51 protein-coding genes and 1 riboswitch (1 of these 52 cut by a window edge) are annotated in these 56,513 nt (G+C 72.6%); of the genes, 16 read left to right on the forward strand and 35 right to left on the reverse strand.

Going from position 1 to position 56,513, the window contains the following annotated elements:
* Positions 1 to 210 precede the first annotated feature (210 nt).
* The 4 genes from ACLQ29_RS25040 to pdhA all read right to left on the reverse strand — a co-directional run bounded on the left by ACLQ29_RS25040 (position 211) and on the right by pdhA (position 5,704).
* Complete coding sequence (locus ACLQ29_RS25040) at positions 211 to 1,890, reverse strand: right-handed parallel beta-helix repeat-containing protein (protein WP_425774016.1); 1,680 nt, start codon at positions 1,888 to 1,890, stop codon at positions 211 to 213.
* Positions 1,891 to 2,076: 186 nt separating this feature from the next.
* Entirely contained in the window at positions 2,077 to 3,552 is a 1,476-nt protein-coding gene (locus tag ACLQ29_RS25045; RefSeq protein ID WP_425774017.1) for a dihydrolipoamide acetyltransferase family protein, read from the reverse strand.
* On the reverse strand, positions 3,537 to 4,541 hold the full coding sequence (locus ACLQ29_RS25050; protein WP_393371752.1) for an alpha-ketoacid dehydrogenase subunit beta: 1,005 nt from the start codon (positions 4,539 to 4,541) through the stop codon (positions 3,537 to 3,539). The genes ACLQ29_RS25045 and ACLQ29_RS25050 overlap by 16 nt, the downstream gene beginning before the upstream one ends.
* Positions 4,538 to 5,704, reverse strand: coding sequence for a pyruvate dehydrogenase (acetyl-transferring) E1 component subunit alpha (gene pdhA / locus ACLQ29_RS25055; protein WP_425773910.1), 1,167 nt, complete (start codon positions 5,702 to 5,704; stop codon positions 4,538 to 4,540). Before pdhA ends, ACLQ29_RS25050 begins: the two co-directional genes overlap by 4 nt.
* Positions 5,705 to 5,843: 139 nt before the next feature.
* On the opposite strand from pdhA, the gene ACLQ29_RS25060 reads away from it, so the two are divergent.
* Together ACLQ29_RS25060 and ACLQ29_RS25065 are read left to right on the forward strand one after the other, a co-directional pair.
* Positions 5,844 to 6,317, forward strand: a complete 474-nt coding sequence (locus tag ACLQ29_RS25060) for an Lrp/AsnC family transcriptional regulator (protein WP_393371754.1) — start codon at positions 5,844 to 5,846, stop codon at positions 6,315 to 6,317.
* A gap of 73 nt (positions 6,318 to 6,390) precedes the next feature.
* A complete protein-coding gene (locus ACLQ29_RS25065) occupies positions 6,391 to 8,559 on the forward strand; it encodes an acyltransferase family protein (protein ID WP_425773911.1) in 2,169 nt (722 codons plus the stop codon).
* A 21-nt stretch (positions 8,560 to 8,580) separates the two neighbouring features.
* Here ACLQ29_RS25065 and ACLQ29_RS25070 read toward each other — a convergent pair whose 3' ends face one another.
* The 4 genes from ACLQ29_RS25070 to ACLQ29_RS25085 all read right to left on the reverse strand — a co-directional run bounded on the left by ACLQ29_RS25070 (position 8,581) and on the right by ACLQ29_RS25085 (position 12,852).
* Positions 8,581 to 9,552, reverse strand: coding sequence for a DNA polymerase domain-containing protein (locus ACLQ29_RS25070; RefSeq protein WP_425773912.1), 972 nt, complete (start codon positions 9,550 to 9,552; stop codon positions 8,581 to 8,583).
* Between the two features lie 85 nt (positions 9,553 to 9,637).
* Positions 9,638 to 10,942 (reverse strand): acyltransferase family protein, encoded by a 1,305-nt coding sequence (locus ACLQ29_RS25075; RefSeq protein WP_425773913.1) that lies wholly within the window; start codon positions 10,940 to 10,942, stop codon positions 9,638 to 9,640.
* A gap of 21 nt (positions 10,943 to 10,963) precedes the next feature.
* Entirely contained in the window at positions 10,964 to 11,938 is a 975-nt protein-coding gene (locus ACLQ29_RS25080) for an NAD-dependent epimerase/dehydratase family protein (protein ID WP_425773914.1), read from the reverse strand.
* A 23-nt stretch (positions 11,939 to 11,961) separates the two neighbouring features.
* Complete coding sequence (locus ACLQ29_RS25085; RefSeq protein ID WP_425773915.1) at positions 11,962 to 12,852, reverse strand: glycosyltransferase family 2 protein; 891 nt, start codon at positions 12,850 to 12,852, stop codon at positions 11,962 to 11,964.
* A gap of 195 nt (positions 12,853 to 13,047) precedes the next feature.
* Between ACLQ29_RS25085 and ACLQ29_RS25090 the strand changes: the two genes are divergently transcribed.
* From ACLQ29_RS25090 to ACLQ29_RS25105, 4 genes are all read left to right on the forward strand, one after another.
* Positions 13,048 to 14,610, forward strand: coding sequence for a glycosyltransferase family 39 protein (locus tag ACLQ29_RS25090; protein ID WP_425773916.1), 1,563 nt, complete (start codon positions 13,048 to 13,050; stop codon positions 14,608 to 14,610).
* A 43-nt stretch (positions 14,611 to 14,653) separates the two neighbouring features.
* Complete coding sequence (locus ACLQ29_RS25095) at positions 14,654 to 15,385, forward strand: histidine phosphatase family protein (protein ID WP_425773917.1); 732 nt, start codon at positions 14,654 to 14,656, stop codon at positions 15,383 to 15,385.
* Entirely contained in the window at positions 15,369 to 16,238 is an 870-nt protein-coding gene (locus tag ACLQ29_RS25100) for an NAD(P)H-hydrate dehydratase (RefSeq protein ID WP_425773918.1), read from the forward strand. The genes ACLQ29_RS25095 and ACLQ29_RS25100 overlap by 17 nt, the downstream gene beginning before the upstream one ends.
* A gap of 74 nt (positions 16,239 to 16,312) precedes the next feature.
* Positions 16,313 to 16,402: riboswitch (ZMP/ZTP riboswitch) on the forward strand.
* Positions 16,403 to 16,421: 19 nt separating this feature from the next.
* Complete coding sequence (locus tag ACLQ29_RS25105; protein WP_425773919.1) at positions 16,422 to 17,858, forward strand: glycine hydroxymethyltransferase; 1,437 nt, start codon at positions 16,422 to 16,424, stop codon at positions 17,856 to 17,858.
* A gap of 106 nt (positions 17,859 to 17,964) precedes the next feature.
* Here the strand turns inward: ACLQ29_RS25105 and ACLQ29_RS25110 are convergent, their stop codons facing one another.
* The 3 genes from ACLQ29_RS25110 to ACLQ29_RS25120 form a co-directional block, all read right to left on the reverse strand.
* Positions 17,965 to 18,225, reverse strand: coding sequence for a hypothetical protein (locus tag ACLQ29_RS25110; RefSeq protein ID WP_393370713.1), 261 nt, complete (start codon positions 18,223 to 18,225; stop codon positions 17,965 to 17,967).
* 161 nt (positions 18,226 to 18,386) lie between these two features.
* Positions 18,387 to 19,529, reverse strand: coding sequence for a helix-turn-helix domain-containing protein (locus ACLQ29_RS25115; protein ID WP_425773920.1), 1,143 nt, complete (start codon positions 19,527 to 19,529; stop codon positions 18,387 to 18,389).
* The gene (locus ACLQ29_RS25120; RefSeq protein WP_425773921.1) at positions 19,526 to 19,672 is read right to left on the reverse strand and encodes a hypothetical protein; all 147 of its coding nucleotides are present in this window, start codon (positions 19,670 to 19,672) and stop codon (positions 19,526 to 19,528) included. The genes ACLQ29_RS25115 and ACLQ29_RS25120 overlap by 4 nt, the downstream gene beginning before the upstream one ends.
* 195 nt (positions 19,673 to 19,867) lie before the next feature.
* On the opposite strand from ACLQ29_RS25120, the gene ACLQ29_RS25125 reads away from it, so the two are divergent.
* Positions 19,868 to 21,235, forward strand: coding sequence for a hypothetical protein (locus tag ACLQ29_RS25125; RefSeq protein WP_425773922.1), 1,368 nt, complete (start codon positions 19,868 to 19,870; stop codon positions 21,233 to 21,235).
* Positions 21,236 to 22,026: 791 nt separating this feature from the next.
* Here ACLQ29_RS25125 and ACLQ29_RS25130 read toward each other — a convergent pair.
* Genes ACLQ29_RS25130 through ACLQ29_RS25170 form a run of 9 tightly spaced genes read right to left on the reverse strand, consistent with a single transcriptional unit; the run spans position 22,027 to position 30,044 of the window.
* Positions 22,027 to 22,344 carry an antibiotic biosynthesis monooxygenase family protein gene (locus ACLQ29_RS25130; RefSeq protein ID WP_393370719.1) on the reverse strand — a complete coding sequence of 106 codons (318 nt, stop codon included), beginning with the start codon at positions 22,342 to 22,344 and terminating at the stop codon, positions 22,027 to 22,029.
* Positions 22,341 to 23,591 (reverse strand): beta-ketoacyl synthase N-terminal-like domain-containing protein, encoded by a 1,251-nt coding sequence (locus ACLQ29_RS25135; protein ID WP_425774018.1) that lies wholly within the window; start codon positions 23,589 to 23,591, stop codon positions 22,341 to 22,343. The genes ACLQ29_RS25130 and ACLQ29_RS25135 overlap by 4 nt, the downstream gene beginning before the upstream one ends.
* A gap of 23 nt (positions 23,592 to 23,614) precedes the next feature.
* Positions 23,615 to 24,889: a beta-ketoacyl-[acyl-carrier-protein] synthase family protein gene (locus ACLQ29_RS25140; RefSeq protein WP_425773923.1), complete on the reverse strand. Its 1,275-nt coding sequence runs from the start codon at positions 24,887 to 24,889 to the stop codon at positions 23,615 to 23,617.
* Positions 24,886 to 25,290, reverse strand: coding sequence for a cupin domain-containing protein (locus tag ACLQ29_RS25145; protein ID WP_393370725.1), 405 nt, complete (start codon positions 25,288 to 25,290; stop codon positions 24,886 to 24,888). Before ACLQ29_RS25145 ends, ACLQ29_RS25140 begins: the two co-directional genes overlap by 4 nt.
* Positions 25,283 to 26,020: an SRPBCC family protein gene (locus tag ACLQ29_RS25150; RefSeq protein ID WP_425773924.1), complete on the reverse strand. Its 738-nt coding sequence runs from the start codon at positions 26,018 to 26,020 to the stop codon at positions 25,283 to 25,285. The genes ACLQ29_RS25145 and ACLQ29_RS25150 overlap by 8 nt, the downstream gene beginning before the upstream one ends.
* The gene (locus tag ACLQ29_RS25155; RefSeq protein WP_425773925.1) at positions 26,017 to 27,459 is read right to left on the reverse strand and encodes an acetyl-CoA carboxylase biotin carboxylase subunit; all 1,443 of its coding nucleotides are present in this window, start codon (positions 27,457 to 27,459) and stop codon (positions 26,017 to 26,019) included. Before ACLQ29_RS25155 ends, ACLQ29_RS25150 begins: the two co-directional genes overlap by 4 nt.
* Positions 27,460 to 27,478: 19 nt before the next feature.
* Positions 27,479 to 27,997: an acetyl-CoA carboxylase biotin carboxyl carrier protein gene (accB, locus tag ACLQ29_RS25160; RefSeq protein ID WP_425773926.1), complete on the reverse strand. Its 519-nt coding sequence runs from the start codon at positions 27,995 to 27,997 to the stop codon at positions 27,479 to 27,481.
* Entirely contained in the window at positions 27,994 to 29,709 is a 1,716-nt protein-coding gene (locus ACLQ29_RS25165; protein WP_425773927.1) for an acetyl-CoA carboxylase carboxyltransferase subunit alpha, read from the reverse strand. The genes accB and ACLQ29_RS25165 overlap by 4 nt, the downstream gene beginning before the upstream one ends.
* The gene (locus ACLQ29_RS25170) at positions 29,706 to 30,044 is read right to left on the reverse strand and encodes a TcmI family type II polyketide cyclase (RefSeq protein WP_425773928.1); all 339 of its coding nucleotides are present in this window, start codon (positions 30,042 to 30,044) and stop codon (positions 29,706 to 29,708) included. The genes ACLQ29_RS25165 and ACLQ29_RS25170 overlap by 4 nt, the downstream gene beginning before the upstream one ends.
* Positions 30,045 to 30,486: 442 nt before the next feature.
* Between ACLQ29_RS25170 and ACLQ29_RS25175 the strand changes: the two genes are divergently transcribed.
* The 5 genes from ACLQ29_RS25175 to ACLQ29_RS25195 all read left to right on the forward strand — a co-directional run bounded on the left by ACLQ29_RS25175 (position 30,487) and on the right by ACLQ29_RS25195 (position 35,979).
* Positions 30,487 to 31,284 carry an AfsR/SARP family transcriptional regulator gene (locus tag ACLQ29_RS25175; protein ID WP_425773929.1) on the forward strand — a complete coding sequence of 266 codons (798 nt, stop codon included), beginning with the start codon at positions 30,487 to 30,489 and terminating at the stop codon, positions 31,282 to 31,284.
* A 91-nt stretch (positions 31,285 to 31,375) separates the two neighbouring features.
* A complete protein-coding gene (locus ACLQ29_RS25180; RefSeq protein WP_425773930.1) occupies positions 31,376 to 31,753 on the forward strand; it encodes a TcmI family type II polyketide cyclase in 378 nt (125 codons plus the stop codon).
* Between the two features lies 1 nt (position 31,754).
* Entirely contained in the window at positions 31,755 to 33,104 is a 1,350-nt protein-coding gene (locus tag ACLQ29_RS25185) for an FAD-dependent oxidoreductase (RefSeq protein ID WP_425773931.1), read from the forward strand.
* A gap of 327 nt (positions 33,105 to 33,431) precedes the next feature.
* On the forward strand, positions 33,432 to 34,487 hold the full coding sequence (locus ACLQ29_RS25190) for a helix-hairpin-helix domain-containing protein (protein ID WP_425773932.1): 1,056 nt from the start codon (positions 33,432 to 33,434) through the stop codon (positions 34,485 to 34,487).
* Between the two features lie 334 nt (positions 34,488 to 34,821).
* Positions 34,822 to 35,979 carry a low temperature requirement protein A gene (locus ACLQ29_RS25195; RefSeq protein WP_425773933.1) on the forward strand — a complete coding sequence of 386 codons (1,158 nt, stop codon included), beginning with the start codon at positions 34,822 to 34,824 and terminating at the stop codon, positions 35,977 to 35,979.
* A gap of 18 nt (positions 35,980 to 35,997) precedes the next feature.
* On the opposite strand, the gene ACLQ29_RS25200 is transcribed toward ACLQ29_RS25195, so the two are convergent.
* Together ACLQ29_RS25200 and ACLQ29_RS25205 are read right to left on the reverse strand one after the other, a co-directional pair.
* On the reverse strand, positions 35,998 to 36,747 hold the full coding sequence (locus ACLQ29_RS25200; RefSeq protein WP_425773934.1) for a maleate cis-trans isomerase family protein: 750 nt from the start codon (positions 36,745 to 36,747) through the stop codon (positions 35,998 to 36,000).
* A complete protein-coding gene (locus tag ACLQ29_RS25205; protein WP_425773935.1) occupies positions 36,744 to 37,571 on the reverse strand; it encodes a hypothetical protein in 828 nt (275 codons plus the stop codon). Before ACLQ29_RS25205 ends, ACLQ29_RS25200 begins: the two co-directional genes overlap by 4 nt.
* Before the next feature lie 252 nt (positions 37,572 to 37,823).
* On the opposite strand from ACLQ29_RS25205, the gene ACLQ29_RS25210 reads away from it, so the two are divergent.
* A complete protein-coding gene (locus ACLQ29_RS25210) occupies positions 37,824 to 38,030 on the forward strand; it encodes a hypothetical protein (protein WP_306271566.1) in 207 nt (68 codons plus the stop codon).
* A gap of 84 nt (positions 38,031 to 38,114) precedes the next feature.
* Here the strand turns inward: ACLQ29_RS25210 and ACLQ29_RS25215 are convergent, their stop codons facing one another.
* Positions 38,115 to 38,456 carry a winged helix-turn-helix transcriptional regulator gene (locus ACLQ29_RS25215; RefSeq protein WP_393370756.1) on the reverse strand — a complete coding sequence of 114 codons (342 nt, stop codon included), beginning with the start codon at positions 38,454 to 38,456 and terminating at the stop codon, positions 38,115 to 38,117.
* Positions 38,457 to 38,552: 96 nt separating this feature from the next.
* Between ACLQ29_RS25215 and ACLQ29_RS25220 the strand changes: the two genes are divergently transcribed.
* A complete protein-coding gene (locus ACLQ29_RS25220) occupies positions 38,553 to 39,455 on the forward strand; it encodes an NAD(P)-dependent oxidoreductase (RefSeq protein WP_425773936.1) in 903 nt (300 codons plus the stop codon).
* 91 nt (positions 39,456 to 39,546) lie between these two features.
* Entirely contained in the window at positions 39,547 to 40,506 is a 960-nt protein-coding gene (locus tag ACLQ29_RS25225; protein WP_425773937.1) for a TIGR03557 family F420-dependent LLM class oxidoreductase, read from the forward strand.
* Between the two features lie 126 nt (positions 40,507 to 40,632).
* On the opposite strand, the gene ACLQ29_RS25230 is transcribed toward ACLQ29_RS25225, so the two are convergent.
* From ACLQ29_RS25230 to ACLQ29_RS25250, 5 genes are all read right to left on the reverse strand, one after another.
* On the reverse strand, positions 40,633 to 42,150 hold the full coding sequence (locus ACLQ29_RS25230; protein WP_425773938.1) for a hypothetical protein: 1,518 nt from the start codon (positions 42,148 to 42,150) through the stop codon (positions 40,633 to 40,635).
* A gap of 174 nt (positions 42,151 to 42,324) precedes the next feature.
* On the reverse strand, positions 42,325 to 44,421 hold the full coding sequence (locus tag ACLQ29_RS25235; RefSeq protein ID WP_425773939.1) for an amino acid transporter: 2,097 nt from the start codon (positions 44,419 to 44,421) through the stop codon (positions 42,325 to 42,327).
* 87 nt (positions 44,422 to 44,508) lie between these two features.
* Complete coding sequence (locus tag ACLQ29_RS25240) at positions 44,509 to 44,910, reverse strand: PH domain-containing protein (RefSeq protein ID WP_425773940.1); 402 nt, start codon at positions 44,908 to 44,910, stop codon at positions 44,509 to 44,511.
* 379 nt (positions 44,911 to 45,289) lie between these two features.
* Positions 45,290 to 46,060, reverse strand: coding sequence for a DUF5995 family protein (locus ACLQ29_RS25245; protein WP_393370772.1), 771 nt, complete (start codon positions 46,058 to 46,060; stop codon positions 45,290 to 45,292).
* A gap of 135 nt (positions 46,061 to 46,195) precedes the next feature.
* Positions 46,196 to 49,093: a helix-turn-helix transcriptional regulator gene (locus ACLQ29_RS25250; protein WP_425773941.1), complete on the reverse strand. Its 2,898-nt coding sequence runs from the start codon at positions 49,091 to 49,093 to the stop codon at positions 46,196 to 46,198.
* 193 nt (positions 49,094 to 49,286) lie between these two features.
* On the opposite strand from ACLQ29_RS25250, the gene ACLQ29_RS25255 reads away from it, so the two are divergent.
* The gene (locus tag ACLQ29_RS25255; protein ID WP_425773942.1) at positions 49,287 to 51,560 is read left to right on the forward strand and encodes an AAA family ATPase; all 2,274 of its coding nucleotides are present in this window, start codon (positions 49,287 to 49,289) and stop codon (positions 51,558 to 51,560) included.
* 74 nt (positions 51,561 to 51,634) lie between these two features.
* Here the strand turns inward: ACLQ29_RS25255 and ACLQ29_RS25260 are convergent, their stop codons facing one another.
* The 7 genes from ACLQ29_RS25260 to ACLQ29_RS25290 all read right to left on the reverse strand — a co-directional run.
* Positions 51,635 to 52,207: a YciI family protein gene (locus ACLQ29_RS25260; protein ID WP_425773943.1), complete on the reverse strand. Its 573-nt coding sequence runs from the start codon at positions 52,205 to 52,207 to the stop codon at positions 51,635 to 51,637.
* 57 nt (positions 52,208 to 52,264) lie between these two features.
* Positions 52,265 to 53,098 carry a class I SAM-dependent methyltransferase gene (locus ACLQ29_RS25265; RefSeq protein WP_425773944.1) on the reverse strand — a complete coding sequence of 278 codons (834 nt, stop codon included), beginning with the start codon at positions 53,096 to 53,098 and terminating at the stop codon, positions 52,265 to 52,267.
* Between the two features lie 178 nt (positions 53,099 to 53,276).
* Positions 53,277 to 53,843 carry a dienelactone hydrolase family protein gene (locus tag ACLQ29_RS25270; RefSeq protein ID WP_425773945.1) on the reverse strand — a complete coding sequence of 189 codons (567 nt, stop codon included), beginning with the start codon at positions 53,841 to 53,843 and terminating at the stop codon, positions 53,277 to 53,279.
* A 55-nt stretch (positions 53,844 to 53,898) separates the two neighbouring features.
* On the reverse strand, positions 53,899 to 54,072 hold the full coding sequence (locus tag ACLQ29_RS25275; RefSeq protein ID WP_425773946.1) for a hypothetical protein: 174 nt from the start codon (positions 54,070 to 54,072) through the stop codon (positions 53,899 to 53,901).
* A complete protein-coding gene (locus ACLQ29_RS25280) occupies positions 54,012 to 54,746 on the reverse strand; it encodes a hypothetical protein (protein WP_425773947.1) in 735 nt (244 codons plus the stop codon). Before ACLQ29_RS25280 ends, ACLQ29_RS25275 begins: the two co-directional genes overlap by 61 nt.
* Positions 54,747 to 54,821: 75 nt before the next feature.
* Positions 54,822 to 56,129 (reverse strand): phenylacetate--CoA ligase PaaK, encoded by a 1,308-nt coding sequence (gene paaK / locus ACLQ29_RS25285; protein ID WP_425773948.1) that lies wholly within the window; start codon positions 56,127 to 56,129, stop codon positions 54,822 to 54,824.
* Positions 56,130 to 56,212: 83 nt separating this feature from the next.
* Positions 56,213 to 56,513: the 3' portion of a MarR family winged helix-turn-helix transcriptional regulator gene (locus ACLQ29_RS25290; protein WP_425773949.1), read on the reverse strand. 149 nt of this gene lie beyond the right edge of the window; only the last 301 of its 450 coding nucleotides appear in the window; its start codon lies beyond the right edge, outside the window; the stop codon is at positions 56,213 to 56,215.

Here is a 56,513-nt window from a genome sequence, read left to right on the forward strand (position 1 = left end):
CGGTTGGTGTGGCCCCCCCCCCGGGGGCCGGGCCGGCCCTGCTCCCCCCCCCCCATCCACCGGGGCGCCCCCGGCAACCCCCGGCCCCCCGCCGCTCGTCGTCTCCGCTCCGGCCGGCGCGGAGGCGCACACCACGCACACCACGCACACCACGCACGGCGCGGGCGGCGCGCTCAGCGCGCACGGCTCGGGCAGCCCTCGGGCCGTCGCTCAGGTCCAGTCGTTCTCCACGTGGTTGTCCCGCCAGCGTCCGCCCACCGGCGGGGTCTCCAGCAGCATTCCGTCGACGGCGTTGCCAGCCAGGTCGTTGTCCTCGACCCGGCAGCCCACGCAACTGCCGCGCTCGGTGATCCACAGCCCGTGTGTCTGGGTCTGGACGTCGTGGTTGTCCCAGATCCGGTTACCGCGAACGGTGGCCGAGTCGAACGGCGCGTCGATCGTGATCCCGGCACGCCGCTGCGGCGCGGGAGGCAGTTCGTATCCGCAGCCGGGCGGCGGCACGTCCCCGCTCCACGCGGTGAACCCGTCGGGGCGTACCGGGGCGAGGGTGAGTTCGTCACCGGTGTTGGAGGCCACCATGGCGACGGCCTTCCCGACCCGCAGGACCTTGCCCCGGTGCCCGTCGTGCGGCCAGTTGGCCGACCGGTCCACCAGGCACCGCTCGCTGTAGCGGACCCCGTCGCCCGCGCCGCCGGTGCCCTCACCGCACTGCCGTCCGTTGTTGCGGATCCGGTTGTTCAGCAGCACCGCGTCGGTCATCTGGTGGTCGATCCGGATCGCGTCCAGGCCGTTGCCCCAGAACTCGTTGCTCTCGATGACCACGTCTCGGACCGAGCCCCGGTAGCCGCGTCCGAGGTCGTGGGCGTGGTACCCGTGCCGGCCGTTGCCGCTGATCCGGTTGCCCCGCACGGTGTACGGGCCGGGGCTGTTGCCGAGGCTGACCCCGTCGCACATGTTGCCGTCGATGACGCAGTCGGTGAGCAGCCCACCCCGGCCGGCCACGGACGAGGTGCCCTGCGCCGACACGTCGAAGCCGGTCTCCAGGTTGCCGGTCATGGTGCAGGCGGAGACGATCAGACCGTCGGCCCCCCAGTCGGAGATACCGAAGCGGTTGCCCTGGCTGTGACAGCCGATGATGCGGTAGCCGCGCGGTGGTGCCCAGTAGTCCTTCTGCAACTCCAGGAAGATGCCGTTGGTGCCGTTGGCAAGCGTGGTGCAGTTGGCGATTGTCAGCCGCTCCACCGCGCCCCAACCACCGACGCCGACGCCGATGCCGGCGCCGCCCATCTGCTCGCCGTTGTCGAGTCGGCCGCAGCCGACCACCACCACGCCGTCGATCAGGGAGTCCTGGAGGAAGTCGCAGCCCAGCCCGGTGGCCGCGGTGTGGTGGATGTAGAGGTTGCGGAACACGCCGCGCACGACGTACTGCAGGCCGAGGCCCTTGGCCAGGTAGTTGTACTCGGCCATGGCCACGCCGGAGCCGTCGATCTGGAAGTCGGAGAAGGTGCAGTCGGCGATGTGCCGGTCCCGGTCGGCGCCGTGCTGCACGGTGGTCCAGAAGGCCAACGGGGTCGGGTCGGCCCGGTTGCCCTCGTTGCTGAGCATGAACCGGGTCGCCGCCGGGCCGGCCCCGATCAGCGACACGCCGCTGCGCCACACCGTGCCCGCGTCCCGGATCGAGTAGATGCCCGGTGGGCAGTAGATGACCCGGGCCCGTCCGTCCGACGCGTATCCGGCGCCCAGGCGGTCCACGAGGGCGGCCAGCGCCGGCTGGTCGTTCGTCGCGCCGTCGCCGGTGAGGCCGTACTCCAGCGCGTCGCAGTAGAGCGGCGCGCCGGCCGAGGCGGGTCGTCGTACCCGGACCGAGTTCAGTAGCAACTCGTTCGCCACGGCCACAGGCCGGCTCCCTTCGACGTGTTCGGTGCGCTCCGGCGGGGCCGACTTCCCGGTGACGCCGCCGGGAAACCCCGGCCCACTGACGCCGCCGGGAAACCCGGCCCGAGAACGCCGCCGGGAAACCCGGACGTGCGCCGGCCCCGGCGCCGCACGGGCAGCGCCGGGGCCGGGGTACGCGTCTCAGACGGCGGCGATCAGCAGCGCCGGGCGCTCCACGCAGTCGGCGACGTGCCGGAGGAACCCGCCGGCCACGCCACCGTCACAGACCCGGTGGTCGAAGGTGAGGCTGAGCTGGGTCACCTTGCGGACGGCGAGTTGCCCGTCGACCACCCACGGCTTGTCCACGATCCGCCCGATGCCGAGCAGCGCCGCCTCCGGGTGGTTGATGATCGGCGTGGAGCCGTCGACGCCGAACACCCCGTAGTTGTTGAGCGTGAACGTGCCGCCGGTCAGCCGGGCCGGTGGCAGGCTGCCCGCCCGCGCGGCGGCGGTGGTCGCCGCCAGTTCGGCGGCCAGCTCGGCGGTGGTGAGGCGCTGGGCGTCGCGCAGCACCGGCACCAGCAGACCCCTGTCGGTCTGCGCGGCGATGCCGAGGTGCACCCCTGCGGACTGCACGATCCGCTGCGCCTCGGTGTCGACGCGGGAGTTGAGCTGCGGGAACCGGCGCAGCCCGCTGAGGCAGATCCGGGCCAACAGGGCCAGGATGCTCACCGGCGCGTCGGGAGTCGCCGCGTTGATCGCGGCCCGGGTCTCCAGCAGCCCGGTGGCGTCCACGTCGACCCAGATCGTCACCTCCGGGATCTCCCGTCGGCTGCGGGAGAGCTTGTCGGCGATGACCTTCCGGACGCCGGTGAGCGGGACGATCACGTCGCCGTCGGAGGACGGCACCGGCGCGACGGGGGCGTCCGGAACGGCGGCGAGCCGGGCGGCGGGTACGGTCAGCGCCGCCTCCACGTCGGCACGGCGGATCACGCCGCCGGGCCCGGTGCCCCGCACCGCGTTCAGGTCGACGCCACGCTCCCGGGCCAGCCGCCGCACGATCGGCGAGATGACCAGGGCAGTCGCCCGCCCCGGGTGGCCGGGCGCGTCGCCCGCGGCACCGCCGCCAGCCGGGCGGGCCCCACCGGTCGGGGCAACACCACCGGTCGGGGCAACACCACCGGTCGGGGCAACACCGCCCGTCGCGGCAGCACCCGTCGCGGCAGCACCATCGGTCCGCGCGGTGTCGGCCGGGTCGGTGTCGGCCGGCTCGGGGGCGAGCGTCAGCCGAGACCGGCGCCGACGGCGGGTGGCGCCGCCGTGGCCGGTGCCGTACCCGATCAGCACGTTGCCGGAGCCGGCCCGCTCCTCCTCGCGGTAGGTGGCGTGCCCGGCGGGCTCCTCGCCGCCGTCCAGCGGCGCGATGGTGATCAACGGCTGGCCGACCGGACGTACCTCGCCGGCCGCGCCGTGCAGGGTGACGACCCGGCCGGCGTACGGGCAGGGCACGTCGACGACCGCCTTGGCGGTCTCCACCTCGACCACGCTCTGGTCGACGGTGACCACGTCGCCCACGGCGACCCGCCACTCGACGATCTCGGCCTCGCTCAGCCCCTCGCCCAGGTCGGGCAGGAGGAAGACCTGCGTCCGTTCGACTGTGGTCATGCCGCCGCCCAACGCGCGTCCGGCTGGTCGTCCCACTGAAGGCGGGCCACCGCGTCGAGCACCCGGTCCACACCGGGCAGGTGGGTGTGCTCCAGCATCGGCGCCGGGTACGGGATGTCCAGCCCGGCGACCCGCAGCACCGGGGCGTGCAGCGCGTGGAAGCAGCGCTCCTGCACCCGAGCGGCGATCTCCGCGCCGACCCCCGCGAAGCCCTGCGCCTCCTGGATCACCACGCACCGGCCGGTGCGGCGGACCGAGGCGGCGATGGTGTCGTCGTCGAACGGGACGATGGTGCGCACGTCCACCACCTCCAGGTCCCAGCCCTCCTCGCGGGCGGCCTCGGCGGCCTCCAGCGCGACCGGCACCGCCGGCCCGTACGCCACAAGCGTGGCGTCGCGGCCGGGCCGGCGCACGACGGCCCGCCCGAACGGCTCGGCACGGGTCGGCAGGATCGCGTCGGCGCTGGCGAAGTAGAGCTTCTTGGGCTCCATGAAGACCACCGGGTCGGGGTCGTCGATCGCCTCGCGCAGCAGCGAGTACGCGTCCTCGACGGTCGCCGGGGTGACCACCTTCAGGCCGGGGGTGTGCGCGTAGTACGCCTCGGACGAGTCGCAGTGGTGCTCGACCCCGCCGATCCCACCGGCGTACGGCACGCGGATCACGATGGGCACGCTGAGCTTGCCCCGGGTCCGGTTGCGCAGCTTCGCCACGTGCGAGGCGATCTGCTCGAACGCGGGGTACGCGAACGCGTCGAACTGCATCTCGACCACCGGCCGCAGGCCGGACATGGCCAGGCCGACGGCGAAGCCGACGATGCCGGCCTCGGCGAGCGGGGTGTCGAAGCAGCGGTCCTCACCGAAGCGGGCCTGGAGGCCGTCGGTGATCCGGAAGACGCCGCCGAGCGCGCCGACGTCCTCACCGAAGACGACGACCCGGTCGTCGGCGGCGAGGGCGTCGGCGAGCGCGGTGTTGAGCGCCTTCGCCATGGTGGTGGCCATCAGGCGTCACCCTCTTCGTCGCGGGCGGCGGCCAACTCGGCGCGGACCATCTCGCGCTGCTCGATGAGCTGCGGGGTGGGCTGGGCGTAGACGTGGTCGAACAGGCTCAGCGGGTCCACCGTGGGCTGCTCGTTCATCCGGGTGCGCAGGTCCGCCGCGTACGCCTCGGCCTGCTCGGCGACCTCGGCGACCGCCGCGTCGTCGAGCACCCCGCGGGCCCGCAGGTAGGTCTCCAGCCGGGCGATCGGGTCGCGGTCGCGCCAGGCGTCGACCTCGGCGCCGTCGCGGTAGCGGCTGGCGTCGTCCGCGTTCGTGTGCGGCTCCATCCGGTAGGTGTGCGCCTCGACGAGGAACGGCCCGTTACCGGCGCGGGCGTGGGCGACCGCGCGGGTGAGCACGGCGAGCACGGCCACCGGGTCGTTGCCGTCGACCTGCTCGCTGGGCACGCCGTAGCCGACGCCCTTGTAGGCGAGCGACGGCGCGGCGGTCTGCCGGGACAGCGGGACGCTGATGGCGTAGCGGTTGTTCTGCACGAAGAAGACCACCGGCGCCTTGAACACGGCGGCGAAGTTGATCCCCTCGTGGAAGTCGCCCTCGCTTGTGGCGCCGTCGCCGATGAAGGCCAGCGCCACGGTGTCGCGACCCTGGTACGCCTCGCCGTACGCCAGCCCGGCGGCGTGCACGCACTGGGTGGCGAGCGGGGTGCACTGCGGCGCGGTGTGCACCTCGGTCGGGTCGTAGCCGCAGTGCCAGTCGCCACGCAGCAGGGTGAGCACCTCGACCGGGTCGATGCCCCGGGCAACAAGCGCCATCGACTCACGGTAGGTGGGGAAGACCCAGTCGCTGTCGCGGACCGCGAGCGTCGCGGCGACCTGGCACGCCTCCTGCCCCCGGGAGGACGGGTAGACGGCCAGCCGGCCCTGCTTGGTCAGGGCGGTGGCCTGGGTGTCGAAGCGGCGGCCGAGCACCATCCGGCGGTACAGCTCGCGCAGCGCCTCGACGGATGGCTCCGGGTAGTGGGGGCGGGCGGGCAACTGTGTGCCGTTCGGGTCGAGCAGGCGAACCGGCTCGGCGTCCGGCAGTAGCGGGCGCGCCGGGTCGGGCGGGGTGGCCGCTCGACGCGTACGCGGGGATGCCCTGCGGACCGCCTGGGGAGTGGTCGTCACGGCGGAACCTCCTGGGACGTGTGGTGAGCCTATGCTGTCGCGTGTCGGATGATTGACTCAAGATCCACGCAGAAGGCGGGACGGTTGGCATGCGGAAGAGGTATCGGTGAGCCAAGAAACCGGCGACGCGGCAGACCGGATGGTGGGATCGGGACGATCGGTTCGAGCCCTGGACGAGGTGGACCGGCGGATCCTCGACGAGTTGGTCCGGGACGGGCGTACGTCGGTCCGCACCCTGGCCGAACGGATCCACATCTCCCGCACGAACGCGTACGCGCGGGTGGAGCGGTTGGTGCGCGACGGGGTGATCACCGGGTTCCGCGCCCAGGTGGCGCCCGAGGCCGCCGGGCTGGGCACCTCGGCGTACATGGCGCTGACGATCGAGCAGAACACCTGGCGGGAGGTGTCGGCCGAGCTGGCCCAGGTCCGCTATGTCGAGCACGTCGCGTTGCTCAGCGGCGAGCACGACGTGCTGGCTCTGGTCCGGGCTCCGGACAACGCCGCCCTGCGGGATGTGGTGTTGGACCGGGTGCAGCGCATCGCCGGGGTGTTGTCGACGCGGTCCTGGCTCGTCTTCGAGGAGTTCGGCGGGACGCAGAGTCCCTGGCAGTAGGGCCATAACACGAATTCTTTGACAGAGTGGTGAGATAGGCGATTTACCGGAGAACGCCGCTACTATCCGCGACGTGGCTATATCGAACGAGTTGTGGGAGCAGGCCCGGATCGCCGCACCGGCGCCGACCAAACCGACGTCGACCAGGCCGATGTCGACAGCTCCGCGGCCCTTCCGCGGGGACATCGAAGGCCTGCGCGCGGTAGCCGTGCTGCTGGTGCTCCTCGGTCACGCCGGAGTGCCGTACCTGCCCGGCGGTTTCGTCGGTGTCGACGTGTTCTTCGTGATCTCCGGCTTCCTCATCACCGGCCTGCTGCTGGAGGAACTCGACAAACGTGGGCGGCTCTCGCTCACCGACTTCTACGCCCGACGCGCGAAGCGTCTGCTGCCGGCCGCCGCGACAGTCCTGCTCGCGACCCTGGTGCTCACCTACTTCCTCCTGCCTCGTGGCCGCTGGTCGGCCACCGCCTGGGACGTCATCGCCAGCGCCTGCTACGCCATGAACTGGCGGCTGGCCGGGCAGTCCGCCGACTACGTGGCCGCCAACGACGCCGCGAGCATCGCCCAGCACTTCTGGTCCCTCGCCGTCGAGGAGCAGTTCTACCTGGTGTGGCCGCTGCTGCTGATCGTCCTCGGGTGGTTCGCCCGCCGCCACGGACGGGCGAGCCGTGGCCTCTACCTGGTGGGGTTGGCGCTGATCGCGGTCCCCTCGTTCGCCTGGGCGCTGTACGTCTCACCGACCGACCCTTCGGCGTACTACGTGACCACCACCCGGATGTGGGAGTTGGCCCTCGGCGGCGCCGTCGCCGTCACGGCGATCTGGTGGGGCCGGTCACCGCGCCTGGTGGCCGTCCCGCTGGCCTGGGCCGGGCTGATCGCCGTCGGTGCCTCGGCCGCGCTGATCACCACAGAGGCCGGTTTCCCCGGCTACGCCGCGCTCGGCCCCACCCTCGGCACCGCCACGGTGATCGCGTTCGGGCCGGCCGCCGGCCGTGCCGGGCCCGCCCTCCTGCTGGGCCGGCAGCCGCTGCGCTACGTCGGCGGGATCTCCTACTCGCTGTACCTGTGGCACTGGCCGGTGCTCGTCGCCGCGCAGGCGCACTTCGGTGACCTCGGCGTCGGCCCCGCGCTCGCCGTCGTGGCCGCCTCGGCGATCCCCGCCGCGCTCACGTACCACTTCATCGAGAACCCGGTCCGCCGGTCACCGACCCTCGCCGACCGGCCAGCCTCAGCCCTGCGCATCGGCGCGATCTGCACCGGCGCGGCCGCGCTGGCCGGCCTGACCTTCCAACTGGCCATCCCGACGACGACGGGCACGACGTCCCCGTCGTCGGCCATCATGGGCCAGGTGCCCGGAGGGTCCCCGCAGGCGACGCCACCGGCCGCGCCGGGCGCCGCGGCGCTCGGCAAGTCCCCCCGCACCAGCCGGGCCGGGGTGCCCGTCGACAAGGTCGCCTCGATCACGCCCGAGCCGGCTCGGGCGGCCCGGGACGCGCCGCTGTTGCAGGCGACGAAGAGCTGCCACGTGTCGCTGGAGTCCTCGACGCCGGAGGTCTGCGTCTACGGAAAGATGAACTCGGCGACCACCATCGCGCTTGTCGGCGACTCCCACGCCGACCACTGGGTCCCGGCCATGCGGCTGGCGGCGGAGACGAACGGCTGGCGCCTCGCCACCTACACCAAGAGCGGTTGCCCGTTCCTGACGGCGGAGATCTCCCTGGACAAGAGGCCCTACTCGGCCTGCACGGAATGGAACAAGAAGGTACGCGAGACCCTGCTCGGTGCGGGACGCCCCGACCTGCTGATCGTCACTCACTCCGAGTACCCGGTCTCGGGCGCGCCGCCGAACTGGCGGTCCGCGATGGTCCGCGAGTTGCGCAACACCTGGAACAGCATGACCGCCGAGAAGCTTCCGGTCCTGGTGCTGCGGGACACGCCGCTGCATCTGTTCGACGTCGCCGAGTGCGTGTCCAAGAACCCGAAACGCCTGACCAAGTGCACCACGCCCCGGGACGAGGCCCTCGGCCGCGGGGGCGGTCCCGCTCAGGAAGAGGCGGCCGAGGGGCTGAGCGGCGTCCACCTGATCGACCTGAACGACTGGATCTGTCCCGCGGACCGGTGCGCGCCCGTCATCGGCGGCGTGCTCGTCTGGCGCGACGCGCACCACCTGACCGCCACGTACTCGACGACCCTCGCACCCCAGGTCGGCGCCGCGCTCAAGCCCGTGCTCGCCGAGCTGTGACCCGCCGGGCCGGCCCGGACCTCACCGAACGGGCGGGGCCTCCAGCCCGTCCCGGTCGGCCAGCTCCAACAGCGACTCCAACGAGTGCCGGTCGCCGTCCAGACCGGCGTGCGGGTCGCCGCGCTCGGCGAAGCGGGCCGGGACCGACAGCACGTCGAAGTCCTCCGGGCGGGCGTCGTCCAGCTCCGCCCAGGTCAGCGGCGCCGACACCAGGGCCTGGGGCGTCGGTCGGATCGAGTACGCCGAGGCCATCGTGTGGTCCCGCGACATCTGGTTGTAGTCGACGAAGACCGGCCGGTCCCGCTGGTCCCGCCACCAGGTGGTGGTGACCAGCTCCGGGAGCCGGCGTTGCATCTCCCGGCCCAGCGCGAGCACCGCCCGACGGCAGTCGCCGAAGCTCCACCGCGGCTCGATCGACAGGTAGATGTGCAGGCCCCGTCCGCCGGTGGTCTTCGGGTAGCCGGTCATCCCCAGCTCGGCGAGGAACGCGTTGACCTCGCGGGCCACCGGCACCACCTGGTCGAACCCGACGCCGGGCAGCGGGTCGAGGTCGATGCGCAGCTGGTCGGGTCGTTCCACGTCGGCGGCGGTGACCGGCCAGGGGTGAAACCGCAGGGTGCCGAGGTTGGCCGCCCAGATCACCACCGCCAACTCGCTCGGCGCGACCTCGTCGGCGGTCCGGCCACTGGGGAAGGTGATGTGCGCGGTGCGCACCCACTCGGGAGCGCCCGCCGGCAGCCGCTTCTGGTAGAACGCGTCGCCCCGGTTGGTCTGCCGGGTGGCGATCGTCGCGCCCTCGAAGACGCCGCGCGGCCAGCGTTCCAGCATGGTGGGCCGGTCCCGCAGGGCGCGCAGGATGCCGTCACCCACCGCCAGGAAGTAACGGACCACGTCCAGCTTGGTCAGCCCACGTTCCGGGAAGTACGGCTTGTCGGGGCTGGAGACGCGGACCAGCCGCTCCCCCACCTGAATCTCCTCCGCCACCGTGGCCACGCCCCCGAGCGTACGGCTCGGGGGCGGGCCGGCGGGGTAGGCATGTGCCAAAGTCCTCGGTCGAGCCAGGGGCTTTGAAGAGGCCCTAGCGGCCGGGAACCAGCGTGGCGGGTTGCTGCGGCAACTCCTGGGTCGGGCCGCCGACCTGCACCGGCGGCGTCGCGGGCGGCTCCTCGGCCACCGCGGTCTGCTGCTCGACCGGCACCGCCGGGGGTGACCGGCGGGCCACGAAGCCCGGCGTCCAGTCCTTCAACCGCAGCGCCGGCCGCTCGACCAACTTCCAGGACAGGAACGCGGCGGCGAAGGCGACCGCGACCGACATCGCAGCGAACGGCACGTAACCCCAGCGGCTCCAGCCGAGGCTCGCCATCACCTGCTGGAAGACGAACCCGTAGATGTAGATGCCGTACGAGTAGTCGTTCTTGCGGCCCACCCAGTGCAACTGCCGGGGCATCCGCACCGACAACCAGACCAGCAGGTACGCGAACGCGGGCAGCCCGATGACGAAGAAGCCGCCGAAGAGCAGGGACAACCCGAGCGCCACCGCCGAGCCGATGCCCAGCGCGTCGTTGATCGGCACCCGCTCCCGGTAGAGGTCCAGGGTCGCGCCGGCGGCGAAGAGGAAGCCCAGGTAGACGATGTAGTGGAAGGTCATCGTGCCGACCAGCGGCGACACGAAGGTCCAGCTCGCCGTCGGCGCCGGGCCGCTGATCCGTCCGGAGCTGATCCAGTCCTGCAGGATGCTCAGGTAGAGCGCGACGGTCAGGAACAGCACGAACCGGCGGGCGTTGCGCAGCACGGCGGTCACCGCCAGCACGCCCACCACGACGTAGCAGAACATCTCGTACTTGAGCGACCACAGGGCGCCGTTGAAGACGCTGTAGTTGACCTTGTCACTCCACGGGGTGGTCTCCGTGAACAGGTCGCGGATGCCGTACTGGCGGACACCGGTCCACCAGTTGGCCTGCAGGTAGGCCAACGGGCCGCCGCGGTCCCAGGCGTTGTCGAAGAAGCCGGCGGTGCTGCCGTGCTCGCGCAACGTGACGAGCGGGGCGATCACCAGCGCACTGACCAGCAGGCAGACCCAGAGACCGGGGAAGATCCGCAGGGCCCGGTGCCAGGCGTAGCGGATGATGCCGGTACGGCGGGCGCTGCGGGTGATCAGCAGGCCGGACAGCACGAAGAAGCCGTACACGGCCATGGTGCCGACGTTCGTCTGCCGACCGGTCAGGTGGTAGCCCAGGTCGTTGGCGCCGAAGCCGAGCGGCTTGGAGTGCGAGAGCACGACGCCGACGGCGAGGCAGAGCCGGATCAGCCCGATGCCGTTGCTCCGGCCGGAGAGCAGGTCGGCCAACGTGCCCCGGGACCGGATGAGAGCGGGGGTAGTCATGCGGTCAGGCACCTCTCGGCATCAGGCGGGCACCTCGGCGCCGGCGTGCTCCCACAACTGCTTCATCTCGGTGTGCAGGTCGTCGCTCGGTGACCAGCCGAGCACCTCGGCGGCCAACCCGACGTCCAGCCGCTGCCAATTCGTCTCGGCGGGACCGGTCTGCTCGGCCTCGATCAGGTCGGTCGGCACCTCACTGACCTCGATGAGGAGCCGGACCATATCACGCGCGCTGGCCCCCACTCCCCGACCGATGTTGATCACCTGACCGGCCGCCTCGGGACGGGTCGCGGCCAGTTGCACGGCGGCGACCACGTCGCCGAGACCGATGAAGTCACGCCGGGAGCCGAGCGGAGCCAGCTCCAGTCGGGCCCGCTCACCGGCCCGCTCAGCGTCGCGCAGCCGGGCCGCGACCACCCCGAGCAGGCTGTGGCCGGGCTGGCCGGCGCCGATGACGTTGCCCACCCGCAGCGTGACACCCTCGACCAGGCCCTGCCGGTCCGCGGCGGTGATCGCCTCGGTGCAGCGCAGCTTGAACTCGCCGTACGGCATCACCGGCGCGGGGGTCAACCGCTCGGGCATCGACGTGTCCACCGGGACCAGCCCGTACTCGTGCACGCTGCCCATCTGGAGCACCCGGACCCGCCGCGGCAGTCGGCCCGCGGCCGCCAGGAGCCGCTCGACAAGCGTCACGTTTACCGCGAGCATCTGCGCCTCGGTGAGGCCCCACATCCCGCCCGCCGCGTTGATCACGACGTCCGGGTCGAGGTCACGCAGCACCGCGGTGATCTCGTCGACGTCGGCGGCGGCCAGGTCCAGCGCACGGAACTCGACACCCGGGCCGATCGTCTTCGGGGTACGCGCCACGGCGACCACCGGGTGACCCTGGTCGGCAAGCGCGCGGCAGATCGGGCGGCCGAGGAAGCCGGTGCCGCCGAGCACCACCATCCGGACGGGCCGTGCGGTGTCCTCCGCCGGACGTCGTGGTCTGACGGTCATGGCGTCTCCCTGGCTGGTGTCGGTCATCGGCCCGGCCCGAACGCGTGCCGGGACAGGCTGCGTACGCCGGACATCCTGCCCGTGAGGATCGCCGTCGGCAGCAGGGTGATGGCGTGCAGGCGGGACGAGGTGTAGGTGCGGGCCGCCCGGGCCGCCCGAGGCCAGCCCTGCTCGTCCATCCGCCGGGCGACGTCGAGGAAGAACGCCCGCGCCTCGGTGAACCGGGAGCCGTTGGCCGCGTCGGCGGCGGACTTGCTGACCGCGTGCCGCCGGTACTGGAAGCAGAGGGTGTTGTCGACGGCCATCTGCTCACCGCGCTGGATCAGGTCGATCACCAGGGCCAGGTCCTGGATGACCTGGAACTCCTCGCGGAAGTCGACGGCCTTGAGCGCGTCCGTCCGCCAGCAGATCGACGGGAAGTAGAACCAGCAGCCCCGCAGCAGGCTGGCTGCCAGGTCCTCGCCTCCCATCAGCTCGCGGGAGCGAATCCGGGGGGCGTAGATCCGCCGCTTCGCCTCGTCCACCATCGTGATGACCACTTTGCCGTGGGCGTCGATGGTCTCGACCCCCGGCTGGACCATGCCGACGCCCGGGTACTGCTCGATCACCGATCGCACCGTCGCGACGTAGTTGGGGTGCATGATGTCGTCCGTGCCCATCATCACCAGGTACTCGTGCTCGGCGAGACCGACGCACTTGCGGTAGTTGGCGGTGATCCCGAGATTGCGCTCGTTGCGCTGGTAGCGGACCCGCTCGTCGTCGATGCCCGCGAACCACTCGGGCACGCCCGGCTCGGTGCCGTCGTCCACCACGGTGAGGCGCCAACCGGGGTCACTCTGCGCCATCACGCTGCGCACCGCCGCCTGCATGAGGGGCACGCTTCCGTAGTACGGCAGCATAATGTCGACAATCATTGGGTGGGTAGGCCTAACTGTGCGTGGTGAAAATGCGCGGCGGGCGCGGCCACATTATCAGGCTCGCCCCCGCGATCGGCCAGCGCCGAACCGGGCGGCGCGCCCACCCCGACCGCACCGATCACCGTCCGGCGCCAGCCCTCGCGGGCGCTATCATCGTCGCGCCCCGTAACCCCGCCCCCCGATCGGACGCCGATGTCAAACCGCGCCGTCGCCGCCACGGACGCGCAGCCCGCGCCTGCCGACGGGGGAAATCCGCCCCTGCCCGCCGGGCCGGACCGCCCGCCGGTCTCCCTCGCCCGCCGGCTGGTGTGCAGCGTCTGGCTCTGGCCGACGGCATTCGCCGCGCTCGCCGTGGGGTGGCGGATCGGCAGCCCGGAGATGTGGCACGACGAGTTGGTCACCATCGACGTCGCGACGCGCTCCACCGGACAGATCCGGGCCATGCTGGCGAACGTCGACGCCGTGCACGGGGCCTACTACCTGTTCATGCACGCCTGGACGACGCTGTTCGGCACCAGCCCCGTCGCGGTACGTCTGCCGTCGGCGCTGGCCATGACCCTGGCCACCGCCTGCGTGGCGCTGGCCGGGCGGCGGCTGTTCGACCACCCGACGGGTGTCGCCGCCGGCTTCGTCTTCGCCCTGGTGCCCACGGTCACCCGGTTCGGGCAGGAGACCCGTTCGTACGCCTTCGTCGTCCTCGCCGCGGCGGCGGCCACCCTGTTCCTGCTCCGCGCGCTGGAGCGGCCCGGGTGGCTGCGCTGGGTGGCGTACGCGCTCGCGGTGGGCGGCATCGGCCTGGTCAACGTGGTGGCGCTGACCCTCCTGGTCGGCCACGGCACAGTCGTTCTGATCCACTGCTGGCGGCAGCGCCGCTGGTGGTCGCTGGCCTGGTTCCCGCTCGGCGCCCTCGGTGGGGTGGCGATCGCCGCGCCGGTGATCCTGCGGGGCATGAAACAGGCGGGCCGGCAGATCAGCTGGATCCCGGACAGCTCGCCCTGGACGGTCTGGGAGCAGGCGTACGGCTCGACGCTGCTCGCCGTCGCGGTGACCGCGCTGGCCACCGTGGGCCTGCTGACCCACCTGCGCCGCGACGCCGTGGACCGGACGGTGGGCGCCACGCTCGTCGCCGTGCTGCCGGTGCCGGTGATCCTGCTGGCCTCGGCCGGCGAGATCAACTACTTCTTCGCCAAGTACCTGCTGTTCCTGCTGCCGGCCTGGGCGGTGCTGGCCGGCGCCGGGATCGCCGCGCTGCGCCGGACCCCGCTGATGGCGGCGGGGCTCGTGGTCGTCGCCGCGTTGTCCGTGCCCGGTCAGCTCACGCTGCGCGCGGAGTACTCGCACGGCTGGTACACCTATCCGCAGGCACGCGCCTTCGCGCCCCTGTCCTACTCCCAGGCGGCCCGGGTCATCGAGACCGGCTACCAGCCCGGCGACGGCCTCGTGGTGGGCGGCGTCTGGTGGTGGATGACCGAGCCGGGAGTGCGGTACTACCTCCCGGCGGACATCTCCCCGCGCAACGTGTTCCAGAAGCGGACGGCAGCCCAGCGCAACGAGCTGTTCGGCGCGGACTGCGGCGACCCGGCGAGCTGTCTGCGCGACGAGCCGCGGCTCTGGTTGGTGTTGCCGACCGTCACCGACGCACCGCTGACCGGGCTGCCGAAGCAGCGGGCCGCCCTGCTCGACGAGCGTTACCAGGTGGCCCGGCTGACCCACGTGACCGGGCTGACCGTCGCCCTGCTGCAACGGCGCGGCTGACCCGCTGCGATTACCGCCGCCGGCACCCGGGTAGGGGGTCGGCATGGCGGAACTGTCGACGCTTTGGATCATCCGGCACGGGGAGAGCACCGCGAACGTGGCGGCGACGCGGGCCGAGGCGTCCGGTGAGGAGCTGATCGGGCTCGGTCACCGCGACGCCGACGTGCCGCTGTCCCCCACCGGCGAGGACCAGGCCCGGGCCACCGGCCGCTGGCTGACCGGGCTGCCGCCGGAGCACCGGCCGGACGTGGCGGTGGTCTCGCCGTACCTGCGGGCGGTCTGCACCGCCGAGTTGGCGCTGCACGGCACCGGGGTGCCGATGAGCCGCGACGAGCGGCTGCGCGACCGGGAGCTGGGCATCCTCGACGGCCTGACCGGGCACGGCGTACGCCGGCGATATCCGGACGAGGCCGAGCGGCGGGCCCGGCTCGGCAAGTTCTACTACCGTCCGCCCGGCGGGGAGTCCTGGACCGACGTGGCGCTGCGGCTGCGGACGCTCCTCGGCGACCTGCGCCGGGACCACGAGGGCCAGCGGGTGCTGCTGTTCGGCCACGACGCGCTCGTCTTCCTGCTGCGCTATCTGGTGGAGGGGCTGACCGAGCCGGACCTGATGGCGCTGACCCGCGAGCACGTGATCGCCAACTGCTCGATCACCGACTGGTCCGCCGACGCGCGGGGCCGTCTGACACTTGGTGGATTCAACGAGGTCGGCCACCTGCGGCGCCAGGGCGCCCAGCCGACCAGGGAGGACGAGATCCATGCCGAACCGGTCTGAGGTGCAGGTGATCACACCGGGGTTGCTGCGGGACTGGGCGCTACCGGTGCCGGCCGGCGGCAAGGAGAGCCGGGGCACCGTGCTGATCGTCGGCGGTTCCCGCTTCACCCCCGGTGCGGTGCTGCTCGCCGGGGTGGCCGCGCTGCGCGCCGGCGCCGGGGTGCTCCAGCTCGCCGTCGCCGAGTCCGCCGCCGCCACACTGAGCATCCAGGTGCCCGAGGCGCTCGTGGTCGGGCTGCCGGAGACCTCCGACGGCGCGGTGGCCGCCGACCGGGACGGGCAGCTCGGCGAGCTGGTCGCCCAGGCCGACGTGGTGACCGTCGGGCCGGGACTGAGGGCGATCGACGAGACCAGGCGGTTGCTGGGTCTGGTCCTGGAGGCGGCCCCGCCGCGGACGTCGCTGGTGCTCGACGCGTACGCCCTCGGCGCGCTCAGTCACACACCGGACCTGCTCGCCGGTTCGGGCCGGCCCGTGGTGCTCACCCCGAACGTCACCGAGGCCGGGCACCTGCTCGGCCGGGAACCGGGCGACGACCTGGACGCCGAGGCGGCCGAGCTGGCCGACAGGTACGAGGCGGTCGTCTCGCTCTACGGGCACGTGGCCGCGCCGGACGGCCGGAGGTGGCGGGAGGAGAGCGGCGACGCCGGGCTGGGCACCTCCGGCAGTGGGGACGTGCTCGCCGGGCTGCTGGCGGGGCTGCTGTCCCGGGGCGCCGACCCGGCGCAGGCCGCCTGCTGGGGTTCGTTCGCGCACGCGGTGAGCGGCCAGCGACTGATCCCCCGCTACGGCCGGATCGGTTTCCTCGCCCGGGAGCTGCTCGACGAGATCCCCGGGACGCTGTCGATGGTCTGACCACCGCCGCTACCGACACCCGCGGGAGCGCAACGGAGGTCGCCCGGGACGTCCCCGGCCGGCCCGGTACGATCAGCGCGGGCCGTTACTGGCGCGTGGGGATGGACAACCATCGGGGAGCGGCCCCGTCACGAGGACGTTTGCCGAGCGCCTGGGCCTTCCCGCACGTCTGTTGGAGGTCGCATGTCGCGCAACGCCGAGTCCACCGCATTCCGTAGTGCCCTCGAGGTGATCCGGGCTGTCGAGCCGCGGGTGGCCGACGCCATCGGCGCCGAGCTGACCGACCAACGGGAGTCGCTCAAGCTGATCGCCAGCGAGAACTACGCCTCCCCGGCGACCCTGCTGGCCATGGGCAACTGGTTCAGCGACAAGTACGCCGAGGGCACCGTCGGCCGCCGCTTCTACGCCGGCTGCCAGAACGTGGACACCGTCGAGGCGCTCGCCGCCGAGCACGCCCGGGAGCTGTTCGGCGCGGCGCACGCGTACGTGCAGCCGCACTCGGGCATCGACGCCAACCTGGTCGCGTTCTGGGCGGTGCTGGCCGACCGGGTGGAGTCCCCCGCGCTGAAGAAGGCGCAGGTCCGCCAGGTCAACGACCTCACCGAGGCCGACTGGTTCGCGCTGCGCCGCGAGCTGGGCAACCAGCGGATGCTCGGCATGTCGCTGGACGCCGGCGGCCACCTCACCCACGGCTTCCGGCCGAACATCTCCGGCAAGATGTTCGACCAGCGCAGCTACGGCACCGACCCGACGACCGGCCTGATCGACTACGACCGGGTGGCCGAGGCGGCCCGCGAGTTCAAGCCGCTGATCCTGGTCGGTGGCTACTCGGCGTACCCCCGGAAGGTGAACTTCCGGATCCTGCGGGAGATCGCCGACTCGGTGGGCGCGACCTTCATGGTCGACATGGCGCACTTCGCCGGCCTGGTGGCCGGCAAGGTGTTCACCGGCGACTTCGACCCGGTGCCGCACGCGCACATCGTCACCACCACCACCCACAAGTCGCTGCGCGGCCCGCGCGGCGGCATGGTGCTCTGCCAGCCGGAGTTGGCCGACCAGGTGGACCGGGGCTGCCCGATGGTGCTCGGTGGTCCGCTGCCGCACGTGATGGCCGCCAAGGCCGTCGCGCTCGCGGAGGCCCGCCGCCCCGACTTCGCCGACTACGCCCAGCGGATCGTGGACAACGCGCAGGCGCTCGCCGAGGGGCTGCTGCGCCGGGGCGCGAAGCTGGTGACCGGTGGCACCGACAACCACCTGGTGCTCATCGACGTGTCCGGCTACGGGCTCACCGGCCGGCAGGCCGAGCAGGCGCTGCTCGACTCGGGCATCGTCACCAACCGCAACTCGGTCCCGCAGGACCCGAACGGGGCCTGGTACACGTCCGGCATCCGGATCGGCACCCCGGCGCTGACCACCCGAGGGCTGGGCACCGCCGAGATGGACCAGACCGCGGACCTGATCCACACCGTGCTGACCCAGACCACGGCCGGCGCCAACGCCGACGGCACCCCGTCCAAGGCGAAGTACGTCCTCGACGCCGACCTGGCCAACAAGATCGCCACCCAGGCGACCGACCTGCTGGCCCCGCACCCCCTCTACCCGGGCATCAACCTGGCCTGACGGCACCGGCCGCGACGGGTGCACGTGGCACCTGTCCAGATTGAGCGACATGCCTCTGGGTCACAGTCATGACTCGGAGGCATGTCGCTCACCGGGGTGGCCGACATCAGTCCAGGGGGCGCTTCAGGTGGTAGCGGTGGACTTCGGTGCTGCCCTGAACGTTGTTCACGTCCTCGGCCGCGGAGACCAGCTCCCACCCCTCCCGACCCGCGCGGTTGAGGTGCGCGATGGCGGTGTCACCGAAGGCGGTGATGTCCTTGCGGGACCCGTCCGGGGCGTACCAGACGAACGAGACATGGAAATTGCGGCCCTGTCCCTGATAGCGGCGGACGAGCAGGGCGTACTCCCAGGCAACCATGCGGCCCATTATGACCGTCCACCCAGGACGACGGCACGTCGGCCGTCGCGCATTGCCATCCGATGAACGCGGTGTGTCAGCCCGCGAGTGGGTCACCCCGCGCTCGCCCGGTCCGGCGGTCACCTCCGACGACCGCCGCGACAGCGGTCGGAGGAGCGAAGGCGTTATGGTCACCGGGTGACCCCGATGAGGGTGGCGAGTCGGGCCACGCTGGCGGCCGCGGGTCCGCTGTGGGCGATCTCGGCGATGAGGGTACGAGCGGCAGGCCGGTAGCGAACCTCGGCGGGTGCGGTGGTGTCGGCGTCGGCCAGGGCGCGCCCGGCAGCGGTGAGGTCGCCAGCCTGGAGGTAGGCGCGTGCGGCGTCGACGAGGTGGGCGGCGCGATGCTCGGCGGGTAGCAGTGGCCAGTCGTCGCGGCGGATGGCCTGCTCGTGGCGATACACGGCTTCGCCCGCGTCGCCGAGGTTCAACGCGATGAGAAAGCGGGCCAGCAGCACGCCGACTGGGCCGAACGCGGTGTGGTGGGCGTCCTCGGTGCCCGTACGCCGTCCGGCCAGTGCGGCGGCGTGGTCGATCAGGTCGTCGGCGCGGTGACCGTCGCCGCAACCGGCAGCGGCCAGCGCGGCCTGGAGGACCAGCGTCCCGTGTACCCCATCGTCGGCGGCCGTGCCCACGGCGGCGACGGCCGCGGTAAGGGCGAGTCGGTCGCGGCCCAGAGCGCGCAACGCCTGCGCGACGGCGATCGTGGCGGCACCGGTGCGGACGGGGTCGCCGGTGCCGGCGGTGACGGCCCGGTCGGCGGCGAGCCAGGCAAGGTCGGCCTCGCCGAGCTTGACGAGCACCGAGGCGGTGATCCGGTACGCGGGCACCAGCAGGCCGGGTGTGGCGTGGGCGGCATCGAGCAGAGCGGGCAGCGCCCGGAGGAGTTGTGCGTAGTGGGCGTGCTCGTAGGCGAGCCAGGCGTGCTCGACGTTCCTCTCCACCTCGTCGACGGGCACCGTGCGGGTGGGTCGTTGGTGATAGCGAGCCAGGGTCGCGCGAACCGCGTCGATGCCGTCCAGGCCGGTCGCCAGCAGCGGTGGCGGCTTGCGGGGGTCGAGCAGGACTGCCGGGTCCACGCGTAGCACCCGGGCGATCTCCTGGACGACGGAGTAACGGTCCAGGCTGCGCACGCCGCGTTCGACCTTGTCGACCCAGCTCTTCGACTTGCCGAGCCGGTCGGCGAGCATCTGCTGGGTCATCCGGCGGCGCAAACGCCAACGAGCCACCCGCCGCCCCACCGGCTCGTCGCGTTCCAGCACCGGCCGGGTCACCGGTCCCGCTCCTGCGACAGCGCCTGGGTGGGCTGACCACAGTGGGGACACCACCTCGACTTCACCCGGAACGCCAGCAACCCGAGCAGGAACCCCGGCACCAGCCCACCGAACACCATCGCCACCACCACTTCGGAAGCCATGTGCATTTCACCTTCCCTGCTCGCCGCCGTGATTCGGTCCGCTCGTCATGACGTGTCCAGTGGACGCCCTGCATCGAGCCACGAAGGCAGGTGCGTTCGGTGCCGATCGGTGCGCAGGAGTGCCGCGGCCACCCGATGTCCGACCGAATCGCTACTCTTCGTGCAGCGGTCGCTACAGGCGAGGAGGCTGGAGGGGTGGCACTCAGCGGAGAGGCGTTAACGCGGTTGTTGGCCGAGGCAGGCTGGCAGCCGGAGCAGTTCGCCCGACGTCTCAACGAGTGCGCCGAGCGACACGGACGGGCAGAACGGCTGCACCTCAAGACGCCGTACAAGTGGAAGAAGGGCGATGTTCCCCGCACACCCTGGCCGTCGTTGACCTCGGCGTTGCTGTCCGAGCAGTTACAACGGGCAGTTGATCTCGACGAGTTGGGTTGGCCGAGCGATGGGTTCGAGGCCGTTCCCGCCTCGGCCGGTCTCGATCTGCCCTGGTCCTCCGGCGGGGCCTTGCGGGCAGGCGAGGTGGTGAACGAACCTGAGGGGATGATGCACCGACGGATGTTCCTCACTCTGCTCGGTTCCGCACTTACGTCCCCAGCGCACGAGTGGATGATCGCCCAACCACCGCAGGACATCGCATCGACCTCCGGCCGGCCCGTTTCCGGCGACGTCGTGGATCATCTGGACGCGGTGACCGCCAGCCTGCGGCGAATGGATGATCACCTCGGCAGCGGTCAGACTCTGGGCCTGGTCCGCCAACACCTGAGCACGGTGGTGGGGGTGCTGCGCGAACGCAGCTACACCGACACGGTCGGCCGACGCCTGCACGGCACCGCCGGTGAGTTGTTGCGCCTCGCCGGCTGGCTCTCCTTCGACGACGGTCACCACACCCAGGCGCAGCGGTTCTGGATTGCCGGCCTCTACCAGGCCAACGCCGCCGGTGATCGCGGGCTCGGCGCGAACATCCTCGGCTTCATGTCCTGCCAAGCCAAGGATCTCGGGCAGCTCCGCCAGGCCGTGACCCTCGCGGAGACCGCGCGGGCCAGCTACCCGGCTACGAGCCCCAAGGTGGGGACGATCCTCGACCTGCGGGCCGCCGAGGCGTATGCCAACAACCGATCGGTGAACGACACCCGCCGTGCGCTCGACACCGCGTTCGACAGGTTCGCCGACGGCCCGCCGGAGCAGGGCGACCCCGACTGGTCCTACTGGATCAATGAGGCGCAGGCTCACGCCCAGGCCGGCTACTGCTTCGTCAAGCTCGAAGACTGGCCGCGCGCTCGCGACCACCTGCGGGCAGCACTGCGGTTACAGAGCAACGAGTACACCCGCGAGGGCGCACTGCGCAACGCGTTGCTCGCGACCACCTACGTCCAACAGGAACACCCCGAGTTGGATAAGGCGCTCGCACTCGGCGACCAGGCCGTGCAGACCCTGACCGGGCAGGTCACCTCCACCAGGTGCATCAAGCACGTCCGCAACCTGGTCGGCGCGCTGACCCCGTACCGACGCACCCCTACCGTCCGCCGATTCTGTCAGGACGCCAGGGACCTCATCACCTGCTGAGGGCGGCTCGATGCCGAACAGGACCCGGATGCGAGGAGATCGTGCTCGTACCATGAAATCAACGCCGTTGCGGTAGGGCTGCGGCCGGCAGGTCAACACGTGCTGGATAACGGGACTCCTGGGGCGTGCAGCTAGGTCAGGGTGTGTCTCGCGAGAAGTTCGCGCCGATCTGTGAGTCTCGGTTGTCGATATAGGTGATATGCCCCTTGCGTCGGGGCAGAAAGTGCAAGATCGCGGAGCGGGGCAGTCCGAGCCTGGCAATCACCTACTCCTGGTGCCGGGTGTGGGGCCTCACAGGCGTTCTGTTGCATGCCACAACTTCGTGATCGGCGAGGCAGCGCGGTTGACGAGGAGTGGTTCCGCCTACAGCAACGGTGTTGTCCTGGATCTCAACGTGGTTGCGGTGGCGCTGCGCCGGCCAGGCACGACCTCGATCACCAACCGCCCCCCTTGGGCAAGGTGCACGAGTCGCCCCCTTTGTTCTGCACCCCAATAGGCACCGGTCGCAGACCGTAGCCGTCGCACCCGCGGGTGCAGAGCAAAGGACCCCCGACCACCCCCGGACACGCAGTGCCTGCCCCGCCAACCGGCACCCCGCGCACCCCTGGCCGACCAACCCGGGTCGATGGACAAGACCTTGGGCATCACAGCATGAAAGGCGAGACAGTGCCCATTGACGAACAACCGCTCGCCCTAACGCAACGGCGCTGACCCTGAAATAGTGGCCTCCGCCCGAGGGCGAGGCCACTACAACATGGATCGAGCGCGCTCATCGAAGTCGGGGTGGGGCGTCAGACCAGCGCGGGGGTCTGGGCGTGGATGTGGAAACGCAGCGAGCGGGCGTCGGTGAAGCACTCCCGCATCGGGCGCACCAGGTCCCGGTGCTCGGGGGTCCGTTCCCAGGCCTCGAAGTCGGCAAGGCTCGCCCACTCGCTGGTGATCAACCACTGTTCCGGGTCGGTCGACGAGCGGCACACCTGGTCGACCAGGTGTCCCGGCACCCCGTCGGCGACCAGGTGCCGCACCTCCTCGTACGCGGCGAGGAAATCTTCGGTGCGTGCCACCGGCACCCGCACCAGGAACACCACCCGCGCCCGCTGTCCACTCATGGCGTCTCTCCCCTCATCGGCACCGCTCCGCGCAGGACCAGCGCGCTGTTGAACCCGTCGAAGCCCCGTGCGCAGACCAGCGCGAGCCGGCTGCGCGGCTGTCGGTGCTCGCGGAGGAAGTCCAGTTCGCACCCCTCGGCGACCTGCTCCGGGCCGGACGACGCGGGCAGCGTGTCGTGCGCGAAGGCGAGCAGCGCGGTGGCCACGTCCAACGCCGAGCCACCCTGGTACGCCCGCCCGGTCAGCGGCTTCTGCGTGGTCACCGGGACCGGCCGGTCGGCGAACACGGCGCGCAGCGCCTCGGCCTCGCTGCGGTCGTAGCGGGGCACACCGAGGGCGTCGGGCAGCACCACGTCGATCCCGGCCGCGGCGACGCCGGCCCGGTCCAGGGCCAGCCGCATCGCCCGCGCGTACTGGGTCGGGTCGCCGGCACTGTCCGCGGTGGTGTGCGCGGCGTCGTGGGTGGAACCCCACCCGCTCACCTCGCCGTAGACGCGGGCGCCCCGGGCGAGGGCATGCCCCAACTCCTCCACCACGAACACCGCGCCGCCCTCGGCCGGCAGGTAGCCGCTGGCCGTGGCGTCGAACGGCCGGTACGCCAACTGCGGATCGGAGACGTCGCTGAGCAGCCCGGAGCGAAGCTGGCACGCCAACGCGTACGGGCTGAGCGGGCACTCGGTGGCACCGGCGATCACCACCGGGGTGCCCCGGCGTACCGCGCGGGCGGCGTGCGCGAGGCTGTCCAACCCGCCGGCCGCCTCCGCGACAAGCACCCCGCTCGGGCCCTTGAACTGGTGGTGGATGGACAGTTGCCCGACGCTCGCCGCGTAGAACCAGGCGATCGACTGGTACGCCCCGACCGTGCGCGACGTGCCGCCCCACAGCCGTTGCAGCTCCCGCTGGCCGAACAGGTTGCCCCCGGACGAGCTGGCCAGGGTCACCGCGTAGCCGTACGGGTCGGGGGCCCGCTCGGGCAGGCCGGCGTCGGCGAGCGCCAGCCGGGTCGCGGCGAAGCCGAGGTGCGTCCACCTGTCGGTCTGCACCACCTGTCGGCTGTCGGCGTAGGAGTCGGCGGTGAAGCCGGGCACCTCCCCGCCGAGGCGGGTCGGATAGCCGGCCGGGTCGAACAGGGTGATCGGTCCGGTCCGGCGGGTGCCGGCCAGGACCGTTCGCCAGTGCGCGTCCGCGCCGATCCCACTCGGCGCGACGACGCCGATGCCGGTCACCACCGCCCGCGCGGCACGCACGCCGTCACCGGGCCGGACGGCGCTCACGCCGCCACCGGGCCGGCCGACCGGCGGAACACCATCGCCGACTGGAAGCCGCCGAACCCACTGCCCACCGACAGCGCCACGTCCACCGGGACCTCCCGGGCCTCGTTCGGCACGTAGTCCAGGTCGCACTCCGGGTCCCGGGTGCTCCAGTTGGCCGTCGGTGGCACCACACCGAACTCGATCGCGAGGGCGCACGCCGCCATCTCGATCGACCCGATCGCGCCGAGCGAGTGCCCGACCATCGACTTGATCGAGCTGATCGGCACCCGGTACGCGGCCTGGCCCAACGCCCGTTTGAAGGCGGCCGTCTCGTGCCTGTCGTTCTGTCGGGTGCCCGAGCCGTGGGCGCTGATGTAGGAGACCTGCTCGGGAAGGATCCGCCCCTGTTTCAGCGCGTCGGTGACCGCGAGGCTCATCTCCAGGCCGTCCGGGCGCAGCCCGGTCATGTGGTAGCCGTTGCTGCGGCTGGCGTAGCCGGCCACCTCGCAGTAGATGTGCGCGCCCCGCCGGCGGGCGTGCCCGAGCTCCTCCAACACCAGCACCGCCCCGCCCTCGGCCAGCACGAACCCGTGCCGGTCGGCGTCGAACGGGCGGGAGGCGTGCGCCGGGTCGTCGTTGTCCGGGCTGGTCGCCTTGATCGCGTCGAACGAGGCGACGGTGACCGGCGAGATCGGCGAGTCCGCCGCGCCGGCCAGCATCACGTCCGCCTCACCGTCCACGATCAACTGGTGGGCGTAGCCGATGGCGTCGATGCCGGAGGTGCAGCCGGTGGACACCACCTGCGCCGGGCCGTGCAGCCCGTGCCGGCAGGCCACGTCGGCGGCGAGGCTGCTGGGCACCAGCGCCTGGTAGAGGTACGGGCCGCCGCGCGTGGCGTCGACAAGCCAGCGCTGGCCGTGCTCGCTGACGGTGACGTACTCCTGTTCCAGCGCCATCGTGCCGCCCACGGCGGTGCCGAGCACCACCCCGGCCCGATCCCGCTCGGCGTCGGTGAGCACCAGTCCGGCGTCGGCGACGGCCTCCACGGAGCAGGCCAGCGCGAACTGCACGTACCGGTCGGCCCGGCGTTGTTCGGCCTCGGTGAGCCCCGCGGCGGTCGGGTCGAAGTCGCACTCCGCGGCGATCTGCGACCGGAACGCCGACGGGTCGAAGAAGCTGATCCGCCGGGTGGCGGTCCGCCCCTCGGTGATGGTCTTCCAGAACCGGTCCCGGCTGGCGCCGCCGGGGGCGACCACCCCGATCCCGGTGACCACCGTGCGGCGTCCGCTCACGACCCACCGCGCTGTTCGGCCAACTCGGTGTCGACGTGCCCCAGCTCCGGGCGCGGGGCGAGTGGACCCAGGTGAAAGACCACCTCGGCCGGTTCGACGCCGGTGTTGCGGAGTCGGTGCCGCACGTTCACCGGCACGAACAGCGCCTCACCCGCGGCCAGCAGCGTCGGCTGGTCGTCCAGGTCGACGGTGATCGCGCCGCGCACCACGTACAGGAACTCCTCGCTGTACGGGTGGTAGTGCTCGGCGATCCGCTCCCCCGGCGCGAGGGCGGCGACCCCGAGGAAGCCCGAGGTGCTGCCGACGGTGCGGGGGCCGAGCAACACCCGCAGCTCACCGCCGCGTCGCCGGTCGGCGGGTACGTCCGCGGCGGCGATCGGCCGGGTGCTCAGGTCACTCATCGCCGGCCTCCGTCGGGGTGTCCTGCTCGGTGCGCTGCCGGGCGATCCGCTCCACCCGATCCTTGATGACCGAGAGTTGGATGACGCTGTTGGTGTTGATCCGCTCGGTCATCCCGGCGTTGTCCACCGGCGCGGTCGGCTTCATCGCGAAGTCCTGCGTCCAGGTCATCCGGGTGCCGTCGGCCTCCTCGGAGTAGCGCCAGTGGATCCGCATGTACTCGAACGGCCCGGTCTCCACCCGGTACGCCCGGACCTGCCTGCTCACCGGGTCGGAGGTGCGTTCGCTGACCCAGCTCCAGGACACCCCGTTCTCGTCGGGGTACATGGTGAGCCGGAACCGCACGGTGTGGCCCTCGCGGTGCAGGATGTCCACCACGGCGTACTCGGTGAACAGTTCGGTCCAGTTCGCCACGTCGTTGGTGACCTCCCAGACCAACGCCAGCGGCGCGTCGATGACCACCGTGTTCTCGGTGTGCCCGGGTGGGTCGACGCGGCGGGCGACCAGGTCGGCCACCGCCGGGATGCTCAGCTCCCCGGCCTGCTCGGGGATGCTCACCTGCCACCTGTCGGCGACGACCGCGGAGAGTTCCAGCAGTGCGAGTGAGTCCATCCCCAGCTCTTCCAGCGACGCGGCGGGCGCCCGGGCCGCCGCGTCGGGGTCCAGCCCACAGTGCGCCACCAGGATGTCGGTGATCTCGGCGGTCATCGGGCGACCATGAGTGACGGTCATCGGGTCCTCCTGAGGGTTATGTCGGGCTCCGCGGCGGACGCGGAGCGTGGTGCGGGGGTGGCCGTCGTCCGCTGCGTGGACGCCGCGTCGGGCGCGGCGAGCAGGCGGTCGACCAGGCCGGTCGTGTACCGGCCCTTGCGGAACGCGGCGTCGTCGAGCACGCGCCGGACGAACGGGATGGTGGTGTGGACACCCGGCCCGGCGATGTCGAACTCGTCCAGGGCCCGCTCCAGCCGGTTGAGGGCCAGCTCCCGGTCCGGCGCCCAGACGATCACCTTGGCCAGCAGCGAGTCGTACCAGGGACCGACCAGGTAGCCGGCGCTGGCGTGGGTGTCCACCCTCGTGAACGGGCCACCGGGTGGGGTGAACCGTTCCAACCGGCCCGGGGTCGGCACGAAGTCCCGGGCGGGGTCCTCGGTGTTGACCCGGCACTCCACCGCGACGCCGTGCAGGCGGATCTCCTCCTGCCGCCAGCGCAGCGGCACCCCCGCGGCGATGTGCAGTTGCTCGTGCACCAGGTCGATGCCGGTGACCATCTCGGTGACCGGGTGCTCGACCTGGATCCGGCAGTTGATCTCCAGAAAGTGGAACTTCTCCTCGGCGTCGACGAGGAACTCCAGCGTGCCGGCGCCGACGAAACCGACAGCCAGCGCGCCCCGCAGGGCGGCCTCGGCGATGGTGTCGAGGACGGCGGCGGACAGCGCCGGGGCGGGTGCCTCCTCGACCAACTTCTGGTGTCGGCGCTGCACCGAGCAGTCGCGGGTGCCCAGGTGCACCCCGTTGCCGTGGGAGTCGCAGAGCACCTGCACCTCGACGTGCCGCGCCTCGGTGAGGTAACGCTCGACGTACACCCGGTCGTCGCCGAAGGCTGCCTGGGCGGCCGCGCGGGTGCGGGTGTACGCCCGGCGCAGCTCACCCGGCGTCCGTACGACAGTCATGCCCCGGCCGCCTCCCCCGGCGGCGGCCTTCACGATCACCGGATAGCCGACGGCCGCGGCGATCTCCGCCGCCGCGGCGGCGGTCGACACCGGTGCGACACTGCCCGGCGACAGGGGCAGGCCGGCACGGCTCAGCAGTGCCCGCGCCGAGGACTTGTCGGCGAGCGCGGCCATCACCGACGGCGGTGGACCGATGAAGGTCAGCCCGTTGTCCACGCAGATCTCGGCGAAGTCGGCGTCCTCGGAGAGGAAGCCGTAACCGGGGTGCACGGCCTGCGCGCCCACCTGCCGGGCCGCCTCCACGATCGCCGCCGCGTTGAGGTAGCTGCGCCGACTCGACGCGGGCCCGATCCGGACGGCGCGGTCGGCGAGGCGGACGGCCGCCGAGTCGGCGTCCGCCGCGGAGTAGACCACAGCGGTACGCACGCCCAGCTCCTTGCAGGCGCGCAGCACCCGCAGGGCGATCTCGCCCCGATTGGCGATCAGCACGGTCTCGAACATGGTCAGCCACCCTGCGCCGTCATGCCGGGTCCAGCTCGACGAGCGGCTGGTCGTACTCCACCGGGTGGCCGTCCTCGACGAGGATCGCGACCACCCGACCGGCGCGATCGGCGGTCACCTCGTTCATCAGCTTCATCGCCTCGACGATGGCGACCGGTTGGCCCGGACGGACCAGGTCGCCCACCGCGACGAAGGGCTTCGCGCCGGGCTCCGCGGCCCGGTAGAAGGTGCCGACGATGGGCGCTCGCACCGCGGCCCGTGCGGGCACCGGCGGTGGGACCGGCGCCGAGGGCGTGCCGGTGGGCCGCGCGGCCTCGGCCGACCCGGGAGGCACGTCCGCCCGGGTCTGTTCCTCCGGGTGCCACTCGACCTCCAGCACCGCCGGCCCGCTGCGCAGTCGGATCCGGCGCACCGGCCCGGCCAGTTCGGCGATCAGGTGGTGTGCCTGCCGGCGCAGGCCGGCGAGTGCCTCCTCGCCCTCCACCCCGGCGTCGCTGGATGCCTCGACCGTCGACACCGTCGCGTCCCCGGCGCTCACCGGGCACCCGCCCGCGCACCGGCGCGTGCCATCCCGAACCGTCGGAAGCGCTGGCGACGCAGGCGGACCAGCATGGCGGGCGGCACGTCCAGCAGCGGCAGCAGATTGCTCAGCAGGGCGGCGCGCAACCGGTGGGCGGTCTCCGCCGGGTCGTCGTGCGCGGCGGTGGACGGCTCCGGCACGACCTCGTCGACCACCCCGAGCCGGCACAGGTCGGGCGCGGTCAGTCGGAGCGCGCGGGCGGCCTGCGGCGCCGCCGACCGGTCCGGCCAGAGGATTGCCGCACAACCCTCGGGGCTGATCACCGAGTAGACGGCGTTCTCCAGCATGAGCACACGGTCGGCGACCGCGAGCGCCAGTGCGCCGCCGCTGCCGCCCTCTCCGGTGATCACCGCCAACACGGGGGTGGGCAGCACGGTGAGGGTGAGGATGTTCTCCGCGATGGCCGCCGCCTGGCCCTGCTCCTCGGCGCTCACCCCGGGGTCGGCGCCCGGGGTGTCCACGAGGGTGATCACGGGCAGGCCGAGCCGGGCGGCGAGGCGCATCAACCGCAGCGCCTTACGGTGCCCGGCCGGGCTGGCCATGCCGAAGTTACGGGCCACCAACTCGGCGGTGGTGTGCCCCTTCTGGTGGCCGATGACCATGACATGCCGGTCGGCCAGCCGCGCCACACCGCCCACGACGGCCGGGCAGTCCCCGCCGAGCCGGTCGCCGTGCAGCTCCAGGAACCCGTCGAAGACCGAGTCGAGATAGTCGAGTGTGGTCGGTCGGCCGGGGTGTCGCGCCAGCCGGACCGTGTCCCACGCGTCGCGTACCGCCGGGGTGTCACCTCCCGCCGGGGCCGCGTCGGCGAGGCGCTCGCGGCGCGGCGCCGGCTCCTGCCGGGGTACGGGCGGACGGGTCGGGCGGGCGGCGCGGGTGGCGGCGAGCAGCGCCGCCAGCCGTCCACGCAGGGACCGGCGCTGCACCACCATGTCGACCTGGCCGTGGCGCAGCAGGACGTCGGCGCTCTGGAAGCCCTCCGGGAGCGCCCGGCCGGTGACCTGGCGGATCACCCGGGGGCCGGCGAAGCCCATCCGCGCGCCGCTCTCCGCGAGCACCAGGTCGGTGTTGGTGGCGAACGACGCGGCCACCCCGCCGTAGGTCGGGTCGGTGAGGACGCTCACGGTGAGCAGGCCCGCCTCGCGCAGCGCGGCGATGGCCTGGCTGACGGTGGCCATCTGCATCAACGACAGCGCGCCCTCCTGCATCCGCGCCCCACCGGAGGCGGTGATCAGGATGAGCGGGACGCGGTCGTCAAGCGCCCGTTCGGCGGCCCGGGTGATCAGCTCACCCACCGCGCAGCCCAGGCTGCCGCCCAGGAAACGGAAATCCATCACCGCCAACACGGCCGGGTGCCCACCGATGGTGGCGGTGGCGCACACGACCGCCTCGGACAGGCCGGTGCTGGCGCGGGCGGCGCTGAGCCGGTGCGGGTACGGCAGCACGTCGACGAAGTCGATCGGGTCCGTCTCGGGAAGCTGGTCGGGCATCAGCCCCAGCGACCCCGGGTCGACAAGCTGACGGAGGCGTTCCGGGGCGCCCAGTCGGGCGTGCTCCCCGCACTCCGGGCAGACGTCCAGGTTGCGGCGCAACCGTTTGCGGTAGAGCAGGCTGGCGCAGCCGGCGCAGCGCGACCAGAGCTGCTCCTCCCGCGGCGCGGTGGCGGTCACGACCGCCGCCGGGTGTCCGGGGCGTCGAACCGGTAGAAGCACTGCGCCATCGCGTCACGCGGTGATCGCCAGGTGGGCAGGTACGGCGACACGTACGGGCGCAGGCGTTCGCTGACCCGGATGAACTCCGGGTGATCCCGGGCGCCCTCCACCGCGTCCGCTGCCGGATGCTCGGTCTCGAGCAGGTGCACGTAGAGATCGTGGAGCCGGTACAGCGAACGGTGCCGGACGCCGACCAGGCGCGGCAGCTCCGTCGCGTCCGACTCGGCGAAGATCTCGGCGACCCGCTCCTCGGCGGTCGGATCCACCTTCGCGACGATCAGTGATCGGTCCATGCTGGGCCTCCCCCCACAGCGTCCGGCCGGCGACGGGTGGCCCCGGACGCGCTGGACGACTGCGGACACGATGCGGCAGTCCTCGTCACGGCGGCGTCACCGGGACGCACCGGCCAGCGACGTAGGACAGTGACGCTGCGTTGACGCATCCTGTGTACCAGCTATGCGTACGCTGCACCGCAACGGTCGAGCCGACGAACGTTTCCGCAGTTCAGAACTGATCTCAGGTTGACTGTCGGCCAATAGAACATTCACCGCGCCGTTGACTCACCGTGACCGCTATTGATAATCTTCACGGTGGTCAGCCCGGCCGTCCCGGCGGGCGGGGCCCGCCCGTCAGCCGTGGGGCGCGCCCGCACCGGTGGGGCCGACAGCGGCGTCACGGGCAACCGATCCGGACACAGCAGACAGTCGGGACCAGCGTTCCGCAGGGGGTGCCGCCGTGACCGCTGACCCGTCCGTGCCGACCGCCGGCGAACCGCCCGGCGAAGGCGTCGCACTCCACCTGCTCGGCGGTTTCCGACTGTTGCGCGGGGCGACGCCGGTCGTGGTGCCACGCGGGCTGCAACGGGTGATCGCCCTGATCGGGCTGCGCCCCGGCGCCACCCGCAGCCAACTCGCGGGCCTGCTCTGGCCCGACGCGTCGGAGGAACGGGCGCTGTCCTCACTGCGCACCGCGCTGTGGCGGCTCCGGCAGGACCCGTGCTGCCCGATGACCGTGGCCAGCGACACCGTACGGCTCGGCCCGACGGTCCGGCTCGACGTGGACGACCTGGTCGGCACCGCGGCCCGGGTCCGCGACGGCGACGACCCGCGCATCGCGGCGGGAGCGCTCGCCGCCGGCCGGCACGACCTCCTGCCCGGCTGGTACGACGACTGGGTGCTGCTGGACCGGGAGCGGCTGCGCCAACTTCGCCTGCACATGCTGGAACAGGTGGCCGGGCAGCACCTGACCGCGGGGCGGCACGGCGAGGCCCTCGAAGCCGCGCTGGAGGCGATGGCGGCCGAGCCGCTCCGGGAGACGCCCCACCGCCTGGTGGTCCGCATCCACCTCGCCGAGGGCAACGCCTTCGAGGCCGTGCACGCCTTCTACGTCTACCGGGACCTGTTGCGCCGGGAGTTGCGTCTGGAGCCGAGCCCCGCGATGAGCGCCCTGCTCGACGACACGCTCGCCCCGATCCGCCAGGCCACCCGCGACGCCGTCACCGACCGCCCGTCACCGGCGGGCCGACGGACGTGACGGTGATGTGACAGACGCTGCGGCACGGTAGGCGCACAGAGCACGTGGCGCCGATCCGAGGATCGGAAAAGCCACCGGCGGAAGGGGTCCCATGAGTCGTCTACTGATCGTCAGCCGGATCATCCCGGGCGCGGAGGGGCGGGTCGCACAGATCTTCGCCGAGTCCGACGCCACCGACCTGCCCGGTCTGACGGGCGTCACGCACCGATCGCTGTACTGCCTGCACGACCTGTGCGTACACCTGCTGGAGACCTCGGACGTCGATCCGGACGCGCTCGCGGCGGCCCGCAACCACCCACTCTTCCAACAGGTCAACGAGCGGCTCTCCGCGCACACGTCGCCGTACCTGCCGACCTGGCGCTCCCCCCGCGACGCGATCGCTGGTTGCTTCTACCGGTGGGACGCCACCGACGCGCCCGCGGCGCGCCCCGCCAGCCTCGACGCGCCCGCGGCACACCCGGCGGGCTGACGTGCCCGCCGCCCCACCGCACGTCCTGATCATCGGCGCCGGCACGGGCGGGTTGTGCCTGGCGCACGGCCTGCGCCGTGCCGGGATCAGCGTCGCCGTCTACGAACGGCACCGCGACCGCGCCGAGGGGTTGCTCGGCTACCGGGTCGGCATCGGCCCCACCGGTAGCCGGGCGCTTCGGCAGTGCCTGTCCCCGGAGTTGTTCGCCACCTTCCTGGCCACCTGCGCACGGCCACCGCACTACTTCAACGTGGTCACCCAGGGGCTCCGCCAGACCGCGTCGTTCCCACTACGACCCAGCGCCGACCCGGTGCACACCGAACACTCGGTGGCCCGGATGGTGCTGCGCCAGGTGCTGCTGACCGGCCTGGACGACGTGGTGCACTTCGACAAGACGTTCACCCGCTACGAGCAGCGCGACGACGGCACGGTCACCGCGTACTTCGCCGATGGCACCAACGCCACCGGCAACCTGTTGGTCGGCGCGGACGGCACGCACTCGGCGGTACGCCGGCAGTACCTGCCGCACGCCGTCACCCGCGACGCCGGCACCATAAACATCGCCACCCGGATCCCGCTCACCGCGCACACCCGCGGCCTCGTCCCGGAGCGGGTCCGGCAGGGCATCTCGCTGATCTTCGGCGTCGGCGGGATGATGGGCGTCCTGCACGTCATGGAGTTCAAATGGGACGCCCACAGGGTGGTCAAACCCGGCGTCAGCGACGCCGACGCCGCGCTGCTGCGAAACTGGCCCGGCCTGTCCCACGACACCACCACCGACAACATCAACCTGATCATCTGGAGCACGGGTCGCCGATTCCCGGCCGACGTCCTGGACCGTCGCGGCGAGGACCTGGTGACCGTCGCCCTGGACCTCACCTCCAACTGGCATCCGAACCTGCGGGAGCTGCTGACCCGCGCGGACCCGGGCAGCGCCCTGCCGATCAGGGTGTCCACCTCCGAGCCGACACCACCCTGGAAGAGCAGCACCGTCACCATGCTCGGCGACGCCGTCCACACCATGACCCCCGGTCGCGGGGTGGGCGCCAACACCGCGCTGCGCGACGCCCGCCTGCTCTGCGACCAGCTCGGCCATGCTGTCACCGGTGACAAGACGCTTGTGCAGGCGGTCGCCGACTACGAGGCCGTGATGGTGCCGTACGGCTTCGCGCGGGTCGCCGAATCACTGAACCGCAGCGGCACCAGCGGCGACGACCGGATGTACCGGCCGGTGGTGGGTCGACTCGCGCTGCTCGGCGCGCGCGGCTACTTCGGAGTGACAAGTCGGGTGCCGCGGCTGCGGCGCCGGTTCGTCGACGACTTCCACACCTACGAGGGCGACCAGGACTGAGTCCTGCATCAGCCCGCCGACCCGGGCCCGGCGTCCCCCGCCGGGCCCGGGTCTCGTCGTGCCGGGTCTCGTCGTGCCGGGTCTCGTCGTGCCGGGTCTCGTCGTGCCGGGTCTCGTCGTGCCGGGTCTTCGTGGCGTCCTGGTGCGACGCTGCGTTACTCGGCGGGCACCGCCTGAGGTGGTCGCCGTGACCGGGACGCCTACGGCCGATCCTCTCACTTGCCGGCAACACGCGTGTGCGAAGCTGCGGCGAGTTTTTCTCGTGAGTTTTCCAACGAGCTGAGAGGGAGGTTCGCCGTGGCGTGGTCTATCGGACACTCGCTGATAGTGGTACTGGCACTGTTGCTGGGCCTGGCCGCCGGGTGGCTGCTGCGCGGCCGGCGGGGCGTACAGGGCAATTCGATAGTGGACGGAGACCCCGTCGCCGGGCTGGCCGTATTCGAAACGCCGACGTCGGCGGCCACCACCGACGAGGCCCGGCCCGCGGCCGCCGTCGACCCGGCCCCCGTCGCGGTCGCCGACGAGCCGGTACCGGTGGACACGATCAGCGCGCCCGCCGCCGTCACCGGACCGGACAGTGCGCCCACGCCGGTGCAGGTCCCGGCGGAGGCCCCGAGCACTGTCGATCCGGGCGACATGGCGCTGACCGAGGCCCCGCCGTCGGCACCGTCCGACGCGGGTGATGACCTTCCGTCGGAGCCCGTTGTGGAGTCGACCCCCGAGCCGGTCGCGGCCGACGAGCAGCCTGCCCCGGCGGCCGTGATCGCCCCTCGTCAGCCCGCGGACGACCTTCCAGTCGACACCACCCCGGCCGACGAGCCGACCACGACCGAGCCGGTTGCCGAGCCGATCGCGGCCGACCTGGCCGACGAGCCGACCGCGAGCAGCTCGGCCGACGATGTGACGACCGAGGCCGCGGTGCCGGCGGAGGCGCCGGTGAACGCCGACGCGCTGCGCACGGACCCGACGGACGCCAACGGCGTGGAAGCAGCGCCGACGGACGTGGACGCCGAGCCGGTGGACGCCGAGCCGGAGTCGGCGCCGTCGGCGGTGGCCGTGCCCGCGGTCGTACCGGCCGTGGCCGAGGTTCCTCCGGTCGTGACGACCGCTGCCAACGGCGCGGGCGCCGACCCGGCGGGCTCGGCCGACGACTTCCGCCGGATCCAGGGGATCGGGCCGAAGCTGGCGGCGGCGTTGCAGGACGCCGGTGTACGCACGTACGTCCAGCTCGGTGCGCTGGACGAGGCGGCGCTGCGCGACCTGATCCGGGCCGCCGGCCTGCGGGCCGCACCCGGGCTGGCCACCTGGCCACAGCAGGCCCGCGTGCTCGCCGGTGCCGGCGACGAGATGGCCGCCGTGCTCCCAGGCGGCAACCCGTCCTGACGCGCGACATCGAGCCCCCGGTCCACCGTCCGACGCGACGGTAGGCCGGGGGTTCTGCCGTCGGGCCCATCCACGGACCCGACCGACGGGTTGATCGACTCGGACTCCCGGAAACCGGGCCATCCAACCCGCCCGGACACCCCGACGTCCAAGAACCCGAGTCGATCACCTCGGTTGGGGGAAGGCGCGGCGAATTCGCGGCCGGGTGGTCGACCGATCGTTACCGTCCGTTGAGGTGGGCCGGACAGGTCCGTCGAGTCGACCGGTTCCGCAGGAGAAGCCCGTGCACCTCGCCGCGCCGGAGCCCGGGTCCCCGCGGTCCCGTCGTCCTCCGGTGCGTGATCCGGAGGCCCCGCGCCGGGTGACCCTCCTCGAGCTCTTCTTCGACCTGGTGTACGTGGTCGCCCTGGCGCTCATCTCCCGGGGCATGGTCGACCAGCTCGACTGGCACCGGGCCGGACAGGCGCTGATCCTGCTGGCCGCCGTGTGGTGGACGTGGGTGATCACCACACTGGTCACCGACCTGTACAACCCGGAACGCACCGAGATCAAGCTGCTGATCAGCGCCGTGATGTTCGGCGCGCTGCTGATGACCACGGCGATCCCGGACGCGTTCGGCGACCGCGGGCTCGCCTTCGCCGGCACCTACGTGGCGATCCACCTCGGGCGCGGACTGTTCCTGATGCCGGCCGTCCGCCGCGAGCCGCAGACCCAGCGCCGCGCGGCACGCATCTTCGTCTGGTTCGCGGTGTCCGCGATCCCGTGGATCATCGGCGCGTTCGTCAGCGGGGACGCCCGCCTGGCGTGCTGGGCTCTCGCGCTCGGCATCGACTACGTCGGCTTCCGGCTCGCGTACCCGGTGCCGGGGCTCGGGGTGGTGCCCGAGCCCCAGCGCAACGTCACGGCGGAGCATCTCTCGGAGCGCTACCAGCAGTTCTTCATCATCGCCCTCGGCGACGCCATCCTGACCATCGGCACCATGTTCAGCGCGGCGCACAGCGAGGCGCAGAACATCGGGGTCTTCGCGGTGGCGTTCCTGACCACCCTGCTGCTCTGGCGGATCTACGTGCACAAGTCCGGTCAGCTGCTGCCGATGGCCATCAAGGGGTCCGGGTCACCGAGCAAGTTCCTGTTCACCGCGCCGTACACCCATCTGCTGATGGTGGCCGGGGTGGTGACCACAGCGGCCGGGTTCGACCTGGTGCTGCGCGAGTCGGCCGGGCGGACGCCGCCGGCCTGGGCTGCGGTGATCCTCGGCGGCCCGGCCCTCTTCCTGGCCGGCCGGGCGTCCTTCGAGTACGAGGTGTTCAGCCGGGTGTCGCTGTCCCGGCCCGGCGGTGTGCTGGCGCTGCTGACGATCGCGCCCGCCGTGCTCTACCTGCCGCCGGTGTTCGCCTCGCTCGGCGCCCTCCTGGTGCTGATCGGGGTGGCCTACGCGGACTTCCGGCGCAGCTACGGCAAACCACCAGAGGCCCCGTCCCCACCGCACTGACCCGACCGGCCGCCCGGCTTACACCCCGGCGAGCAGCCGCCCGGCGTCCGGCACGTACGGCTCGACACCCAACCTGGTCAGCACCTGGTGCACGGTGGCGGTGGCCGCGGTGAGCACCGGGCGGCCGAGCCGGGCCTCCACCCGCGGCACCGCCGCCAACGACGGCAGCTGTACGCAGGCGGACAGGACCACCGCGTCCACGTCGGTCACGTCCAGCCGCTCGGCCAGCTCGACCAGGTGAGCGGTGGGGATGCGCCCCACCGCCACATTGTCCGGCTCGCTCAGGCTCACCGCCTCGGTCACCCGCACGCCGTGCGAGGCGAGGTAGGCGGCGACGGTCGCGGTCAACGGCGGCAGGTACGGCGCGATCAGGGCCACCCGACGGGCTCCCAGCACGCGCAGCCCGGCGACCAGCGCCCCCGCACTGCTCACCACGGGCATGTCGTGCCCGGCGCGACCGGCCGCCCGGCCCAGCCGCCGCTCGGCCCGTTCGTGCGCGCCGGGGCCCTCGCACATCACCGCCACCAGGCAGGCGTACGCGAGCACGTCGCAGCGGGCGTCGGCCAACTCGGCAACGCAGCGCAGGGCGGAGCGGTTCATCCGGGCCAGTTCGTCGGGGGTCACCTGACGCAGTCGTACCCGGCTGGTGTGTGTGGTGAAACGGACCGTCGCGTCGACGGCCTCACGGCGGCGCAGCATGGCCGGGATCTCGGTCTCCATCGTGGTGTTCGAACTGGGCACGACCAGGCCGACGCGGTAACCGCTCACACCAGCGCCCCGGCGTACGCGCGGACCTGCAGCCGCTGCGCGGCGGTGCCGCCCAGGCGCACCTGCAGGCCGAGCGGCGCGGCGGCGCGGCGGACGTCGTCCAGGTGTAGCGAGCCGTGCCGGTCCACGGTGAGCACCGGCGGCTCCTCGAGGTCGCCCTCCGGCGCGTGGAAGGAGAGCAGGGTGACCGAGGTGGTGAGGTAGCCCGGGTACGCGGCGCGGGCCGCCGACTCGTCCCGGTGGGCGAGCACCACCAGGTCGTCGAGGTGGGCGAAGTCGGCGGCGAGAGCCTCGGCCTTCCAGTGCGCCGGTTCCTCGGCCGCGCCGGTGAGATGCCGGGAGCGGTTCGCCGAGGTGATGTAGAGGTGGTCCGATCCGGTCTCGGCGAGCGCCCGCTCGAAGAAGACGTTGGACGGGCAGGTCAGACCCGGCGCGATCACCTGGGTGGTGCGCAGCCCCTGGTCGACCTGGGTGAGGTGCTCGGGCAGCCGCTCCGCCGCCGGCCCCCGGAAGCCGAACGGCCCGGCGCCGTAGAGGGCGTCCATCAGTGCCCGCACCCGACCGACCGGCAGTCGGGGCGAGATCCGCGTCCAGTCGAACATCCCGGGGATCCGGCCGATCGCGGTGGTGATGCTGCCGACCTGCTGGGCCGGGCGGCCCTTGGCCAGGTTGACCCGGCGGACGGTGGCCTCGTCGGGACGCGTGACGATGACGTAGAAGTTGGCGAACGCCGCGGCGACGACCGCGCCGCGAGCCAGCGCGCGGGCCGCGACCGCAACGTCCTCGGGACGGTCGATGTGCAGGTGTGGTGTCGGGGCGTCCATGAGTCCTCCTCGGCGGGGCCGTGAGGCAGTTCTACGTCCGCCGACCGGTGCGACGGCTGGATCGGTCGCCGATCCGATAGCCGACACGCGTTACCCCGTGCGAGCGGCCGATCCCGGGCGGTACGCAACGGCGGACGGCCTCGGCCGGATGGGGGATCCAGCGTGGCCCCGCCTCGGTGTCAGTTAGCCGCACGACCCAATTGGGTACAACGACTGCACCTCAGATCCACCACATTTCCTCAGGAGGCAGCGATGCGCGGCACCTCGATACTCGGAGTCATCGTCGTGATCTGGCTGGTGATCGGCGCGGTCGCCGCCGGCCAGCGTGGCTACTACAGCGGCGACGACACCAACTGCGCCGAGGCCGGCACCATCCTGGTCACCATCGTGGCCGGGCCCTTGAACTACATCGGCGCCAACCCCAAGGTCGACTGCAAGCTGCCCGAGCCCTCCAAGTAGGACAGACGGACACCGGCCCGCGCCCCTCGACCCCCGGGGCGCGGGCCGGTGTCCGCACGGGGGCGGCTCAGCCGTTCCGAGACGTTACGCGCCGGCCCGCCGCTCGCGCCCCCACGCGGCCAGCGGCTCGAGCGCCTCGTTGAGTCGCGTGCCGTCGACGGTCAGCGAGTACTCGACGCGGGGCGGCACCTCGTCGTAGGAGACACGGTGCACGACGCCGTCGCGTTCCATCTCCCGTAGGTGCGAGGCCAGCACCTTCTCGGTGATCCCCGGAAGGAGTCGACGCAGCTCGCCGAAGCGGCGGTACGGGTGCTCGTGCAGCGCCCAGAGGATCAGCACCTTCCACTTGCCGCCGATCACCTCCATCGCGGCGTCGATCCCACAGATGTGTCCCTCTGCCGCGCCCGGCCGGTTCAGCGTCGTCATGCGCACCCCTTCCGACGTCCTCGCTCACCCGGGGGTAAGCACCCACTCCGAGGTGCGTACTTGATCACCGGAGTGCTTCCGACCAGCCTAATCGGCATGACACCGAACGCTGTGCAGAAGACCTCCGTCACGATGCTGGGGCTCGGCGCGATGGGCTCCGCGCTGGCCCGCGCCTGGCTCGCCGCCGGTCACCGGCTCACCGTCTGGAACCGCACCCCGACCCGTGCCGCGGTCCTCGGCGCCGAGGGCGCACGGGTCGCGGCCAGCGCCGCCGAGGCGGTCGCGGCGAACACCCTCGTCGTCGTCTGCCTGTTGGACGACACCTCGCTCGACGAGGCGATGGCCGGCGTCGATCTGGCCGGCCGGGACCTGGTCAACCTGACCACCAGCACCCCTGCCCAGGCCCGCGCCCGCGCCGCGTGGGCCCACGAGCAGGGTGCCCGCTACCTCGACGGCGGAATCATGGCTGTCCCCCCGATGATCGGCGTACCGGAGGCCGGCGGCTACGTCTTCTACAGCGGCTCGCGGGAGCTGTTCGAGCGGCACCGGGAGACGCTCGGCGTCCCGGTCGGCACCACCTTCGTGGGCGAGGACCCGGGGTTCGCGGCCCTGTACGACGTGGCCCTGCTCAGCGCCATGTACGGGATGTTCGCCGGGGTCACCCACGCCTTCGCCCTGATCCGCGGGGAGAACATCGATCCCGCGGCGTTCGCGCCACTGCTCGCCGACTGGCTCGTCGCCATGGCCCCGGCCGTGCACCAGACCGCCGACCGGCTGCGCAGCGGCGACTACGCCACGAATGTCGTCTCCACTCTCGCCATGCAGGTGGCCGGCACGCCGACCTTCCTGCGTACCGCCGAGCAGCAGGGTGTCAGCGCGGAGCTGCTCAGCCCCTTCTTCGCGCTGATGGGCCGCCGCCTGGCCGAGGGCGCCGGTGCGGAGGATCTGGCCGGCGTGGTCGACCTGCTGACGCGCCACACACCCCGTACGGCGTCCTAGGAGGCTGGCCTGCGGGCCTCGGCGGTGTTTGTCGAGGCGGAGGCCGGGAACCGACCCGCGTCAGTCGACGGACGACGAGCGGGGGCGTGGCATGCAGATCGGCTACAAGCTGGCCGCGGAGGGGTACGGCCCTCAGGAGATCATCCGGCAGGCTGTCCTGGCCGAGCAGGCCGGTTTCGACTTCGTCGAGATGAGCGATCACTTCCACCCCTGGTTGGAGGCGCAGGGCCACTCGTCGTTCACCTGGAGCGTGCTCGGCGCCATCGCCGCCAGGACCAGCACCCTGCGTCTGGCGACGGGCGTCACCTGCCCGACCGTCCGCTACCACCCGGCGATCATCGCGCAGGCCGCGGCGACGATGGCGCTGGTCTCCGACGGACGGTTCACCCTCGGGGTGGGGGCCGGTGAACGACTCAACGAGCACGTGGTCGGGCAGGGCTTTCCCAGCGTCCGGGGACGGCACGAGCGGCTCCGCGAGGCGCTGGAGATCATCCGACTGCTCTGGCAGGGCGGCTACCAGTCCTACGAGGGTCGGCACCTGCACCTGGAGGACGCCCGCGTCTTCGACCTGCCGGACACCCCGCCGGTGATCGCGGTGGCCGCCAGCGGCGAGGCGTCGGCCCGGCTCGCCGCCGAGCTGGGCGACGGGTTGTTCGCCACCGAGCCGGACGCCTCGATCGTCGAGCACTACCGGCGGGCCCACGGCTCCGGCCCGCGCTACGCCGAGGTGCCGCTGGCCTGGGCCACGGACGAGCAGCAGGCGGTGCAGGCGGTGTTGCAGACCAGCCGATGGATGGTCACCGGCTGGAAGGTGATGAGCGAACTGCCGAACCCGGTCAACTTCGACGCGGCCAGCGCGCACGTGGAGGAGAAACACGTCCGCCAACTCTTCGCCGTCGGCCCCGACCCGGAACCGCACGTGGCAAAGGTCAGGTCGTACGTCGAGGCCGGCTTCGACCACGTTGTCCTGCAGAACGCCGGCCCCGACCCGGACGGCTTCCTCGACTTCTTCGCCGGCACCCTCGCCGCCCGGCTGCGCGCCATGTCCTGACACCGCCGACACGGCAACCGCCCGGAGGTGTCGCAACGATCGGGCGGGACAGCGGACGGCCGCCCGGACGATCGTGGTGATCGTCCGGGCGGCCGGCTGCGCTCCCGATGGGCGCCGGGGGTCCGCTCAGCGGAAGCAGTGCGCGACAGGTACCGGGCTGCCCTCGCAGTTGGTCGGCTCGTTCTCGATGACCACGCTCTCGTCGTCGATCTTGACCTGGGCGTGCGCGGCGAAGATGCCGCCGGGCTTCACCGTCGAGGCGTTGTGGGTGATCTTGCTGGTGTAGATCGCCACCGAACCCGCGGACGCGTAGATGCCACCGCCGCTGGACGCCGCGCCGACCGCCTCGTTGCGTGTCACGTCGCTGCCGCGGACCAGCAGGTTGGCCTTCTCGGCGTAGATGCCGGCGCCGACGCCGTGGGTGGTGTTGCCGTCGACCACGCTGTCGTCGAGCGGCGTCAGGCCCTTCACCGTGGAGATGCCGCCGCCGTTGACGGTGGACGTGTTGCCACGGATGGTCATCGTGCGCATCACCAGCACCGCGTCGGAGTTCGCGGCGCCGCCGCCGACCTGCGCGGTGTTGTTCAGCAACTCGGTGTCGGAGACCTTCGTCCGGGCCGAGAAGCTGGCCAGCCCGCCGCCCTGACCCGCGCTGTTCTGGGTGAAGGAGACGCTCTCCACGTCGGCCGCGCCGCGATAGTTGCCGAGCCCGCCGCCGTAGCCGTTGGCGCTGTTGTGGTGGAACTCGGAACGCTTCAGCGTCAGCACACCGCCGTTGAGCAGGCCCCCGCCCTTGCCCGCGGCGCCGGAGGCGCTGTTGCCGACGAATGTGGAGTCGGTGACCACCATGTTGCCGTCGTTGAAGATCCCACCGCCGCCGCCCTCCGGGGACAGCGAGGTGCTCTGCGAGACGGTGACCCGTTCCACCACGGCGGTAGCCCCGTGCACCACGTGCACGCTGCCACCCTCGATGGCCGAGCGGCCGTTGTGCAGTTCCACGTCGCGCAGGGTCAACTCGCCACCGTCGCGGACGGTGAAGAAGCGGAACGGCGCGGCCTGGGCGTCGCGGGCGATGGTGGCGCCGGCGCCGTCGATCGTGATGGCCTGGTAGATCACCGGCAGGCCGGCGGTGTCGTCGGCCGGGTTGTGCGGCGGCGCGTCGGCGTCACCGGGAGTTTCCGCGGCGTCGGCCGCCTCCCGGGCGTCGCGGATCCCCCCGTCGTACTGGTCGGTCTCGTGGAACGCCTCGGTGAGCAGGTAGCGGCACTTGGGCGCGAGCCGCAGCTCCGCGCCGCCCTCGGCGTTGGCCGTGACAAGCGCCGCCACCAGCTTCGCGGCGTCGCAGGGCACCGACACCACTGCCCGCTTGCCGGTGCCCGGGCTGGGGGCGTGGCCCCGTTCGGCCCCGTCCGGGTCGCGCTGCGCCCCGCCCTGGTCGCCGGCACGGCGGTCGTCGTCGTTTCCGGCCGGCGTGCTCAGCCGGCTCAGACCGGGGAGGGAGAGGTCACGGTCGGCCGCGGCGGCCACACCGGCCACGCCGGCTCCTCCCACGACCAGGCTTCCCGCCAGCAACCCGCTGGCCAAGAGCCAGCGGGACCGGCGTCTGGGTCGGATCTCGCGGTCTCCTCCTTGGTACGTGGACATCAAAGGTGCCTGCCTTCCTGCCTGCAAGACGTGACCGCGCGCCGATCCGGGCGCGGGGGGCTCGACGTAGCGTCGACCGCCAAACGTCACGATAGGTCTGCAATACGGACAGGAAGGTGTGAACGTGAATAGTGCCTCTATTCATCTTTCAACCCCGCCAAACGGGCAGTCGGGTCACCCGCCGACGTGGATGCCGGGGCGACGCAGCGGGTCCCGCTCGGTCCGCCGGATGATCTCCCGCACCACCGGCGGGGTGTCGCCCCGACCGAGGATGAGATAGCGCGCCAGGTGCGCGATCGGGCTCCCCTCCGACCACTCGAAGTGCGCGTGCGGCCGAACCCCGGTGGCGTCCCGCAGGGCCAACAGGATCGCGGCTATCGCGTTGGGCGCGGCCGGGCTGCTGGCCCGCAACACCCGGAAGCCACCGACCTCGATCCCGTGCACCCGCAGCACCTGACTGAACTCCGACGGGTCCACCACGTCGATCTCCAGGAACAGCACGTCCGCCGCACCGGGCACCGGGTTCATCCCCCGCTGCGCCCGTTCCTTGATCGTGTACTCCTTCACCGACCCGCTCTGCCGCTTGTTCGCGATCAGGTGCAACTGCCCGTCGTGGGCCAGCGACTCGGTGATGAACCGACGGGCCGGCTCGTCGAACTCGATCCGCTCGGCGCGCAACTCGGTGGTCCGGGTGACCCGGGAGACCAACGAGACCACGATGATGCCGAGGATGAACAGGGCGGAGATGGTGATCCCGTCCGGCTGCTCGATGACGTTCTCCAGCAACGCGTACAGCAGCACCAGGGTCAGCAGTGTGAAACCGACGGCGGTGGCGCGCTGGTGGTGGCGGACCGCGGAGATCGTCACCGCCACCGCGCCGGAGACCATCATCGCCAGGATGCCTGTCGCGTACGCCCCGGCCTGGGCGTTGACGTCGGCCCGGAAGGCGATCGTGATGGCGACGCTGACGACGGTGTAGACGATCACGACCGGACGCACCGCCCGCGCCCACTCCGGCGCCATCCCGTACGAGGGCAGGTAGCGCGGCACGATGTTGATCAGCCCGGCCATCGCCGAGGCGCCGGCGAACCAGAGGATGAGGACGCTGCTCACGTCGTAGACGGTGCCGAAGGCCTCGCCCAGGTGAGCGTGCGCCAGAAACGCCAGGGCCCGCCCGTTGGCCGCCCCTCCGGGTTCGAACTCCTCCCGTGGGATGAGCGCCGTGGTCACGAAGGTCGTCGAGATGAGGTACACCGACATGATCAGCGCGGCGGTGGTGAGCAGCCGGCGGGTGTTGCGGATCCGGGAGGCGAGCCGGGCCTGCTTGTCCACCCCGTCGGCCCGGACCAGCGGCATCATGCTCACCCCGGTCTCGAATCCGGACAGGCCCAGCACCAACAGCGGGAACGCCAGCACGGCCGTGAGCAGCACGTGGCCCGGCCCGCCGCCGCTCGTGGTCAGCGCGGCGGTCCAGTCCGACACGATGCCCGGGTCGGCGACGAGCTGGGCCACCGCGACCACGACGATCACCGCGTTGAGCACCAGGAAGACGGCGACAAGTGGGATGGCCACCACCACCGCCTCGCGGAAGCCGAGCAGGAACACCCCGCCGAGGATGAGCAGCAGCACCACGGTGACCACGACCGGGACGGCGGGGCCGTGCAGCGCGTCCGGCAGGTACGGGTTCTCCAGCAGGTGCACGGTGGCGTCCGCCGAGGACAGGGTGATCGTGATGATCCAGGAGGTGGCCACGAAGCCGAGCAGCACGAGTACGAAGATCTTGCCCCGCCAGAACGGCAGCAGGCGCTCCAACATCGCCACCGACCCCTGCCCGTGCGGGCTCTCCTGGGCCACCCGCCGGTACATCGGCAACATGCCGAAGAGGGTGAGCACGACGATCAGCAGGGTGGCCAGCGGGGACAGCGCCCCGGCCGCCACCGCCGCGATACCCGGAAGGTACGACAGTGTGGAGAAGTAGTCGACGCCGGTCAGGCACATCACCTGCCACCAGGCGTGCCGGCGGTTCTGTCCCTCGCCCGCCTCCGGGCCCGGCGGCTGCACCTGGTGCTGGAAGAGCCACCGGCGCAGTGGACTGGCCGGCAGCGACGACCGCGCCGCCGACGCCACGCGTTCGGGCACCACGACACCCGGCCGGCCGCCCCGGTGCGGGCGCGCCGGGTCACGGGCCGCCCGCAGCGCCGGGTCCGGCCCCGTCGGCGCGTGGCGGCGCCCGCTCCAACGTCGTGGTTTCGCCCGGTGCTCGTCACCCATCGCCAGTCCCACCCTCACAGGTCCTGATCCGACGGTAGGTGGTGGCGCGGGACCCGACCGGCGGAACCGGGCAGGTGGACGGCCAGCTCAGGACAGGTCCGGAACGGCGAGCACACGGGCCAGCGCGGGCGGGTCGGCGATGGTCACCGTGGCCGCCGGGTGTCGTGGCCACCCGCCCGGCACCACCGCCGGCACCGCCGTGCCGAAGCGCAGGCAGATCCCGCCGGCCGTGCTGCTGCCGAAGCTCGCACCCCCGTCGGCCAGCGACAGGTGCGGCCCGATCACCCGCCACCAGCGGTACGGGCCGCTCAGCTCGACGGCTGTCACGTTCTCCCGGTCGGTCCGCAACCGCCACGGCCCGTACCGGATCACCAGGTCCCGGTCGGTGACGGCGACCCAGGTCGTCGCCGGGCGGACCCCCAGCAGCGCCAACACCGGGCGGAACACCGGATCGAAGCGGAACGCGAACCGCGTCGCGGCACCTGTCACCGCGCACCGGGACGAACTGTGGGTCGCGGCACCGGGCCACCCGGCCGCAGCGGGCCGGGCCGCGCGGGCCGAGGGCGGGCGGCGGGCCGACGCCGGGCCAGGACGGTCATGGCGCGGGCGTACCCGCTATGAGCCCGCCGACACCCCTCGACAGCCGCCACCGCCACCGACGAGCCCCACGCCCCTCCCCCACCGTCGGCCGGCGCCCCCCGGGGCCGACCGACGGTGGCAGACGGTCGACACCCCCCGGGGCCGACCGGCTGCGCCTCCGGGCCCGACCGGACGCCGGCCGGACACCAGGGGCGGGTGGATCTGCTGGGACGCGCCCCCGCGCTCCGCCACCCCCCACGGGGCGGAGCGCGGGGACCCCCCGTCCCGGCTACTGCAGGAACGCCCCGAGGGGCGAGAGCAGTAGCCGGCCGAGCGCCGCGGCGTTGTCGTCCAACCGCGTGCGCTCACACTCGCGGGCGTCCGGATCGTGCCGGCACCGCCAGATCTTCTGCGCGTTACGCCAGGCGACATCGCGGGTGTACTCGACCAGTTCCCCCTGGTACCAGTCGTCGATGTCGCCGTTGAGCATGTCGATGAGCAGCTGCCACCGCTCCAGATAGCCCCGGCGCAGACCGGGGATCTTGTCCGCGAAGATCTTGTTGATCTCCAGGTAGTCATGGTGCTGGTCACTGCCGTCGACCGGCTCCGACTCCAGGTGGTCGAACGTGGTCACCAGGGCGAAGGGCAGGTCGAAGTTGATGTGCGCGTTGACTCCCGCCGCCGCCGACGGCAGCGGGCGGGCGTCCGGCCCACGCATCCGCTCGAAGAGGCACGACCACGCCTTCGGAGTGCCCGGGCTGGAGTCGGTCCAGAGCCGCATCGCGTCGAAATACCGCGCCGCGAACTCCACGTCCAGCCGGGAGAGAAAGGCCGGGTCGACGAAACGGTCGTCGTACAAGCCGTCCAACACGCTGCTGGTGATGGTCAGGTAGAGCCTGTTGAAGTCCGCGAGGGGGCAGCTGGCCTCCAACGGAGGCAACCGCACGAGCAGGTCCTGCAGCTTGGTGAGGTGATCGACAACGGCCGGCACGTCGGCGGGATGGTCGGCGAGCAGATCGACGATGTCCCGGTGCACGGGCCCCCAGACCGCTTCGATCATCTCTGCCTCCAAAGTGGTCGGCGGCATCCCCCGTGCCGTCGTCGACGCGGCCCAGCCTCTCAGCCGACACCCACTCGCCGAATCAGTAGAACGACGTATCCCGGCGCACACACGCCGGTGGGCGGTGGCCGAGCGTCAGCTTCGGACGACGTTGCGCAACTGGATCGCGCTGGCCTGGACGCGGGTCCGGACCTGGAGCTTGTCGAAGATGTGCGACACGTGCACCCCGATGGTCCGCTCGCTGATGAACAGCCGCTGCCCGATCTCCCTGTTGGTCAGGCCCTCCGCGACGAGCGCGAGCACCTCCCGCTCCCGTGCGGTGAGCGCCGCCAACTCGTCGTCGGACGCCTCGGCCGGCGCGCCCCGCGTCCCGCTGAGAGCCTCGCGTTCCTCAAGCGACACCCGGGCCCGCCCGGCCAGCTCGCGGATCTCCGAGGTCAGTGGCACCGCGCCCAGTCCCTGCGCCACCCGGTACGCCTCCCGCAACAGCTTGCCGGCGGTGGCCAGCCGGCTGCGGCGGGCCAGCAGCGCCTCGGCCTGCCGCAGCCGCGAGTACGCCGCCGGGTAGGGGTGGTGGCGTCGATCCCACTCGGCGACCGACGCGGCCCACAGGTCCGGATCGCTGCTGTCGAGACGGCTCACCTCGGCGGCGCACAGGGCCAGGAACCCGTCCACCACCGAGCGCACCGGACGGGCCGCGCCGACGCTCTTGCGGGCCACCCGGTCCGCCACGTCGCGCAGCCGGCGGACCACCGTCGGGTCCACCGCCACGGTACGGCTGGCGTGCGCCTCAGCCTCGGCCCGCAGGCCGTGCCAGACCAGCGCCGACAGGATCGTCACGTCGTCGGAACGGCTCTCGGTGAGGCCACGTTGCACCGCCAACCGCGCCACGTCGTGCCGGCCCTCCCACATGGCCAGCCCGGCGCGCAGGGTGAGCAGCGGAATGACGTGCCGCGCACCGCCACCGGCGAGCAGGGTCGCCACCGCGTCGAGGTCGCGGCTGGCGGCGTCGATGTCGCCGTAGCCCACCGAGAGCCGACAGCGGGCCAGCAGCAGCTCCACGGCGTCCGCACCGGACGGTCGGTGCCGCAGGGCGGCGGCGACCACCTTCTCCGCCTCGGCCCACTGGCCCACCCGGAACAGCCCGTTGATGGCGACGGCCAGCAGCCGGGTCTCCCAGGTGCGGCCCAGCCCCAGCTCGGCGACCCGCTCGGCACCGCGCCGGGCCACCACCACACCCTCCTCGAGGATGTTCAGTGGCCCGGTCAACAGCTCCGCCAGGTGCAGGTACGCGCAGGCCACATCCTCGGGCTGCCCGGCGCGCTCGGCGGTCTCGAGGGCGTCGCGCATCACCGCGAGCCCCGCGTCCGGGTCCTCCAGGTAGGCGTCGCTGAAGCCCAGCGCCGCGCTGGCCAACACCACCTCGGTGGCGGAGCCCTCCACGTCGGCGGCCAACGCCAGCGCCTCCCGGGCCCGCTGGCCGGCGTCGGCGTAGCGGCCCAGATGCAGGAGCAGCTCGGCGAGACGGGCGGCGGCGGTGGCCCGGTCGCGCGGGGAACAGTCGGCCGCCGTCAGCGCCCGCTGGTATTCCTCCTCGGCCAGCGCCGAGCGACCGGCGGCGGCCAGGTAGCGGGCCCGGCGGATGTGCAGCGCGCTCGGCTCGCCACCGGGCAGCGCGGCCACCTCTTCCAGCAGGGCCAGCGCGCGGGCGTGCTCCCCGCAGTGGTGTGCCGACTCGGCGGCGTTCTTGAGCAACTCCACCCGGTCCACCCCCAGCGGAACCGGGTCGGTGGCCAGTTGCAACGCCGCCGACCAGTGCCGGTGCGCCTCGGCGTAACCGTGCAGCCGCTCGGCCTCCTGCGCCGCCGCCACCTCGGCCGGCAGGGCGCGCGCCGGCTCACCGGCCAACCGCCAGTGGTGCGCCAGACGCGCCTGGTGCAGCTCGCCCGGAGCGGCGGTGAGCGCCTCGGCGTAGCGGCGGTGCAGCCCGGAACGCTCGGCCGGCAGCAGCTCGTGCGCGAGCACCTCGGCGACGAGGCGGTGCCGCAGCCGGTAACCGTCGTCGGCGCCGACCAGCAGCCGATGGGCCACCGCGGCGCGGGCCGCCTCGATCAGCTCGTCCTCGGGCAACCGCAGCACCCGGGCCAGCAGCCAGTGCTGGACCGGCTCGACACCCGCGGCGACCGCGTGCACCACCGCGTGCGCGTGCTGGGGCAGCGCGTCGACCCGGTCGAGGAAGATCTCCCGCAGCGTCTCGGACAGGCCGTCGCGGCCGTCGCGGAGATCGCGGGCCAGCTCCTCGATGACGAACGGGTTGCCGCCGCTGCGCTGCCAGACCTGTTCGGCCGCCTCGGCGGCCAGCGGTCGGCCGACCACGGCGGCGGCGAGCTTCTCGGTGTCGGCCCGGTCCAGTGGGGCCAGGTCGAGCACCCGTACCGTCCGCAGCCGACGCAGCTCGGTGAGCACCCGGCGCAGCGGGTGCGCGCCCTGCAACGACTCGGCGCGCACCGCCGCCAGCACGGAGAGCTGGAGGTCGCCGAGCCCGGCCAACAGGTAGAGCAGCAACTGTCGGGTGCTCCGGTCGACCCACTGCAGGTCGTCGAGGATCAGCACCAGTGGCCGGCCCTCGGCGATCAGGTGCAGGCCGCGGCTGACCCGCTCCAGCAACGCGCCCGCGCCGTCCGGGCCGGCGGTCTCGTCGGCGAACATCTGCAGCAGCCCCCGCACCGCGGAGGAGGTGCGCGCGTGCGCGCTGGACAGGTCGGCGTCGAAGCGGCGCAGCGCCTGCAACAGCGGGTGCAGCGGGGAGGCGTCGCCGATGTCCAGGCAGCTGCCGGTGAGCACCACGGCGCCCTGCGCACGCAGCCGGTCGCCGACCTCACCCAACAGGCGGGTCTTGCCCACACCGCTCTCACCGGTCAGGAAGACGGCGGCGGTCTGCCCGTGCGCGGCGTCACCGAGCAGCGCGGACCGAACCGTCTGCACCAGCGCGGTCCGGCCCACGAGCGGTGCGGTGTCCACATCGCTGGCCATGGCACGCAGCCTAATCACCGATCCCCGAAGCGTTCTACGGCCAAGTGCCGCTTGTGGTACTCCTCGCGTCGACTTTGCGACTAAAGGTTGCGAGTGGCCGACATACGTCGTTCGGCAGATCCCCCGTCAGCCCAGGAATGCCAATCTCCGGAGGTCACCAGGCATCAGCGGGGAGAAGGGTTGGTGCGAAACCATGATCACCACCACCACGACCAGCGTCATCGTCGGCGACGCGCGGCGACCCGTGACCCCGCACTGGCCCGTCCCTGAGGAGAGACGCACCGTCACGGTGCTCTTCGCCGACATCGTCGGCTCCACGGCGCTGGTGAACCGACTCGACCCGGAGGACGTCCGCGCGTTGCAGCGGGTCTATTTCGACACCGTCGCCCGCGTGCTGCACCGCTGGCAGGGAGTGGTGGAGAAGTACGTCGGCGACGCGGTGATGGCGCTCTTCGGCGCTCGGCACTCCGACGGCTTCGACGCGTACCGCGCGGTGCGCGCCGGACTCGAGATCCAGGCCGCGCTGGACCGCCGACCGATGGTCGGGGACATCCGACTCCGGGTGCGTGTCGGTGTCGCCACCGGCGAGGTCGTGGTCGACCTGGGCGACGCGGTCAGCGGCGGGCACGGCGTGGCCAGCGGCGCGGTGATCACCACCGCGGCCCGCCTCCAGGAGTACGCGCCACCGGGCGCCGTCGCGCTCTGCGCGGCCACCGCGCGGGCCACTGCCGGCCTGATCACCCAGCGTCAACTGCCGCCGGTGCCGGTCGCCGGCCACGTGCCACCGACACCGGTCTGGCACGCCGTCGGTCCGGTGCGTCCCGGCGTCGACAGGCACGACGGCCCGCTGATCGGCCGCCGCCGCGAGCTGGCCACCATCCGCGACCAGCTGACCCTGGCCATCCGGGAGCGGAAGCCGTGCTGGATCTCCCTGGTCGGGCCCACCGGCAGTGGACGCAGCCGGCTGCTGCACGAGCTGGCCCGTGGGCTGACCACGGTGGACCGAGCATCCGTGCACTGGTCGGTGACGGCCTGCCAGCCGTACCCCGATCAGGTCCTGGAACCGGTCGCCGAGCTGCTGCGTGGCGTCGCCGGGGTCCGCCGCGGTGACGGCCCGGCGGCGGTCCACGACCGGCTCGTCGCCGCCCTGACCGCCCTGTTCCCACCGGATCGGGTCGCCACCGCCGTCCCGGCGCTCCAGCGGATGCTGACCAACCCGGACGGCTCCGCCGCGGCGATGGCCGGCGCGGCGATCTGCCGTGATGTCCTGCTGCGCCTGGCCACCCAGGTGCCGCTCGTCGTCGCCGTGGACGACGTGGACCGGGCGGCGCCGGCGGTGAGCGGATTCCTACGTGCGCTGTTCAGCGCGGCGACGGCACGGGGGCTACCACTGGCCGTGATCACGCTGCACCAACCGCAGTGGGCCGACACCCGGCCCGGCTCGGCCCGCCGGGTGACGATCCGCCCGCTGGCCACGGTGCAGTCCGGGCGGCTGCTGCGCCACCTCCTGACCCGGGCCGGTCAGCCGGTCCCCCTGGTGGACCGGCTGCTGCCGCTGGTGGGCGGCCGACCCGGGCACGCGGCGGCGTACGTCGCGTCGATCGTGGCCGGGGCCGACCCGACGGCGCTCCCGTTGCCCGAGGCCGTACGCCGGGCCGTCGGCGCCGAGCTGGACCACCTCGACGGTGAGCGGCGGGCGGTCCTGATGGCCGCCGGTGTCCTCGGCGGCGTGATCTCCGGCGCGGCTGTCGACCGGGCCCTCAGCTGGACGCCCGGACGGTCCGTGTCGGCGCTCCGCCGGCTGGTCGCCGCCGGGCTGCTCATCCCCCAGCACGCCGGCGGGTACGGGTTCGCGTCGCCCGCGCTGCGCCAGGTCGCCGCCGAGCGGCTGCCCCGCGCGCTGCGGGCCGTCTTCACCCGCCGGGCCGCCACCGTCCCACACCACGACACCGCCGGCTCCGACACCGGCCGGCCGAATCGCGCTGCCAACGACCGCACTGGAGCCGCTCGCACCGGTGCGATCAACGGCACGACGACGAGGAGCGCCGAGATCGTGCGCCTCGACACCGTTGGCGCTCGGGCCGGCCGCCTCGACGCAGTCTTCGCGGCGCTGCCGAGGGCGGGGCAGGGCGGTGCCACCGGCCCGACAGCGCCGCCGCGACGTAACCCCACCCCGACGATGGCCGCCCGTCCGGCCGCGTCGAGTCCCGCGACCAACCAGTTGGCGAGTCTCCGCCCGCTGCGAGTCGTCGCGTCGGCCGACGACGTACCGTCGACCCCGCCCGCGGCGGCGTCGGTGTCTCCGCGCAGTGACTCCCCCCGCTCCCCAGCGGCGCTCCGGCCGGTGCCGGTGAGGTCAGCGGTGAACCGGGTGCCCGCTGGCGTCGGCGTTCCGCCCGGCACGGTACGCGCGATACCGCGCCCGCCGTTGATCGGCCGGCCGGATGGCCTGGCCGCCTCCGCCTGACGGTCCGTTGACGGCTGTGGGCCGCCCGCACACCTTCGGTGTGCCTCGTACGGCGCGGCTCGTCCGATGATCACTTAATGCACAGCAGTCAACCTGACGTCCCCGGACGGCCGGCCGCCGAACTGCCAGTCGTGCACCTCGACGGCGGCGTACCGGTCCGCGGTCAGGATGGCGCGCGCCGCGTCCGGGGTCGGCGCCCGGACCAGCGCGGCGGTGCCCAGCCACGTGGCGCCGTCGTCGGACAGCAGCGGCCCGTACGCGATCAGCTCGTCCGGGTCGGGTGGCAGGGGCAGGTCGACGGCCTGCCCCTCGCCGAGGCCCAGCACCAGGTAGCGGTTGCCGCCGGTCCGACCACCGGGGAAGTCCCACATGGTGCGGCCCAGCGTGTTGCGCCATCGGCGCAGCAGCACGTCCCGGTACACACCGGCCTGGTAGTTGGGCTCGTCGAAGGCGAACGCCTGTGCGGCGGCCGGATCGGGCACGTCGACGATGTGCACGCTGCCGGTGGCCGTGTCGCCGGACAAGGTCGGGCCGCGGGCGATCAACTTCTCCGCGTACCGATCCATGTAGGACCAGTGCTCGGCCAGCAACTCGTCGCGCAATGTCGCCGAGCCGGGCCGGTCGCGGTGGTAGCAGAGGAACTCCATGCCCCGCATTCTCGACGTGGCGCCGGGCCTCCGGACGGCCGGGTGTCGCCCCGCCGCCTACGGCACGGACGCCGAGGCCAGTAGCGCCGCGGTCGGCAGGACGAGCAGGCCGTCCGCATCCCGGTAGGCGGCGGTCAGCTCGTCGTACACGGCGCGAACTCGGGTGATCACGTCCGGCGGCTGTGCCGCCAGCACCAGACCCGCCTTGCTGATGCCGTTGGCCGGGCCGCTCCACCACGCCTCAGGGTGGGTGCGATGCGCCCAGGTGATCGTGTCGCAGCGCACGTCGGCGAGACCCGCGGCGTCCATCAGACCCGCGAACCCGTCGGGGGTACGGGGAAAGTCCCGCTCCGCGTCCACCGTCGGCACCGAGGTCGGACGGTCGACCCCGGCGGCGTCGAACACCGCGCCCCACAGCCGCTGCGCCTCGGGCGGCGGGTCGGGCCAGATCGTCACGGCGATCCGTCCGGCCGGCCGGACGACCCGTCGCAGTTCGCGGATCGCGGCCAGCGGGTCGCCGACGTGATTGATCACGAAGTTCGCCACGGCCGCGTCGAAGTGCCCGGCGGGGAACGGCAGGTGGGGCAGGGCCGCGAGGCGAACCTCGGTGGCGGACGGGACGCGGCCGCGCACCAGCTCGACCATGCTGGGTTCGGCGTCGACGGCCACGACCGTGGCGCCGCGCGCGCTGGCCAGCCTGGCCACGGTCCCGGAGCCGGTGCCGGCGTCGAGCACCCGCAGGCCCGCGGCGACGCCCGCGGCGTCCAGCAACGCTGGGGCGGGATGGGCGCAGAGGGCGGCGAAACTGCTGTCGTACGCAGTCGCGCGCCCGGCCCAGCGAGACCGTTCGTGCTCGTCGAAAGCTGTCGTCGGCACTGGCCACATCCTCATGGATCTTGACGGTGGTGCCACGGTATCGGACGAGCGCCTCCTCGTCGGGCACGAACAGTTCCACGGCCGGTGGGTGGACCCGTATCCCGAGGACCGGCCACATGGCGACAAGCGACATGGGCTCATCGTGGCGGAGGGACCGAGTCTGGGTCGTCCCCGACGTCGCCGTTCGGAGCGCTCAGCGGACGCTGAGGAAGGCCAGCACCCTCGGCCAGGTCGCCGCGTCGGCGCCCCTGTCGTACTCGCTCAGGTCCGGGTCGGTGAACAGGTGACCCGCGCCGGGGTAGCGGAAGACCGTCAGGTCGGCACCGGCATCGGTCATGACCTGCTGCCACTCGTCGACCTCGTCCGGCGCGTCGTACGGGTCGGGGTCGGCGAGGTGCAGCTGCACCGGCAACCCGGGACGGACCGCGTGCGGTGCGCCGCCGGTGCCGTGCAGCAGGAGCAGACCTGCGGCGTCGGGTCGCTCGGCCAGCAGGGCCCCGGCCACGCCGGCGCCCATCGAGAGGCCGGCGAGCGCCGTCTCCGGGGGCAGGTCACGAAGCGCGGCTCGGGCCCGGTCCAGCACCACGTCGTGGCCGATCTTGTCGAGCAGCGCGAAGCCCTCCTCGACGGTGCCGGCGGCCGGGACGCCGTACAGGTCGGGGACGGTGACCTGGTGCCCGGCGGCGCGCAACCGGTCGGCGGTCGCGCGGACGGCGGGCCGCAGCCCGTACACGGAGTGGAACAGCACGACGTGTGGCATCCGGTCATCCTGCCGCAGCCGCGGGTCCCTCCGGTGTGGCCACGCGGGGCCGACCTCAGACCAGCGCCGCCAGCCGCGCGACCAGGTCGGCCGGTGGCGGCATCGCGGCGATCTCACGGCTGACCTGGACGGCGGCGGTACGCAGGCGCTCGTCGGTGAGCAGGTGGGTCAGCGCCCGCGCGGTGATGTCGCGGGGGCGCAGGGCCAGGCCGGCGCCCCGGCGGGCCACCAGCTCGGCGTTGTGCCGCCGGTCCCCCGACCAGGATGCGCGGTTGCCCGCCCGGTTGCCGCAGCCAGGCCGGTAGCTCGCCGCCGCCGACGTACGAGTCGTAGCGCATCGGCCAGCCATCCTGCCGCGCCACGCTGGGCGGGGCCACGGCGATGGCGGCGGCCGGCGTGGCGCGGCAGCTCGGTCAGGCCGTGCCGCCGCAGCGCGCCGCCGAGTCGGGCCACGGTGGCGCGGACCAGGTCCCGGCCGTCGAAGAGGGAGTTCTCCTGGCGCACGGCCGGCACCCCCAGCCGGGCGGCGGCCACCGCGCCGGCGACCGCGAACGGCTCGTGGAGCACCAGATCCGGCCGCCACTCGGTGGCCAGCGTGACGACCGGGTCGGTGAGCCGATCGGTGAGGGCGCCGAAGAGCAGGCCGGCGCCCCGGGTGTCGGCGGTGCCGGCCATCTCGGCGCGGGCGATCAGGGGGTGCCGGGGAAAGACCCGCAGCGCGATCCGGCCGAAGTCGAAGCCCGGCGCGACGTCGTGCACCGACAGACCCGCGTCGGCGGCGGCCAGACCACCGCCGCCGGTGGCCAACAGCACCTCGTGGCCGGCGTCGCGCAACGCGACCGCGAGCGGCACCAGCGGAAAGACGTGCCCGACCAGCGGGGCCGAGACCACCAGGACACGCATGGGCGGGATCCTATGTCGATCAGGCCGCTGGCGAAGCCCCGCCACCGACCGCCGGTGGGCACTGACGGGCGGCGATCAGCCGGACGGGCGCTGGTCCACGATGCGGCGCATCTTGCCCACCGACCGCTCCACCGCGTCCGGCGCGAGGACGTCGACCACCACGCTCACGCCGATGGTGTTCTTCACCAACTCCACGAGCGTCGCGCCGGCCCGCTCGGCGGCATCCGCGGTGACGCCGGTGCGCCGCTCCACCCGTACCGTCAGGGTGTCCAAGCGGCCCTGCCGATCGAGGACGCACTGGAAGTGCGGCGACAGCTGCGGGGTCCGCAGGATCAGCTCCTCGATCTGGGTCGGGAAGATGTTCACCCCGCGCACGATCATCATGTCGTCGGTGCGGCCGGTGATCTTCTCGATCCGGCGCATCGGACGGGCGGTGCCGGGCAGCAGTCGGGTCAGGTCGCGGGTGCGGTAGCGCACCACCGGCATCGCCTCCTTGGTCAGCGAGGTCAACACCAGCTCACCCCGCTCACCGTCGGGCAGCACCGCACCTGTCACCGGGTCGATGATCTCCGGGTAGAAGTGGTCCTCCCAGAGATGCAGCCCGTCCTTGGTCTCGACGCACTCGGTGGCCACGCCGGGGCCCATCACCTCGGACAGCCCGTAGATGTCGACGGCGTGGAGGTCCAGCCGCTGCTCCATCTCCCGCCGCATGTCCTCGGTCCACGGCTCGGCCCCGAAGATGCCCACCCGCAGGGAGGTCGCGCGCGGGTCGACGCCCTGTCGCCCCATCTCGTCCACGATGGCGAGCATGTAGCTGGGGGTGACCATGATGACCTCGGGTTCGAAGTCGCGGATCAGCATCACCTGACGCTCGGTCATGCCGCCGGAGACGGGGATGACGGTGCAGCCCAGCTCCTCGGCGCCGTAGTGCGCGCCCAGGCCGCCGGTGAAGAGCCCGTAGCCGTACGCGACGTGCACCCGGTCGCCGGGACGACCACCGGAGGCGCGGATCGACCGGGCCATCAGTCGCGCCCAGGTGCGCAGGTCGTCGCGGGTGTAGCCGACCACCGTCGGCCGGCCGGTGGTGCCGGAGGAGGCGTGCAGGCGGGCCACCCGGTCCCGAGGGACGGCGAACATGCCGAACGGGTAGTTCTCCCGCAGCTCCGCCTTGCCGGTGAACGGGAAGCGGGCCAGGTCGTCGAGGTCCCGGCAGTCGTCGGGGTGCACCCCGGCCGCGTCGAACGCCCGACGGTAGTGCGGCACGTTGTCGTAGGCGTGCCGCAACGACCAGCGCAGCCGTTCGCGTTGCAGGTCGCGCAGCTCGTCGATGCCGGCGCGCTCGATCGGCTCCAACTCCTCCGCACGAGGGGTGCGGTCCTGCATCGCGTGCCTCCTTGGCGCGGCGGTCCGGTCCCGGTGGGGCTGCGGGTACCGTACGCCCGCCGTGGCCCGGGCTGGCGGGTCGGTCAGCGTGCGGTCGGCAGGCGGTGCAGGGCGTCGACGAGCGGCGCCAGCTCGGGGGTGGCCTCGCCCTCGGCGAGCGCTTCGCTGAGCACCCGGTCGTGGGTGGGTCGAGTCTGGGTGAGCAGCTCGGAGCCGGCCGGGGTCAGCTCGGTGTAGATGCCGCGCCGGTCGTCGGCGCAGAGGATGCGGGTGAGCAGCCCGCGCTGTTCCAGTCGGGTGACCAGGCGGGTGGTGGCGCTGCCGGAGAGGGCTGCGGCGCGGGCGAGCTGGCTCATCCGCATGTGCCAGCCGTGCTGGCGGGAG

This window comes from Micromonospora sp. DT228, from assembly GCF_049841595.1.
In the GTDB taxonomy this organism is placed as follows: Bacteria; Actinomycetota; Actinomycetes; order Mycobacteriales; family Micromonosporaceae; genus Micromonospora.

Bases quoted from the DNA above. Each gene is read 5' to 3' on its own strand.
- ACLQ29_RS25280 (WP_425773947.1), bottom strand. From the start codon at position 54,746: ATGCGTGTCCTGGTGGTCTCGGCCCCGCTGGTCGGGCACGTCTTTCCG.
- ACLQ29_RS25250 (WP_425773941.1), bottom strand. From the start codon at position 49,093: ATGGCCAGCGATGTGGACACCGCACCGCTCGTGGGCCGGACCGCGCTG.
- ACLQ29_RS25235 (WP_425773939.1), bottom strand. From the start codon at position 44,421: ATGGGTGACGAGCACCGGGCGAAACCACGACGTTGGAGCGGGCGCCGC.
- ACLQ29_RS25170 (WP_425773928.1), bottom strand. From the start codon at position 30,044: ATGGACCGATCACTGATCGTCGCGAAGGTGGATCCGACCGCCGAGGAG.
- ACLQ29_RS25260 (WP_425773943.1), bottom strand. From the start codon at position 52,207: ATGGAGTTCCTCTGCTACCACCGCGACCGGCCCGGCTCGGCGACATTG.
- ACLQ29_RS25090 (WP_425773916.1), top strand. From the start codon at position 13,048: ATGTCAAACCGCGCCGTCGCCGCCACGGACGCGCAGCCCGCGCCTGCC.
- ACLQ29_RS25230 (WP_425773938.1), bottom strand. From the start codon at position 42,150: ATGTCCACGTACCAAGGAGGAGACCGCGAGATCCGACCCAGACGCCGG.
- paaK (WP_425773948.1), bottom strand. From the start codon at position 56,129: ATGCAGGACCGCACCCCTCGTGCGGAGGAGTTGGAGCCGATCGAGCGC.
- ACLQ29_RS25150 (WP_425773924.1), bottom strand. From the start codon at position 26,020: ATGACCGTCACTCATGGTCGCCCGATGACCGCCGAGATCACCGACATC.
- ACLQ29_RS25255 (WP_425773942.1), top strand. From the start codon at position 49,287: ATGATCACCACCACCACGACCAGCGTCATCGTCGGCGACGCGCGGCGA.
- ACLQ29_RS25095 (WP_425773917.1), top strand. From the start codon at position 14,654: ATGGCGGAACTGTCGACGCTTTGGATCATCCGGCACGGGGAGAGCACC.
- ACLQ29_RS25265 (WP_425773944.1), bottom strand. From the start codon at position 53,098: ATGAGGATGTGGCCAGTGCCGACGACAGCTTTCGACGAGCACGAACGG.
- ACLQ29_RS25085 (WP_425773915.1), bottom strand. From the start codon at position 12,852: ATGATTGTCGACATTATGCTGCCGTACTACGGAAGCGTGCCCCTCATG.
- ACLQ29_RS25105 (WP_425773919.1), top strand. From the start codon at position 16,422: ATGTCGCGCAACGCCGAGTCCACCGCATTCCGTAGTGCCCTCGAGGTG.
- ACLQ29_RS25210 (WP_306271566.1), top strand. From the start codon at position 37,824: ATGCGCGGCACCTCGATACTCGGAGTCATCGTCGTGATCTGGCTGGTG.
- ACLQ29_RS25060 (WP_393371754.1), top strand. From the start codon at position 5,844: ATGGTGGGATCGGGACGATCGGTTCGAGCCCTGGACGAGGTGGACCGG.
- ACLQ29_RS25120 (WP_425773921.1), bottom strand. From the start codon at position 19,672: ATGGCTTCCGAAGTGGTGGTGGCGATGGTGTTCGGTGGGCTGGTGCCG.
- ACLQ29_RS25155 (WP_425773925.1), bottom strand. From the start codon at position 27,459: ATGTTCGAGACCGTGCTGATCGCCAATCGGGGCGAGATCGCCCTGCGG.
- ACLQ29_RS25075 (WP_425773913.1), bottom strand. From the start codon at position 10,942: ATGACTACCCCCGCTCTCATCCGGTCCCGGGGCACGTTGGCCGACCTG.
- ACLQ29_RS25180 (WP_425773930.1), top strand. From the start codon at position 31,376: ATGAGTCGTCTACTGATCGTCAGCCGGATCATCCCGGGCGCGGAGGGG.
- ACLQ29_RS25215 (WP_393370756.1), bottom strand. From the start codon at position 38,456: ATGACGACGCTGAACCGGCCGGGCGCGGCAGAGGGACACATCTGTGGG.
- ACLQ29_RS25270 (WP_425773945.1), bottom strand. From the start codon at position 53,843: ATGCCACACGTCGTGCTGTTCCACTCCGTGTACGGGCTGCGGCCCGCC.
- ACLQ29_RS25100 (WP_425773918.1), top strand. From the start codon at position 15,369: ATGCCGAACCGGTCTGAGGTGCAGGTGATCACACCGGGGTTGCTGCGG.
- ACLQ29_RS25080 (WP_425773914.1), bottom strand. From the start codon at position 11,938: ATGACCGTCAGACCACGACGTCCGGCGGAGGACACCGCACGGCCCGTC.
- ACLQ29_RS25110 (WP_393370713.1), bottom strand. From the start codon at position 18,225: ATGGGCCGCATGGTTGCCTGGGAGTACGCCCTGCTCGTCCGCCGCTAT.
- ACLQ29_RS25220 (WP_425773936.1), top strand. From the start codon at position 38,553: ATGACACCGAACGCTGTGCAGAAGACCTCCGTCACGATGCTGGGGCTC.
- ACLQ29_RS25130 (WP_393370719.1), bottom strand. From the start codon at position 22,344: ATGAGTGGACAGCGGGCGCGGGTGGTGTTCCTGGTGCGGGTGCCGGTG.
- ACLQ29_RS25205 (WP_425773935.1), bottom strand. From the start codon at position 37,571: ATGGACGCCCCGACACCACACCTGCACATCGACCGTCCCGAGGACGTT.
- ACLQ29_RS25145 (WP_393370725.1), bottom strand. From the start codon at position 25,290: ATGAGTGACCTGAGCACCCGGCCGATCGCCGCCGCGGACGTACCCGCC.
- ACLQ29_RS25245 (WP_393370772.1), bottom strand. From the start codon at position 46,060: ATGATCGAAGCGGTCTGGGGGCCCGTGCACCGGGACATCGTCGATCTG.
- ACLQ29_RS25225 (WP_425773937.1), top strand. From the start codon at position 39,547: ATGCAGATCGGCTACAAGCTGGCCGCGGAGGGGTACGGCCCTCAGGAG.